At 69.6% G+C, this 57,671-nt stretch carries 43 protein-coding genes and 5 pseudogenes; 26 read left to right on the top strand and 22 right to left on the bottom strand.

The genetic code is table 11. The features are described from left to right. Nucleotides 1-404 precede the first annotated feature (404 nt). From ABTX18_RS00250 to ABTX18_RS00240, 3 genes are all read right to left on the bottom strand, one after another. A complete protein-coding gene (locus ABTX18_RS00250) occupies nucleotides 405-998 on the bottom strand; it encodes an isochorismatase family protein (protein ID WP_352120463.1) in 594 nt (197 codons plus the stop codon). Nucleotides 999-1,346: 348 nt separating this feature from the next. Continuing rightward, the gene (locus ABTX18_RS00245) at nucleotides 1,347-3,074 is read right to left on the bottom strand and encodes a SpoIIE family protein phosphatase (protein ID WP_352120462.1); all 1,728 of its coding nucleotides are present in this window, start codon (nucleotides 3,072-3,074) and stop codon (nucleotides 1,347-1,349) included. A gap of 255 nt (nucleotides 3,075-3,329) precedes the next feature. Then, on the bottom strand, nucleotides 3,330-4,514 hold the full coding sequence (locus ABTX18_RS00240; RefSeq protein WP_352120461.1) for an MFS transporter: 1,185 nt from the start codon (nucleotides 4,512-4,514) through the stop codon (nucleotides 3,330-3,332). 373 nt (nucleotides 4,515-4,887) lie between these two features. On the opposite strand from ABTX18_RS00240, the pseudogene ABTX18_RS00235 reads away from it, so the two are divergent. The 3 genes and pseudogenes from ABTX18_RS00235 to ABTX18_RS00225 form a co-directional block, all read left to right on the top strand. Continuing rightward, a pseudogene (locus ABTX18_RS00235) lies at nucleotides 4,888-5,070 on the top strand (ABC transporter ATP-binding protein); the annotation flags it as partial. A gap of 209 nt (nucleotides 5,071-5,279) precedes the next feature. Beyond that, complete coding sequence (locus ABTX18_RS00230; RefSeq protein WP_352120460.1) at nucleotides 5,280-6,677, top strand: MFS transporter; 1,398 nt, start codon at nucleotides 5,280-5,282, stop codon at nucleotides 6,675-6,677. Continuing rightward, the gene (locus ABTX18_RS00225; protein ID WP_352120459.1) at nucleotides 6,674-7,897 is read left to right on the top strand and encodes an FAD-dependent monooxygenase; all 1,224 of its coding nucleotides are present in this window, start codon (nucleotides 6,674-6,676) and stop codon (nucleotides 7,895-7,897) included. Before ABTX18_RS00230 ends, ABTX18_RS00225 begins: the two co-directional genes overlap by 4 nt. Before the next feature lie 245 nt (nucleotides 7,898-8,142). On the opposite strand, the gene ABTX18_RS00220 is transcribed toward ABTX18_RS00225, so the two are convergent. Together ABTX18_RS00220 and ABTX18_RS00215 are read right to left on the bottom strand one after the other, a co-directional pair. Further along, a complete protein-coding gene (locus ABTX18_RS00220; protein WP_352120458.1) occupies nucleotides 8,143-10,380 on the bottom strand; it encodes an FUSC family protein in 2,238 nt (745 codons plus the stop codon). Between the two features lie 625 nt (nucleotides 10,381-11,005). Then, nucleotides 11,006-11,890, bottom strand: a complete 885-nt coding sequence (locus ABTX18_RS00215) for a LysR family transcriptional regulator (RefSeq protein WP_352120457.1) — start codon at nucleotides 11,888-11,890, stop codon at nucleotides 11,006-11,008. 60 nt (nucleotides 11,891-11,950) lie between these two features. Here ABTX18_RS00215 and ABTX18_RS00210 point away from each other — a divergent pair, with 60 nt between their 5' ends. Further along, nucleotides 11,951-12,316, top strand: a complete 366-nt coding sequence (locus ABTX18_RS00210) for a DoxX family protein (protein WP_352120456.1) — start codon at nucleotides 11,951-11,953, stop codon at nucleotides 12,314-12,316. A 155-nt stretch (nucleotides 12,317-12,471) separates the two neighbouring features. Here the strand turns inward: ABTX18_RS00210 and ABTX18_RS00205 are convergent, their stop codons facing one another. The 4 genes from ABTX18_RS00205 to ABTX18_RS00185 form a co-directional block, all read right to left on the bottom strand. Then, the gene (locus ABTX18_RS00205; RefSeq protein ID WP_352120455.1) at nucleotides 12,472-13,965 is read right to left on the bottom strand and encodes a carboxylesterase/lipase family protein; all 1,494 of its coding nucleotides are present in this window, start codon (nucleotides 13,963-13,965) and stop codon (nucleotides 12,472-12,474) included. 21 nt (nucleotides 13,966-13,986) lie between these two features. Then, nucleotides 13,987-14,901 (bottom strand): MBL fold metallo-hydrolase, encoded by a 915-nt coding sequence (locus tag ABTX18_RS00200; protein ID WP_352120454.1) that lies wholly within the window; start codon nucleotides 14,899-14,901, stop codon nucleotides 13,987-13,989. A gap of 66 nt (nucleotides 14,902-14,967) precedes the next feature. Continuing rightward, nucleotides 14,968-15,135, bottom strand: a complete 168-nt coding sequence (locus ABTX18_RS00195) for a hypothetical protein (RefSeq protein WP_352120453.1) — start codon at nucleotides 15,133-15,135, stop codon at nucleotides 14,968-14,970. Nucleotides 15,136-15,554: 419 nt separating this feature from the next. Beyond that, the gene (locus tag ABTX18_RS00185) at nucleotides 15,555-16,415 is read right to left on the bottom strand and encodes an enoyl-CoA hydratase/isomerase family protein (protein WP_352120452.1); all 861 of its coding nucleotides are present in this window, start codon (nucleotides 16,413-16,415) and stop codon (nucleotides 15,555-15,557) included. 153 nt (nucleotides 16,416-16,568) lie between these two features. On the opposite strand from ABTX18_RS00185, the gene ABTX18_RS00180 reads away from it, so the two are divergent. Next, entirely contained in the window at nucleotides 16,569-17,186 is a 618-nt protein-coding gene (locus ABTX18_RS00180; RefSeq protein ID WP_352120451.1) for a TetR/AcrR family transcriptional regulator, read from the top strand. 289 nt (nucleotides 17,187-17,475) lie between these two features. Further along, nucleotides 17,476-20,259, top strand: a complete 2,784-nt coding sequence (locus ABTX18_RS00175; protein ID WP_352120450.1) for a helix-turn-helix transcriptional regulator — start codon at nucleotides 17,476-17,478, stop codon at nucleotides 20,257-20,259. A 407-nt stretch (nucleotides 20,260-20,666) separates the two neighbouring features. On the opposite strand, the gene ABTX18_RS00170 is transcribed toward ABTX18_RS00175, so the two are convergent. Together ABTX18_RS00170 and ABTX18_RS00165 are read right to left on the bottom strand one after the other, a co-directional pair. Then, nucleotides 20,667-21,785, bottom strand: a complete 1,119-nt coding sequence (locus ABTX18_RS00170; protein WP_352120449.1) for a fatty acid desaturase family protein — start codon at nucleotides 21,783-21,785, stop codon at nucleotides 20,667-20,669. A gap of 7 nt (nucleotides 21,786-21,792) precedes the next feature. Beyond that, nucleotides 21,793-22,860, bottom strand: coding sequence for a ferredoxin reductase (locus ABTX18_RS00165; protein WP_352120448.1), 1,068 nt, complete (start codon nucleotides 22,858-22,860; stop codon nucleotides 21,793-21,795). Nucleotides 22,861-22,946: 86 nt separating this feature from the next. Here ABTX18_RS00165 and ABTX18_RS00160 point away from each other — a divergent pair, with 86 nt between their 5' ends. The 7 genes and pseudogenes from ABTX18_RS00160 (at nucleotide 22,947) to ABTX18_RS00130 (ending at nucleotide 31,779) form a co-directional block, all read left to right on the top strand. Continuing rightward, nucleotides 22,947-24,086 (top strand): PucR family transcriptional regulator, encoded by a 1,140-nt coding sequence (locus ABTX18_RS00160; RefSeq protein ID WP_352120447.1) that lies wholly within the window; start codon nucleotides 22,947-22,949, stop codon nucleotides 24,084-24,086. A gap of 181 nt (nucleotides 24,087-24,267) precedes the next feature. Then, nucleotides 24,268-24,606, top strand: coding sequence for a thioredoxin family protein (locus ABTX18_RS00155; RefSeq protein ID WP_352120446.1), 339 nt, complete (start codon nucleotides 24,268-24,270; stop codon nucleotides 24,604-24,606). 403 nt (nucleotides 24,607-25,009) lie between these two features. Beyond that, a complete protein-coding gene (locus ABTX18_RS00150; protein ID WP_352120445.1) occupies nucleotides 25,010-25,384 on the top strand; it encodes a VOC family protein in 375 nt (124 codons plus the stop codon). 117 nt (nucleotides 25,385-25,501) lie between these two features. Continuing rightward, nucleotides 25,502-25,774: pseudogene (locus ABTX18_RS00145) on the top strand (diaminopimelate decarboxylase); the annotation flags it as partial. 173 nt (nucleotides 25,775-25,947) lie between these two features. Further along, nucleotides 25,948-26,934, top strand: coding sequence for a hypothetical protein (locus ABTX18_RS00140; RefSeq protein WP_352120444.1), 987 nt, complete (start codon nucleotides 25,948-25,950; stop codon nucleotides 26,932-26,934). A 55-nt stretch (nucleotides 26,935-26,989) separates the two neighbouring features. Beyond that, on the top strand, nucleotides 26,990-28,837 hold the full coding sequence (locus tag ABTX18_RS00135; RefSeq protein ID WP_352120443.1) for an HSP90 family protein: 1,848 nt from the start codon (nucleotides 26,990-26,992) through the stop codon (nucleotides 28,835-28,837). A 2-nt stretch (nucleotides 28,838-28,839) separates the two neighbouring features. Continuing rightward, a complete protein-coding gene (locus ABTX18_RS00130; protein ID WP_352120442.1) occupies nucleotides 28,840-31,779 on the top strand; it encodes a hypothetical protein in 2,940 nt (979 codons plus the stop codon). A gap of 709 nt (nucleotides 31,780-32,488) precedes the next feature. Here ABTX18_RS00130 and ABTX18_RS00125 read toward each other — a convergent pair. Both ABTX18_RS00125 and ABTX18_RS00120 read right to left on the bottom strand, forming a co-directional pair. Further along, nucleotides 32,489-33,223: a VOC family protein gene (locus ABTX18_RS00125; RefSeq protein ID WP_352120441.1), complete on the bottom strand. Its 735-nt coding sequence runs from the start codon at nucleotides 33,221-33,223 to the stop codon at nucleotides 32,489-32,491. A gap of 303 nt (nucleotides 33,224-33,526) precedes the next feature. Next, nucleotides 33,527-34,450 (bottom strand): MerR family transcriptional regulator, encoded by a 924-nt coding sequence (locus ABTX18_RS00120; RefSeq protein ID WP_352120440.1) that lies wholly within the window; start codon nucleotides 34,448-34,450, stop codon nucleotides 33,527-33,529. 130 nt (nucleotides 34,451-34,580) lie between these two features. Here ABTX18_RS00120 and ABTX18_RS00115 point away from each other — a divergent pair, with 130 nt between their 5' ends. Next, nucleotides 34,581-36,221: a carboxylesterase/lipase family protein gene (locus ABTX18_RS00115; RefSeq protein WP_352120439.1), complete on the top strand. Its 1,641-nt coding sequence runs from the start codon at nucleotides 34,581-34,583 to the stop codon at nucleotides 36,219-36,221. Nucleotides 36,222-36,818: 597 nt separating this feature from the next. Here ABTX18_RS00115 and ABTX18_RS00110 read toward each other — a convergent pair. Next, nucleotides 36,819-37,814: a fibronectin type III domain-containing protein gene (locus ABTX18_RS00110; RefSeq protein WP_352120438.1), complete on the bottom strand. Its 996-nt coding sequence runs from the start codon at nucleotides 37,812-37,814 to the stop codon at nucleotides 36,819-36,821. Nucleotides 37,815-37,947: 133 nt separating this feature from the next. Between ABTX18_RS00110 and ABTX18_RS00105 the strand changes: the two genes are divergently transcribed. Continuing rightward, on the top strand, nucleotides 37,948-38,073 hold the full coding sequence (locus ABTX18_RS00105; RefSeq protein ID WP_352120437.1) for a hypothetical protein: 126 nt from the start codon (nucleotides 37,948-37,950) through the stop codon (nucleotides 38,071-38,073). A gap of 239 nt (nucleotides 38,074-38,312) precedes the next feature. On the opposite strand, the gene ABTX18_RS00095 is transcribed toward ABTX18_RS00105, so the two are convergent. Next, nucleotides 38,313-39,179, bottom strand: coding sequence for an SDR family oxidoreductase (locus tag ABTX18_RS00095; RefSeq protein ID WP_352120436.1), 867 nt, complete (start codon nucleotides 39,177-39,179; stop codon nucleotides 38,313-38,315). A gap of 267 nt (nucleotides 39,180-39,446) precedes the next feature. Between ABTX18_RS00095 and ABTX18_RS00090 the strand changes: the two genes are divergently transcribed. Next, nucleotides 39,447-40,025 carry a restriction endonuclease gene (locus ABTX18_RS00090; RefSeq protein WP_352120435.1) on the top strand — a complete coding sequence of 193 codons (579 nt, stop codon included), beginning with the start codon at nucleotides 39,447-39,449 and terminating at the stop codon, nucleotides 40,023-40,025. A gap of 230 nt (nucleotides 40,026-40,255) precedes the next feature. Further along, complete coding sequence (locus tag ABTX18_RS00085) at nucleotides 40,256-40,615, top strand: hypothetical protein (RefSeq protein ID WP_352120434.1); 360 nt, start codon at nucleotides 40,256-40,258, stop codon at nucleotides 40,613-40,615. Between the two features lie 197 nt (nucleotides 40,616-40,812). Here ABTX18_RS00085 and ABTX18_RS00080 read toward each other — a convergent pair whose 3' ends face one another. After that, the gene (locus ABTX18_RS00080; RefSeq protein ID WP_352120433.1) at nucleotides 40,813-42,066 is read right to left on the bottom strand and encodes a PP2C family protein-serine/threonine phosphatase; all 1,254 of its coding nucleotides are present in this window, start codon (nucleotides 42,064-42,066) and stop codon (nucleotides 40,813-40,815) included. A gap of 220 nt (nucleotides 42,067-42,286) precedes the next feature. Here ABTX18_RS00080 and ABTX18_RS00075 point away from each other — a divergent pair. Continuing rightward, nucleotides 42,287-42,388, top strand: a pseudogene (locus ABTX18_RS00075) (transcriptional regulator); the annotation flags it as partial. A gap of 451 nt (nucleotides 42,389-42,839) precedes the next feature. On the opposite strand, the gene ABTX18_RS00070 reads toward ABTX18_RS00075, so the two are convergent. The 4 genes from ABTX18_RS00070 to ABTX18_RS00055 all read right to left on the bottom strand — a co-directional run bounded on the left by ABTX18_RS00070 (nucleotide 42,840) and on the right by ABTX18_RS00055 (nucleotide 46,426). Next, complete coding sequence (locus tag ABTX18_RS00070) at nucleotides 42,840-43,361, bottom strand: DUF6529 family protein (protein ID WP_352120432.1); 522 nt, start codon at nucleotides 43,359-43,361, stop codon at nucleotides 42,840-42,842. A 74-nt stretch (nucleotides 43,362-43,435) separates the two neighbouring features. Continuing rightward, nucleotides 43,436-43,936, bottom strand: coding sequence for a COG4315 family predicted lipoprotein (locus ABTX18_RS00065; protein WP_352120431.1), 501 nt, complete (start codon nucleotides 43,934-43,936; stop codon nucleotides 43,436-43,438). 3 nt (nucleotides 43,937-43,939) lie between these two features. Beyond that, nucleotides 43,940-45,091 (bottom strand): serine hydrolase domain-containing protein, encoded by a 1,152-nt coding sequence (locus ABTX18_RS00060; RefSeq protein ID WP_352120430.1) that lies wholly within the window; start codon nucleotides 45,089-45,091, stop codon nucleotides 43,940-43,942. A 663-nt stretch (nucleotides 45,092-45,754) separates the two neighbouring features. After that, on the bottom strand, nucleotides 45,755-46,426 hold the full coding sequence (locus ABTX18_RS00055) for a hypothetical protein (RefSeq protein WP_352120429.1): 672 nt from the start codon (nucleotides 46,424-46,426) through the stop codon (nucleotides 45,755-45,757). Between the two features lie 49 nt (nucleotides 46,427-46,475). Here ABTX18_RS00055 and ABTX18_RS00050 point away from each other — a divergent pair. Beyond that, nucleotides 46,476-46,882 (top strand): annotated as a pseudogene (locus tag ABTX18_RS00050) (transposase); the annotation flags it as partial. Nucleotides 46,883-46,987: 105 nt separating this feature from the next. Here ABTX18_RS00050 and ABTX18_RS00045 read toward each other — a convergent pair. Continuing rightward, nucleotides 46,988-47,974: a S41 family peptidase gene (locus ABTX18_RS00045; RefSeq protein WP_352120428.1), complete on the bottom strand. Its 987-nt coding sequence runs from the start codon at nucleotides 47,972-47,974 to the stop codon at nucleotides 46,988-46,990. Nucleotides 47,975-48,350: 376 nt separating this feature from the next. On the opposite strand from ABTX18_RS00045, the gene ABTX18_RS00040 reads away from it, so the two are divergent. Next, on the top strand, nucleotides 48,351-49,328 hold the full coding sequence (locus ABTX18_RS00040; protein ID WP_352120427.1) for a helix-turn-helix domain-containing protein: 978 nt from the start codon (nucleotides 48,351-48,353) through the stop codon (nucleotides 49,326-49,328). An 18-nt stretch (nucleotides 49,329-49,346) separates the two neighbouring features. Here ABTX18_RS00040 and ABTX18_RS00035 read toward each other — a convergent pair whose 3' ends face one another. Continuing rightward, complete coding sequence (locus ABTX18_RS00035; protein ID WP_352120426.1) at nucleotides 49,347-49,496, bottom strand: hypothetical protein; 150 nt, start codon at nucleotides 49,494-49,496, stop codon at nucleotides 49,347-49,349. A 413-nt stretch (nucleotides 49,497-49,909) separates the two neighbouring features. Here ABTX18_RS00035 and tap point away from each other — a divergent pair, with 413 nt between their 5' ends. From tap to ABTX18_RS00005, 6 genes and pseudogenes are all read left to right on the top strand, one after another. Next, the gene (gene tap, locus ABTX18_RS00030; protein WP_352120425.1) at nucleotides 49,910-52,063 is read left to right on the top strand and encodes a telomere-associated protein Tap; all 2,154 of its coding nucleotides are present in this window, start codon (nucleotides 49,910-49,912) and stop codon (nucleotides 52,061-52,063) included. 10 nt (nucleotides 52,064-52,073) lie between these two features. After that, nucleotides 52,074-52,628, top strand: a complete 555-nt coding sequence (gene tpg, locus ABTX18_RS00025; RefSeq protein WP_352120424.1) for a telomere-protecting terminal protein Tpg — start codon at nucleotides 52,074-52,076, stop codon at nucleotides 52,626-52,628. A gap of 154 nt (nucleotides 52,629-52,782) precedes the next feature. Further along, a pseudogene (locus ABTX18_RS00020) lies at nucleotides 52,783-53,260 on the top strand (transposase); the annotation flags it as partial. Nucleotides 53,261-53,398: 138 nt separating this feature from the next. Beyond that, complete coding sequence (locus ABTX18_RS00015; protein WP_352120423.1) at nucleotides 53,399-54,055, top strand: SMI1/KNR4 family protein; 657 nt, start codon at nucleotides 53,399-53,401, stop codon at nucleotides 54,053-54,055. 367 nt (nucleotides 54,056-54,422) lie between these two features. Then, entirely contained in the window at nucleotides 54,423-56,174 is a 1,752-nt protein-coding gene (locus ABTX18_RS00010) for a cellulase family glycosylhydrolase (RefSeq protein WP_352120422.1), read from the top strand. A 673-nt stretch (nucleotides 56,175-56,847) separates the two neighbouring features. Continuing rightward, nucleotides 56,848-57,204: a hypothetical protein gene (locus ABTX18_RS00005; RefSeq protein ID WP_352120421.1), complete on the top strand. Its 357-nt coding sequence runs from the start codon at nucleotides 56,848-56,850 to the stop codon at nucleotides 57,202-57,204. Nucleotides 57,205-57,671: the final 467 nt, after the last annotated feature.

The raw sequence follows: 57,671 nt of genomic DNA, 5'->3' as shown, positions 1-57,671 counted from the left end.
TCGAACGGTCTGAGTGCGGGCCGCTGATGCGCATCAGCAGCCGGACCTGGCGGCAGTGGGTGTTGGTCGGCGGGGCGGGGACACAGCCAGAACCAGGGCGGTCGCATCGATGCCGGCGGCGGCGAGTTGGAGCGTTGCTCGCCTCTCCTCGCGAGCGCAGAGGATGGCCGAAAATTCGGGCGTGGTCGAGCACGAGAGCACCTAAAACGCCCTGTGGGGCCGGGTGCTCGGTGCGGGTCGCTGTCTTGGAACAGCCAGTTCGCGGGTCGCCGGTCAGGGCGGAGAAGGTGGCCCGCACCCATATGGTGCGCTCCGATGCGGAGGTCATGACCGCCTTCAGCCCGTGCGCGCAGCGGCGAGCCGCACGCCGGACGTCGGCGGTTTCCGAGGGGCTGACGGTGGGGCTACCGCGGTACGGGGGCTTCGCCGGATACGGCGATGCCTGCCTCGCGGAAATCGACCAAGGTGGAGGTGATGGTGTCGGGGGCGACGCCGACGGAGTAGTCAAGGCGTACGCGTGTGCGGAAGCCGGCCTGCGCAGCGTCCAGGGCTGTGGCGCGCACGCAGTGGTCCGTGGCGATGCCCACCACGTCGACGTCCTCTACGCCGCGGGCGCGCAGCCAGTCCGCCAGGGGAGTGCCCTGGTCGTCGGCGCCTTCGAAGCCGCTCTTGGAGGAGCTGTGGGCGCCCTTGAAGAAGACGGCGTCGACCTTGCCGCCGGCGACGGCGGGCGCGAAGTGCGGGTGAAACTCTCCGCCCTCCTCGCCGGCCACGCAGTGCACGGGGAAGCTGTCCTTGAAGTCAGGGTTCGCCGAGAAGTGACTTCCCGGGTCGATGTGGTGGTCGCGGGTGGCCACGACGTATTGGTAGTCCCTGCCCGCGCTCTGCTCCACCAGGCCGGCAATCTCCGTTGCGAGCTGCGCGCCGCCCGCCACGGGAACGCTGCCTCCTTCACAGAAGTCGTTCTGCACATCTACGACGATCAAGCCTCGGCTCATTTTTGAGCCTCCTTCACAACGTCTTGGAGCAGCCGTCGGGACTGCTGTGAAATCTCACCGCCCCAGGAACGAGGAGCGCGGTGGCGCGAAGATCGCGACGGCACCTCTCCGTGTTCTACCGTCGTTCGCGTCACCGGCTCGTGCCCAACGAATGTCGCTCACCCTTACGGGCGCGGACGTTCACCGCAGGAACGATTCGCGGAGGCCTGCCGGGCTACCGGCAGGGTGCTCTCTCTCGTCAACGCCGCCCACACCACCCACTCATCCCGCTGATCCAGCCGGAACCGCCGGGCTGCGCGCCGGCCGTCGGTCAGCCCTGCACACTGCTGAGGGAAGGGAACGCACCGCTCAGGTGGAACGGGGGGTGCGCAGCGCGATCATGGCGACGTCGTCATCGTTGTCGCTGGGCCGTACCTGGTCGAGCAACAAGTCGCAGAAGGAGTCGAGAGGCCGGTGGGCGAGGGAGGCCGCGTGGCGGCGCAACCGGTCGAGCCCGTGATCGATGGAGTGGTGTGGGGACTCGACCAGTCCGTCGGTGTAGAGCAGAAGCGTGGCCTGCGCCGGCAGGACGGTGACGGCGTCGGGGCGAGGTCTCGTGACTCCGGTGCCGAGGAGAATGCCGTGACCCTGGTCGAGGTAGCGGGCCTGACCGTCATGGGTGATGAGCAGGGGCGGTGGGTGGCCGGCGTTCGTCCAGCGAAGGCGCCACAGTGCGTCTTCGCCGAGTGTGAGCCTGGCGAGGATCATGGTGGCCATGGGTACCTCGGCAATGTGCATCACTGCCTCGTCGAGCCGTGCGACCACGGCGCTGGGTGCGGCCTCGGGGTGGGACCAGGCGAAGGCGCGCAGCATGTTGCGGACCTGCGCCATGCCCGCTGCGGCGTCGAGATCGTGTCCGACGACGTCGCCAATGGCCAGTGCGTGGGCATGGGCGGCCAGAGCGAAGGCGTCGTACCAGTCACCGCCCACGGATGAGGCGTCCGGAGCAGGTACGTATCGTGCGGTCATCTCCAGTCCGGGCAGGACGGGCAGCTGGGGGAGCAGGTGGCGTTGCATGGTCTCGGCGACTTTGCGCTGCCGCTGGTACAGGCGCGCGTTGTCCAGCGCCAGTCCCGCCCGGCGGGTGAGGTCCTCCAGCAGCGGCAGGTCAGCAGGGACGAAGGCGTCATGACGCTGGGCGCGGCCCAGGGTCAGGGCGCCGAGTACGTCTCGCAGTCCGCGAATGGGTGCGATGACGGCGGAGTGCATGCCTGTCGCGGTGAACAGAGCCTGCTGCTCGACCGCGATGCCGGAGTCGGGCGGCCCTTGATAGGTGGCGGGGCCGGCAAGGGAGGAGGCGGCGCCGCGCAGGGCCCGTGACAGGGGCATCGGCGACTCTGACGGCACGGGCGGCATCGGGCCTTGGAGGTCGTCCCGCTCGACGAGTACGCCGTCCTTGTGCTCCACCACGAGAACGCGTCGTACTTCGTCATGCTCGGTGAGGAGGTCGAAGACGGCCCAGTCCGCGAGCCTCGGCACGGTCAGAGCCGCCAGCCGGTGCAGCGCCTCGTCCACGTCGAGGGTGGAGGTGAGCTGCGTGGTGGTCTCCGCCAGCAGGGCCAGGCGGTCCAGCTCCGTCAGCGGCGAGGAGTGCCCGCCATCGCTGTGGCGAACGTTCGACCGCTTCGGCTCGTACAGCAGCGTCAGCGCAGCTGCCCCGCTCGGGCCGGGCGTGCAGGGTGTGACCATCCAGGACAACCGCACCAGAGTGCCGTCCCCGCGGGCGAACCACTCGGCGTCGCCATGTCCGGTGTCGCCCGTGAGGAGTGCTTTCCTCATCCGGCAACGTGTGCGCGGCACCGAGTGGCCGTATTCGTCCCTGTGCAGCAGGTCGTGGAGGTCCTGGCCGACGAGTTCTGCAGCTTGCCTGCCCAGCAGGGTTTGGGCTGCGGTGTTGACCGCGACGATCAGGCCGTCGTCATCGACCGCGATGGCGGAAGCCCGCAGGTTTTCCAGCGTTCCCTCGCGCAGGGTGCCGGAACGCGACTGGTGCCCGGACGGGAGAACATTTTCCCCGGGAGCGGCGACGTCGTCCATTTCCCTCCTCATTCCAGCTTTTAATCGATGGGTTCAAGCGCTAATCCGGTCGAATACCCCGACCGCATTTGGGCATGCATCGAATGCTCGTCTTTCCTGCTGCGGCCCCACGGGCACGTCCTGGTGGTGCAGGAGGAAGCCGTCCGTGAAGTCCTTAATGCGGCCATCGCCGTCGCGCTGAAGGGCAAGGGCGTCCCCGGCCCCGATGGCGCGAGGAGGTCACCATCGGGGCCGGGACCCGGTCCGGTGGAGCGATCAGGGTTTCCCGCCTGAGTATCTGCCGAATGCCCGCATGGCGAGGGCACCCGCCAGCGGCCCGGGTGCCAGGAGGAGGAAAGCGTGACGCCAGCCGACGGCCTCGGCCAGCAGAGGGGTGAGCTGGATGGTGATGACCGTCAGGGCGAATCCGATTGCTGTCTGGGCGGTGAGGGCCGTTCCGATGTAGCGGTGGTCGGCGACCTCGCTCAGTGATGTCGAGAACACCCCCGAGTCCGCGATCACGGCCGCACCCCACAGCATGCAGAAGGCGAACAGAAGCAGCGAGGAGGAGTGGAAGAAGAAGGGGGAGACCAGGCAGCACAGGCCACTGAGAAGAAGCGCTGCCATGGCGGCGGGTGGGCGGCCGAAGCGGTCGGCGCCCCAGCCGCCGAGCAGGCACCCGGCAGCTCCGCCGAGCCCCATGGTGAGGAACACGGTGATCTCCACCGAACCCGGCAGGCTCTGCGCGGCAGGCGTCGCCAGCAGAAAGGACGGGATCCACGTCCACAGGGCGTAGAGCTCCCACATGTGCCCGAAGTAGCCGAGGTTGGCCAGCCGTGGCCCGCGCTCGGTGAACATCGTCAGCGCATACCTGGGATTTCGGGCAGGAGCGGACTTCGCGGCGTAGGGGCCGGGCCGGACAAGGAGCAGAGCGATGACCGAACCCGCGAATCCGGCTGCCGCCGCGGCCAGCAGTACGTCACGCCAGCGCAGGGACCCCACCCCTGCGATCAGATGAGGAAGCGCGGAGCCAAGGGTGAGGGCGGCGATCAGGACGCCCATGGTCCGGGCCCGGCCGGCAGTGCCGGACCAGGAGACCATCAGCTTCATACCGGTGGGGTAGACCCCGGCCAGGAACATGCCCGTCATGAAACGCAACGGGATGGCGACGGCCAGTTGGTCGGCGACGAGGGCCAGCACCACCGTGCAGACGGCGGCTGCCGCTGCACTGGTGGCGAGCAGATGCTGCGACGGGACGCGGTCAGCCAGGTTCAGAGCGGCCGAGGCCACGGCCCCGACGACGAAACCGATCTGCACCGAGGCCGTCAGCCACACCGCACCGCCGGCAGTGAGCCCCCAGTCGGCCCGCAGGCTGGGAACCACCGCCGACATGGAGAACCACACAGCGAGGCCGAGCACTTGCACCGCGGCGATCGCACCGCGTTGCACGACGATGTTCACGCATACCCCTCTTGGTCCGAGCCCTTGCTCCGTCGACGTGCGCGCGGTGGCCGAAGGCCGACCCTAGTGCCAACAGCCCCGTGGGTACCGGAGGGGCACTGCTACAGGCCGGGGCGGCAATGGCGTCGCAGGCGTGGACCGGGGCTCCCGAGCCGCGTCGCGTGTTGGAGCAGGACCACCCCGCCCCCTCCTCCACCCCCTACCGCGGTAGCACCCCGCGTTTGGCCCCCCGGTATGACGCCTGGCATACCACTGCTCCCGCACTCTCCTCCCCGTCACGGAGAGTGCACCTGAGAGGGAGACGGGACATGAGGCGACGCATGGCGAGCGGCACAACGCGGACAACCGGCCGGAGGTGGGCCACCGGCCGGAGGTGGGCCACCGGCCGGAGGTCCCGGCCGCCATGCCCGCTCTCGCCGTCGAACTGCGCAACGTCGGGCATCAGTACAGCCACGGGGCGGGCACGGTCCACGCCCGGGCGGGTGTCGACCTCGACCTGCCGCGCGGCACGTTCACCGCGGTGATGTGCCCGCCCGGGACCGGCAAGACCACCTTCCGCGTAGTCCCCGCACCGTGCTGTGCCAGGCGCACGAAGGTCTCGCGGTGGTGGCGGCAGCGTTCGTCGTAGGGCCGCGACCGTCCTCGGCCATGCGGCGGCGGCCACGACCGGACCGACCGACTCCGAAACGAGCACTCCGTCGACACCGCGCAGTTCCGCGACCGTTCCATCGACGTCCCCCACACGGCACGACGCAAAGGACACCCATGACCACCACCCTGGCGCCCCCGCTCCCGATCGGGAAGCCCGCTGTCGCAGCCCTCGGTTTATTAGCACTGTCCGCAGGCGCTCTGGAGTCGGTGGTGTCACCGACGATCCCGCTCCTGGAACGCGAACTGGACATGAGCCAGTCCCAAGGGGCGCTGCTCAGCATCGTGCTCCTCATCACCGGTGCGCTCATCACGCCGTTGGCAGGCAAGTTCGGCGACCGCTACGGCGGAAAACGGGTCCTGATTCGGCTGATGGCGGTCGTAGCGATCGGTGGCACGGTCTCCTCACTGGCCCCGAACCTCCCCGTGCTGCTGCTCGGGCAGGTGCTGCAAGGGGCGATGGTGGGCGCGCTTCCCCTGTCGTTCATCGTCGTGCGCAAAAACCTGCCCCCAGGAGAGTCGAAGGTCGCCATCGGGGTAGTCAGCGGACTCTTCGTCGGGGGAGGCATGGCCGGCATGCTGTCGGCCGGACCGGTGGCGGAAGAGCTCTCCCGGCATTGGATGTTCGCGCTACCCACGATCGCGGTCATCGGGGCCACCCTGCTCGTGCACAAGCTCATGCCGTCCGATCCGCCGGGCGGGTCGGACGACCCCGGCATCGACTGGCCCGGCCTGCTGCTCCTGAGCGCAATGCTGGTCACACTCATGCTCGTACTCGCAATGGCGCCCGAAGCCGGCTCCCAACCACTCGTGCTCGGCGCCCTCGTCGTGCTGCTGGCCGTCTTCATCGCAGCGTGGGTGTCCGTCGAACGGCGTGCGGACTCGCCGATGATCGATTTGCACATGCTGGCACGGCCCGCGATCTGGAAGGCGTGTGTGCTGACGTTCGTGATCTGCCTCGGCACCTCGATGGCGGTCTATCTCGTCCCGCAGCTGCTCGACGAGCGTGGTGACGGGTACGGATTCGGTGCCGGCGCCACCGAGATCGGCTTCTTCCTGCTGCCCGGTGCCATCGCCGCGACGTTGGCCGGGCCGCTCGGCGGGATCGGGGACCGGCGTTTCGGCTCGCGTGCCGTCGTCAACACCGGAGTCGTCCTGATGACGGCGTCCCTGGTCGTCCTGGCGTCCGTGCACACCGCGGTCTGGCATCTCGTGGTCGGCAAGGCGCTGATCGCGCTGGCCAACGGCCTGTGCGTCACGGCGATGATGACCAGCACCGCCATGGCCGTCGATGCCGAGGACACCGGCATCGCCACCAGCCTGATTCTGGTGAGCCGAGTACTCGGCTACGCCGTCGGCGGGCAGCTCGGTGGCGCGCTCCTCACCGCCGCAACCCCTTCCGGGTCGGAGGTCGCGGCCGAATCGGCCTACGTCACCGGTTTCGTCATAGCCGGCGTCGTCACGTCGCTGGCCCTGCTTGTCACTCGCACCCTGCCCAAAGGAGTCAAGGAATGACCCCCATCGATCAGCTGACGGATGTCCGTGACAGGCCGAGGCGCAAGGTCCTGATTTCCGGAGCCAGCATCGCGGGGCCCGCCCTCGCGTACTGGCTGAACCGCTACGGATACGCGGTCACGGTCGTGGAGAAGGCGCCCACCCTGCGTGGGGGCGGCTATCCCATAGACGTCCGCGGCACCGCACTGGAAGTCGTCCGAAGGATGCCGATCCTGCCGCAACTGCGGGAGGCGCACGTCGACCTGCGGCGGCTGACCTTCCTCGACTCCGACGGCAGCGAGGTGACCTCCCTGCACCCGCTTGCCGTCACCGGCGGCGTGGCGGGACAGGACCTGGAGGTACGGCGCGGTGACCTGGCCGACGCTTTGCACAGGGCGGTCCGTGACGACGTGGAGCTCCTGTTCGACAACTCCATCGACACCCTCGACCAGACCGGCCACGGGGTCGACGTCACCTTCCGCCGAGGTGGCAGCCGCACCTTCGACATGGTGTTCGGCGCGGACGGCGTACACTCGCGCACCCGGGAGATGCTGTTCGGCCCCGAGGAGCAGTTCCACCACTACCTCGGCTATTGCTTCGCTGTGTTCACCATGCGCAACACCCTCGGCCTCTCGCACGAGACCGTCATGTGGAACGCCCCGGGCAGGGCCGCGGCACTCTACGCCGTGGGGGACGGCGACGAGGTGCACGCCTTCCTGAACTTCGCCCGGCCGGAGCCGCCCGCGGTGAACGAGTTCCGGAACCTCGAGGCCCAACGCGACCTGGTCGCCCAGGCCTTCGCCGACGCGGAATGGGAGGTACCGGGCATGCTGGTCGCCCTGCGCGAGGCGGAGGACCTGTTCTTCGACGGGGTCGGCCAGATTCGCATGCCCCGCTGGTCCAGCGGCAGAGTCGCGCTGGTCGGCGACGCCGCGTACGCGCCCTCGTTCCTCACCGGACAGGGCACCAGCCTCGCCCTCGTCGGTGCGTACATGCTCGCCGCCTCCCTCGCGGACCGTGGGCACGCTGCGGGCTTCGCCGCCTACCAACGCGGCACCCGGAAGTTCGTGACCGTGAATCAGGGGCTCGTCGGCCACGGTGGCGCCACCCTCTTCCCCACCACCGCCCAGGCCCTGGAGCAGCGAAACGACAGGCTGCGCAGCCTCAGGACCATGCCCCCCGGGGAGGGAAATCCGGCTCATTCGGCGCTCACTCTGCCCGAGCCCCTGCGCCCGGCATGATCGCCGAGCCGGGTCGCTCTGCCGGCTGATGAAACGCCGTCCGGAACAAGTCGAACCACTCCGTGACCGACCGTGTCACGCCGTCGACTCTGCAGTCTCCGCGAACCCGGCCAGCCGGGGGGAGAAGGTCCCGGCCGCGCCGGGGCCGGGGCTGTGCGCCACCCCGTCGTCGGCCCGCGGGGCCGCGGACACCCGTTCCCGCCGCGTAACCCGCCGGTAGCTCCCTCTGGGACGGCAAGGCCCCCTCAGCCGCGCTCGGTCCTGGCCTCGGCCCGCTCGGCGACAGGCACGGCCAGGGGACGGGCGAGCCCCACCACGCCTTCGTCGAGACGCTGCAGGTGACGCAGCACGCGGGAGGTCACCGTTCCCGAGGACTGCGTGCCGGAACCGTCGTCCCGGAGCGTCGAGGCGATGGTGGCACCCGACTCGACCTCGCCCGCGGCCCCTTCGTCCTCGACGTACGCCGCGAGTACCCCGATGTTGTGGGCGATCCGCTGCCCGGCCCCGTGCAGGCGGGGGTCGGCCGCGACGGTCCTGCTGTGCGGGACCAGCTCGGCGGTCGCCGCGAGCGAGCGGGCGTGGTAGGCGCACGTCTCCAACAGCGCCACCAGGTAGCGGACGGTCTCGCGCCGGCCGCGCAGGGGAGTGATAGGAAGGGTCAGCGGGCTGGTGGAGTCCCGCAGTTCGTCCAGAGCAGTGTCCAGACTGCGGGCCTTGCTGAGCAGGTCGGAGGCGGGCCCGCCGCTGAGCTGTTCCACCGCTGCCGACACGACGTCACCCAGCCGTTCAAGGACCGTCCCCAGCAGCTCGTCGGTGCGGCGGTCGGTGCGCACAGGCAGCACCAGGAGGGCGGCGACGACCCCGCATGCGGCGCCGATGGCGGTCTCCTCGATACGCAGCACCAGCACATCGAAGCTGTACGAATTCAGCAATGTGTACAGCAGGCCCAGCATGGCCGTGACGAAGAAGGACATGACCGCGTACGACAGCGGTGCCGTGAAGAACATCGCGAAGATGAAGACGAGGACCAGCGCGAACGAGAGCCCGGTGTGGCCACCGACCAGTCCCGCCAAGGCGACACCCGCGACGGCGCCCAGGAAGGTGCCCAGGAGCCGCCGGTATCCCTTGACCAGGATCTCGCCGGTGGAAGCCGTGTTCAGGAAGACCACCCAGCAGGTGAGCACTGCCCAGTACCAGCGCTGGGCGGAGAGCAGCTCACCGCCGATCATGGCCAGCACTGAGCCGACGGCCACCTGGAAGGCAGCCCTCGTGGTGGGACGCCGCAGTCCACCAGGGTCATCCACGGCGTCGGGCTTCCCAGCCGACGCGAGCGCGATGTCCTCCGCGTCGAATTCCTCGCGTGAACGCGTGGTCGCCGGGGAGTCGTCGGACTCGTCCTGCGGGCCGTCCAGTGCGAGGCGCAGGCCCAGGACGGACCGGGCGGCCTCACCGATGCCGCGAAAGGCGTCCTGTATGCCCGCGGGTGCGGGCGGCAGCCTCTCCTCGTCACGGTAGCCGAGCAGCCGGTTGCGTATATGGGCCACTGCTGTGCCCCCGTCGCGCGACGCGGGCCGGCTGACCAGCAGGTGCAGAGCCTTGAGATCCCTGCGCAGGGCGATGGTCGCGTCGTCCTCGGCAGGCCTCCAGTCATCGGTGAGCGGCACGGGCGCGTGCGGCAGATGAAGGGTGAGGGTGTCCGCGCTCTCGGCACTGCGGGCGTTCAGCAGAAGCATCCCCAGCCGTTCCACGGCGATCTCGGCGTCGGCGACCCGGCGTTGCAGCAGAGCCGCCTCGTCAGCGTCCCGCGTGCCCTCCTCAAGACGGCCCTGGATCATCAGCGCGGCCTCGTGCAGTCGCGCCGTCCGCCGCCGCATGTCGTCGAGCACCTTCTCCAACTGCTCGGGTCCCGCGTCGAGCATGTCGATCTGCATGGCGACGAGCTGGGCGAGCCGAGTTCGAAAGGCGTCGCGCAGTCGCGTCAGGACGCGTGAGGGCGTTTCCGGTACGACACCGAAACGCACTACCGCGCTGCAGCCGAACCCGACGGCCACCGCCGGCAAGAGCGTCGGCAGGGCGGACGTCGCGGCCCCGACGAAGAGGGAAAGGAAGTAGATCTGGAAGCAGATGAGGCCGAGTGCCGTACCTCGGTCGCCGAAGCGTCGGCAGTAGACGGCGCCGAAGATGAGGGCGACGAAGAACAGGTCGCCGACGACGATCCGCGAAGCCAGCAGCGGGCCCAGCGACATCGCGACGAGAGCGACCGGCAGACCGAGTCCGAGGGTGACCGCCTGGTCGCGTACCCCCTTGTCCTTGATCGCGAAAGTGGAGGTCATGGCTGTCATCGCACCGGCGACCATGTACGTGACCCCCGTGTCGAACAGAGCCAGGACGACCAGAGTGAGGGCGATCGCCGACACGGTTCGCAGCCCGGCCGTGAGCCGCAGCAGCCCCGGATCCGATGCCGCGAACCGATCCCACACCATGGCCCCGCCCCGCCGCCGCACTGCCCTCACCCTGCACTTTCGCCCGCTGACCGCCATGATCCACCCTCCGTTCAGCATCGCACGGCGAAGGGCCGGAGGACGATCACGGGTCGGCGTCCGGCAGATTCCGGAGCGGCTCGGCCCGCTCTCGACATGACCGTCGCCGGCGGGAGCGTGCCGCAGAGTCCGGAGGGCGGCCAAGGGGTGCGGGGTTCAGGGGATGAGTGGTCCTGTCCGGTCGTCAGTTCACCGACGGCGCTCTGGGAAGCGTCGTCCTCGGGCTCGCTGCCGGGCACGAGGAAGAAGGGCGCAATGGTCATGGTCTTCCACTTTGTGTCGTGAGGCAGCGCTTCAGCATGTGAAGGCTGCCGGATCAGGGAGGTTGGCCCAGGAGGGCCACGGCCAGGGACCGGGTCCACGACACCGCCGGCGACCCGCACGTCACGTGGGAGCCGTGGAGAACCCCGATCGGTGTCAGCGAGGGGTGTCAGTGACGAGCCGCCAGGCGAGGGTGTCGGTCAATGCCGTGCGTCGGTGCTGGGCGGGCCCTTTCCATCGCGGCTGCCGCCGAGAGCGGCGCCGATCCGGGCTGGGGCAGCGTGCCGGCGGTCCATCGGCCCCGTCGTCAGCTCCTGCTCAGCCGCCGCGCGATGGCCGCGAGCAGCTCATCCAGCGCCGCCTCGGCGGGTCTCCGGCCCCTTGGCCGGGCAAGCCCGACCCGGCTCGGTGAGATCCCGCGGACCGGACGGAACACCACGTCCGGGTGGGAGTAGAAACGGGCCGCCGACGCCGGGGCCAGCGCCACGCAGCCGGAAGCCACCGCTGCGAGCCACTCATCGGGACGGCTGGTGACGGCGCCGACCCGGACCGGGTGCCCTTCTCGCTCCTGGGCCGCCAGCCAGTGTTCCCTCCAGGCTCCGCTCTCGGCTCCGGCCGCGACAAAGGGCTCGTCCCACAGTTCCCGGAACTCCACCGTCTCGCTGTCCGCCAGCGGATGTCGAGCCGGCATGAGCACCCCGCGCTCCTCGACGAACAACTCGCGCACGTTCAGCCCCTCCTGCCCCGGAAACGGCAAACGCACCACTGCCGCATCCACTTCGCCCCGGGCCAGGCCGGCACTCGCGTCCGACCAGTCGAACTGACGCAGTTCCACCCGCCACTCCGGCTGCGCCTGGCGGAACTCGGCGATGACCTCGTGGACAGCGCCCACGGCGCCCGCGTCCAGGAAACCCAGGCGCAGCACCCGCGCCGCCCGGCCGGTTGCCTCTACCGCCTGATCCCAGCCCTCCAGCAGCGCGGGCACCCGCGCGGCGAGTTCTCGACCGGCCTCGGTCAGCACCATCCCGGACCGCGAACGCGCGAAGAGCGGCACCCCGAGACCGTCCTCCAAGCGCCGGATCTGCTTCGTCAGCGCGGGCTGCGAGACGAACAGTTTTTGCGCAGCCCCGGTCAGGCTGCCCTCCTCCGCCACTGCGGTGAAGTACCGAAGCAGGCGCGTGTCCACGTCCATGCCACCAGGTTATAGAAGCAGGTATTGGACGGCGCCGAAGCGCCCGCGGACCCTTAAGGCATGACCGGTACCCAGCTAGCATTCCTCGTCGTCACCTTGTTCACCGCCGCTGTCAACGTCGGTATCGCCGCGGCCGACCTTGGCGGGGCGCGCTTCGTACTGGCCAACTCGGCGCAGGTGGGTGTGCCCCGATCATGGCTGCCCCGGCTGGCCGCCCTCAAGCTGGCCGGTGCGGCGGGCCTCCTCCTCGGCCTCTTCGACGCGGCACTGCGTCCCCTCGGTGCCGCCGCGGCCTGCGGTCTCGTCCTGCTCTACCTGGGCGCGCTCGCCTTCCATCTGCGCGCCCGCGTGCTCTACAACCTCGCTTTTCCCGCTTTCTACGTCGCCACCGCCGTCGCCTCATTGGCGTTGGCCGTGTCGTCTTGAGGGCGACACCGCTCAACTTCGATGAGAACACCCGGATCGGGCCCCTGCGGATGCCCTGGGACAGCGGGGCTGTCGGAGTGGGTGCGTTCTCGGTGGTGATGACGGTTGTCATGGTGTGTCCTTGACGGAAGGGCGCACAGGGCTGTGCGAGAGGGTCAGGTCCAGGCCTGTCGTTCCTGGCTGCGGGGGTCGTCGACCTGGGTCCACTCGGCGTCGATGTGCATCGTGGCCCGGCGTGTGGCGTCGTACTGGTCCCAGCCGGGGTTGCCGGTCCTGGCGAAGCGGATCCAGGCCTCGTGCGTGCGGGCGGCGAGGTCCGCTGGGGGCTTGCCGGGGCCGAGCAGGGCGCCCTCACCCGCCAGCTGCGGAAGCTCCGCGATGTCGAAGACGAAGGGGAGTTCCATCGCGTGGGTGGCGCCGAGGTCTCCGCGCAGGGCCTGGGAGCGCCAGGCGAACTCGTAGCTGAACGTGGCGGACTGGGGGTGAGCGGCATGTGCGCCGGCCAGGGCCCAGCTGCCCGCGCCGAACAGCGCGTCGCCCATGATGGCCGACCGCAGCTCACCGAAGGACGCCCGGGGGCGGGTGTTGCGGTACGTCTCCACGAGCTGCGCGGGCTTCGGGTGCGAGCGCGCCGCCGTATCGTCGACATCGCCGGCGGTCGAGGTGGCGTACTTGTCCACCGGGACCAGGTAGAGGTTTCCCTCCTCGGTGTTGATCCCGACGAGCAGATCGGCATCGGCGCTCAGGCCGGCGCCGACGGATACGGCGGGCTGTGTGTCGAGCACCAGGCTGAAGGGGCTGAGGCCGATCAGCGGATCGTGGTGCGTCTCGGTCCGCAGGTCGATGCCCGCGAGCCGGGATGCGGCCTCCACCAGGCGCTCGTCGCAGATGTCCGCGAAGGCGTCGGCGTGCGGCGCGATGCCCAGTTCCTCGGCCGCGGCCTTGGTGACACGGGCGGCCTGCTCGGAGGTGAACGCCCCCAGACCGCTGCCGCTCTGCACGATCGCCCGGCGGAACAGGCCCGCGGCCTCAGGGGTGGCGAGGACGCCGCCGACGACGGTCGCCCCGGCCGACTGGCCGAAGAGGGTGACGTTGTCCGGGTCACCGCCGAAGACGGCGATGTTCTCCCGGACCCAGCGCAGCGCCGCGACGACATCGAGCAGGCCGCGGTTGGCGGGCGCCCCGGGGATGTCGAGGAAACCGGCGATGCCCAGCCGGTAGTTGAGTGTGACCAGGACGACGCCGTCGCGGGCGAAGGCGGAACCGTCGTACAGCGCGGACCGCGTCGACCCGGCGACGAACCCGCCGCCGTGGACGAACACCATCACGGGCAGACCGCTGTCCGCGGCGGTGGGCTGGAAGACGTTGACGGTGAGGTAGTCCTCGCCACGGCTCCAGCCGGCGCCGAAGTAGGGGGCCATGTCGATGCTGCCGAGCTTCCGCTCGGACTGCGGGGCGGTGGGGCCGGGCGCGGTGGCATCCCGTACACCGTCCCAGGGCTCGTGCGGCTGCGGCGGGGCGAACCGGCCGGTGCCCATCGGAGGAGCGGCGTAGGGGATGTTCAGAAAAGTAGCGGTGCCGTCGTCCTGGCGGACACCGCGGACGGCTCCCTGTGCGGTGGTGACGACGGGCTCGGGTTCGTGGCTCACAGCTATGCCTTTCGGGGGGTGTCAGCCCTGTTCGGAGTACGGGGCGAAGGGCGCCCAGCCCTTGATGTCGAACGTGTTGCCGTTACGCGCGATTTCGGCGGCGCCGTGACCACCCAGGTGCGCGGGGATCAGGAGCGCGTTGTTGTCGGCCGCCCAGCCCAGCACCTTGCGGCGGGTGGCGCGAGCGCCCGCGGGGTCCTCGCAGAAGCAGCTGTTGGCGTCCGGCTCGACGATCTGCACCGGGTTGTGCAGCAGGTCACCAACGAACACCGCGCGGTCCGTCCCGGAGCTGAGGGTCAGCACGGAGGAGCCGGGGGTGTGTCCGGGAGCCGCGTCCAGGCGCAGGTCGGCGTCGATCTGGTGGCTGTTCTCCCACAGCAGCGTCTGGCCGGCCTGGTGCACCGGGGCCACGCTGTCCTCGAAGACGTTCTGGTTGCCGCGGCCGGGCAGCGGCTGGTGGCCGTTTGCCGGGTTCCAGAAGTCGAAGTCGTCCTTCGGCATCAGATAGGTGGCGTTGGGAAAGGTGGGAACCCAACTCCGCTCGTCCAGGTAGGTGTTCCAGCCGACGTGATCGATGTGCAGATGCGTGTTGATCACGATGTCCACGTCTTCCGGCTGGACGCCGGCCCGGGCGAGGTTGGCCAGGAAGTCCGTCTCCAGGTGGCTCCAGACCGGCGCGTACGGGCGCTCCTTGTGGTTACCCACACCGGTGTCGACGAGGATGGTCTTGCCTCCGCTGCGCAGCAGCCAGGTCTGGATCGCGGAATTCACGGTGTTGGTCTCGGAATCCAGGAAATGCGGGGCAAGCCAGTGGACGCCCGCCTTCCAGACTTCCTGCGAGCTTTCCGGGAAGAAGGCGTGGGGCTCCATTTCGACGGACCCGTAGTATTCCCATACGCGGGTGATGGAGACGTTGCCGAGCGTGATTTGTTCCACGTGATTTCCTTGGAGTTCGGAAGGTTTACCCAACCGTACGAGCGGCTCCAACGGGCGCGGTATCCGTCATGTGACTGCACCGGTGCGTACGGCTCTGAGCACCGGGTGTTTCCTCTTGCGGGCCAGGCTGTAGCCGAACACCACGCCGTGGCCAGTGCCCGCCAGCCGCCGGGCACTTCGGAGCAGCACCTCGCCGGTGCTCTCGGTCCTGATGAAGACGACCCATGCGGTCACCACTGCCCCGTATCGCAGGTGCGGAGGCAGCCAAATGGATGGTCCGGGTGGTATTCCGGCCGCGCGGGCAGCAGGACCGCGAACGGGTCCGGGAGCGGCTCGGTCAGCCGTGACGGAAGCGCAGGCACAGGTCTCTTCGGTGATCGCAGAGCGTAAGCAATTCCATGATCAACGGGACCTGTGCCCGCTCGGCCACCTACCTTGTGCCTGTCCGCGCGGCCGAACAGCGCTGTCAAGCTCGGGGCTACTTGCGCTGTCCACTTACCAGCCCGCCGTTTTCAGGGCTTCAACCGGTTCGGTTCCCAAAGGCCCGGCGAACCAGGGTAGTCGACCTGACCACTCGACAACGCGCCTGCCTGCAACGGCCTGAGGGACCTTCTCACGGTGCCTCCGCGCACGGAAGCCGACAGCTTGGCCACTCAGATGCTGTTGGCGATGCGCTCGTGGTCCCGTTCGCCCTCGCGGGTCTGGATACCAGCGGCGAGCAGCTTGTGGGCCAGCTCGGTGACCTCATCGCCGAACGCCGCGAACAGGCCCTCGTTCTCGACGGCGTATGCCGCACGCGGAATCGGCTGCGCGACCGCGTCGACTGCAGCCTTGGTCATGGGTATCACCTCTGGCCGCAGGCCGGCGATCCGTCGGGCGAGGGTGTCGACGAAGGAATCGAGTTCCGCAGCGGGCAGGGCACGGTTGATCAGACCGTACCGTTCCGCGAGCTCCGCGCCCACGAGTTCGGCGCCGAGGATGAGTTCCAGGGCTCGGGCCCTTCCTGCCAGGCGCGTCATGTTCACCGTGCCGCCGCCTCCGGGGAGGATCCCCATCAAGGACTCCGGCTGCCCCTGCCCCGACCTGCCGATCGCCGCGAATCGCATGTCCAGGTACATGAAGAACTCGTTGCCCGCGCCGCGCGCGAAGCCCGCCAGCTTGCCGATGGTGACCTGCGGCAGCGAGCGGACCTCCTCGCTCATCGCCTGGAGGATGTTCAAGCCCTCGGGAATGGCCGAGCCCGGTGCGGCCGCGATCGCAGCGCGAGTGGCTGCAGGCAGCGCGTCAGGGTCGGTGAGGTAGGCCATGTCACCGTGCGCAACGAAGAACTCGGGGTCAGCACTCTCGAAGACGATGACGCGGACGTCGGCGTCGTCCCGCACACGCGCGACGAATGCCCGGAGTGACGGCAGGAGGACCGCGTCCATCAGATTGAGCGGCGGGTGATCGATCGTCACCGTCGCGACCCCCTCCGAGACGTCGATCGTCAGGGCGGGAAGGTCTTCGTAGCTCATGAGGTGCTCCGTATCGCGGTAAGGGACGGCCCGTCACAGGGCCGCCGGCTGAGGGCAGTGGTGCGAATCTCGGCATCGCGCCTGACACTGAGTGTCAGGTTAGGAACTTGTACCCGAAGAAGCAAGCGAGTGCGTGAGAGTACACTCGTCCCCATGAGTGCAGCGCCAGTCGGTACCCGCGAGATCAGCCGCCACGCGGTGCGAGCAGAGCTGGCGCGCGTCGCGTTCAACCAGTTCTGCCTCACCGGCTTCAACCAGGTCACCTTCGCCGACCTCTCCAAAGCCGCCGGGGTGTCGCGGAGCACCTTCCTGCGCTACTTCGGCACCAAGGAAGACGTGGTCCTGTTCGTCTTCGACCCTGTCGGTGACGTCATCACTGACGCGCTCGATGCCGAGCGGGCCAACCGGGACGATTGGAGCCGGCTGCGCAACGCGCTGGAGTCAGCCGTGACGTTCCTTGTACGAGACGTTCAGGAACTCGTGACGATCCTCGGCCTCATCGAGCAGACCCCAGCCCTGTGCGCACGCCTCCGCGAGAAGCAGGCTGAATGGCGACCAGAGATCGTCGCCCGGCTGCAGAAGACAGCCGCCGGGGCCGTCGGCTCATCGGTCATCGCCAACGTTCGCGCAGCCGCGGCGCTCGAATGCTTGTGGATCGTCCTCGGGCAATGGAGCGCGAGCGACGGCGAAGAGGACCTCGGCGAACTGCTGGACGATGCGTTCGCCGCCTTCGCGGCCCCGACATGCCAGCAGACGGAAGCTGCGTCGTAAATGGCCGAGGCGGCGGGTCCCTCGGCGGTGCCGAAGCAGCCGAAGGAGTGGTCGACCCGGCGGCGGCGGTGATCGCGTCGTCGGAATCCAGCCCCGGCCGCGAGTGCAGGGATGGGGTATCGATCCGGCCGAAGCGGATGGTGTCCCGCCCAGCCACGCGGGGCCGAGGTTCGGCCATGTGGGTCTGCGCCCAGTTCCGACGACTACGCTCTGAGTGCTCTGAGCGGGTTCGATACCTCTGCCGCCGTACCCCCACGCTCGGGGGGTATCTCGATTCCTTGGAGCATCCGTGCAAAACGATGGAAGGGCTGGTGGGGACCAGAGCTCGACGCGGAATTCCGGTCCGGCGGTGGTGAGCCGAGAAACCGAGATCGCAGAAATCATCCGACGTGTGGGCACTGACCGGTCCCACAGCGATGTCTTGGTCGTCACGGGTGACCCCGGTGCCGGAAAGAGCACGCTGCTCGACCTCGCGGCCGATCGTGCACGGGGCGCGGGTGGCCGAGTGCTGCGGGCGGTGGGGAGCGAATCCGAGGCCCACCTAGGATTCGCCGGTCTCCATCAGATGCTGCGCCCTGTACTCGCTGAAGCGGAGGGACTGCCGTCGCGGCAGCGCTCCGCGCTCCGAGCCGTCCTGGGGCTCGAAGAGTGTGCGGAGACTCCCGACACAATGCTCGTCGGTCTGGCGGTCCTGACCTTGTTGTCGGACCTGGCGGAAACCGCCCGGCTGCTGGTGGTGGTCGACGACGCCCAGTGGATCGACCGCGGATCACTGGACGTTCTCTCCTTCGTGGCACGACGCATGGACAGCGAACCCGTCACGCTTCTGGTCGGAGTCCGCACCGCGGACGCGCTGCCCGGCTTCGACAAGGGATACGAACGCCTCGAACTCGGCCCGCTGGACGCTGAGGCGGCCAACCAGCTGCTGGACCGGCAGCCCACGCCGCCCACCGGCCGGGCCAGGGTACGGATCCTCGAGGAGGCGGCCGGCAACCCGCTGGCCCTGGTGGAACTCGCCCACGCCACCGCGATCCGGCGCCCCGAGGGCGGTGGCATGGAGGGCCCGCTGCCGGTCACCGACCGACTGGAGCGGATCTTCGCGGGGCATGCGGCGGACCTGCCGGGACCGACCCGCCGCATCCTGCTGCTGCTCGCGGCCGCCGACGCGGCGGACGCACCGGCGGCGGCCGTGGGACTTCCCGAGGCGGACGACGAGGCATGGGTACCCGCGGACCGGGCGGGTCTCGTACGCCAGGACAGATCCGGGATCTCCTTCCGTCACCCGCTCGTCCGCTCCGCCGTCTACCATGCCGCGTCGTTCGAGGAACGCCGCCGGGCCCACCGCGCTCTCGCGGAGTTGCTGCGCGAGGAGCCCGACCGCCGAGCCTGGCACCTCGCCGCCGCGACCGTACGCCCCGACCAGGACGTGTCGGACGCCCTCCAGCAGACGGCCGACCGGGCCCGGCGCCGGGGTGGCTTCGCCGCGGCCGCCGCGGCCCAGGAGCGCGCCGCGGAACTCAGCCCGCGCCGCGAGGACCGGGCGCGTCTTCTGACCGAAGCCGCTGCCACCGCGGTCTTCACCGGTCAACTCGGCTGGGTGGAACACCTGGCTGCCGCAGTCCGCGAGTGCACCGACGACCAGGCACTGCTGGGCAGGGCCGCACTGGCCACCGGACAGCTCATGTCCCTGGGCCCCCGTCACACAGCCGCCTTCGCCCTGCTCATGCGTGTTGCCGACGAGGCGGCGGACGCCCGGTCGCCCCTCCTTCTCGACGTGCTGGCCGCGGCGGCGGTGGTCCGTTACTACTCGGGCGATGAGTCCCAACAGCGACAGATCCAGAACCTGCTCTCCCGCATGCCCGACGATGCCGCCGGAGCGCCACTGCGCGCCTGGGTACTGGCCGTCTCCGACCCCAGCAGCGCAGGAGCCCTCCTCACACCGGCCCTGCCCGGGCTCATCGCCAAGGCCAAGGGCGACGCCAGTCGCCTGACCGCGCTGGCCATCATTGCCTGGCTGCTCGACCAGACCACCCTCGCCGCCAGGACCTTCGACGAGGCGTTCGACCAGTGGCAGGCCCGTGGACGGCTCCCGGACGGACTGGGATGCGCGGCCGGCTGGACCCGCCTGGAGCAGGGCCGATGGGCCGAGGCGCGCTCGGTGGCGACTGACATCGCGGCCATGGCATCGTCGGCCGGACTCGACCACGCCGAAGCGTGCGCTTATGCACTCGACGCCACCGTGGTCGGCCTGCTCGGTGACCCGGCCACCGCACGCCGGCTCGCCGAACGAGCCCTGGCTCTCGTCGATCCACTGGAGAGCCGCTCCGTCGCGGTCTTCGCGCGTCGGGCCCTCGGGATGGCGGCCGTGGCCGAGGGAGACTACGACACCGCGTACACGCAGTTTCGTTCCGCGTTCACCGACGACGGCGATCCGGTCCACTACCACGCCTCCTACACCGTCCTGGCCGAACTGGCGGCGGCAGCCGTCCGCCGAGGACGGCGGGAGCACGCCACACAGCTGCTCGAACGGTCGGCGCGGCGCCTCGGTACAGGCATGTCGGCACGCGTGAGCGCCCTGATCGACCGGGGCCGTGCCCTGCTGGCGGATCCCGAGTACGCGGAGCCGTTCTTCCGCGCGGCGCTCGAGGAACCCGCAGGTGAGCAGTGGCCGTTCGAACGGGCGCAGACACAGCTCGACTACGGGGAATGGCTCCGGCGGCAGCGCCGAATCGCCGAGGCCCGTCCGCTGCTGAGCGCCGCCCTGGAAACCTTCCAGCGGCTGGGCGCGCGGCCGTGGGTCGAGCGGGCACAGGCAGAACTGCGCGCCGCCGGCATCGAGGCCGCCGATGTCGTGCCCAGTGGCTTTGCCGAACTCAGCCCCCAGCAGCAGCAGATCGTCCAGCTGGCGGCCCGTGGTCTGACGAATCGTGAGATCGGGGACAAGCTGTTCCTCTCACCGCGCACGGTCGGTTCGCACCTCTACCGGGCGTTCCCCAAGCTGGGCATCACCGCCCGCTCACAGCTCCGCGACGTGGTCGAAGGCATCCTGTCGGGTACCGGCGTCCAGGGCTGAGTGACGTTTCCCCGTTATACCGGACACTCGATGCTTACGCCGCGAACCGATCCGGAACAGCGCCACCAACGACAAGGCGCCGCGCCCGACAGCGCTCGTCCACGGAAACGGGAGCAACGGCGGCGGGTGACAACCCAGCCCCGCGGATTGTTGATTCCCACATGGCACCCGAAGAGATCGGGGCACCCGCACGCCGATGATGTGCGAGTCCTGTCAGGCCGAACGGCGCCGGGTGTGCGGCCAGACAGTCAGGTCGCCACCCCGCTGGGCCAGGTGGAAGGCCGGCCGGGGGCGGTCCGGAGGGTGACGTGCTGGTGGCGGTCGCCGTGCGCGGCGTACGCGCGGTCGCGGACCCGCCACGAAGTGCGCCGGCCGTTGCCGCGCCGCGCGAGCAACCGAAGCCGGGATCAGGCCGCGACGAGTTCCTGGTCGCGGTCCGGCGTCCTGACCTTGGGCTTCTTGTTCGGCAGCGAGAGCCGGAAGACCTTGTGCCACGCGGAGAACACCTGCTTGGGCAGCGGGCCGGTGACGTATTCCAGCTCGTACTTTTCGAACAGCGCGCGCACCTTCACCGCGACCTCGGCGTATCGGTTGCTCGGCAGGTCCGGGAACAGGTGGTGCTCGATCTGGTGCGACAGGTTGCCGGTCATGAAGTGCATGGCTCTGGTGCCGCTGATGTTCGCCGAGCCCATCATCTGGCGCAGGTACCACTGACCGCGCGTCTCGCCCTTGATCGACCGGCGCTCGAAGACCTTTACGCCCTCGGGGAAGTGTCCGCACATGATCACCGAGTGGGTCCAGATGTTGCGGACCAGGTTCGCGGTGAACGTGGCGCCGAGCGTGGTGAGGAACGACGGGCCCGACAGCAGCGGGTGGATCACGTAGTCCTTGAGCACCTGCTTGCGGATCTTGCGGCCCACGGCCTTGGCCCGCGCGTGGAATTCCGGGTTCGTGCGGCGTCCCTTGGGCAGGTTCTTGCCGAGTTCCAAATCGTACGCTGCGATGCCGTACTCGAAGAAGCAGGCGTTGATGAAGTTCCACAGCGGCTGGCCGAGGTGGAACGGGTGCCACTTCTGGTCCTCGTCGACGCGCATGATGCCGTAGCCGAGGTCGTTGTCCTTGCCGATCACGTTGGTGTACGTGTGGTGCAGCTCGTTGTGCGAGTGCTTCCACTGTTCGGACGGCGAGACGTGATCCCACTCCCAGGTGGTGGAGTGGATCTTCGGGTCCCGCATCCAGTCCCACTGGCCGTGCAGGACGTTGTGGCCGATCTCCATGTTGTCCATGATCTTCGCCACGGACAGACCGGCGGTGCCGAGCAGCCACGCGGGCGGGAAGATCGAGAACAGCAGTACGCCCCTGCTGACCAGCTCGAGCTTGCGCTGCGCCGAGATGACCTTACGGATGTAGGCGGCGTCCTTCTCGCCGCGGCCGGCGATCACCTCGTCGCGGATCGCGTCCAGCTCGCGGCCGAGCTCCTCGATCTGCTCCGCGGTCAGGTGGGCGGTGGGGTCGATGGCGGTCAAGGTGCTCCTACCGTTCGATGTCGCAGGGGCCCGCCGCGGCGGACACGCAGGTCTGGATGAGGACGCCCGGCTCGGCCTCGGTGATCTCGCCGGTGCGCAGGTCGCGGACGGCGCCCGCCTTGAGCGGCGTGATGCAGCCGAAGCAGATGCCCATGCGGCACCCGGAGGGCATGAGAACGCCGGCCTCCTCGCCGATGTCCAGCAACGGCGTGGCGCCGTCCGCGTCGACGGTCTTGCCGGTGGCGCTGAAGGTGACCTCGCCGCCGCCGCCGCCGCCGTCGCCGGCGACGACGATGCCGGGGCGGAAGCGTTCGGTGTGCAGGCGCCCTTGTACGCCGTGCTCCGTCCAGTGCTCTTCGGCGGCGTCCAGCAGGCCCGCGGGCCCGCAGGCCCAGGTCTCGCGCTCGGCCCAGTCGGGCACGAGTTCGTCGAGACGGGCGATGTCGAGGATGCCGTCCGTGTTGGTGTGCACCTCGGTGAGCCGCAGCTTCCTGTCCGCGACCAGGTCGTGCAGTTCGTTGCGGAAGATCACGTCCTGCGGCTGTGGCGCGCAGTGGACCATGACGACGTCGTCGAACTCGGTGTCGCGCAGCATGCCCATCACGGGCGTGATGCCGCTGCCGGCCGTCAGGTAGAGCACCTTGGCGGGCTTGGCCTGGGGCAGTACGAAGTCACCGGTCGGCTGGTCGAGCTGGATCAGCGTGCCCGGTTTCGCCCTGCGGACCAGGTGGTTGCTGACCTTGCCGTCCGGGATCGCCTTCACGGTGATCGTGACGCGGCCGTCCCGACGGTTCGTCGGCGAGGTGATGGAGTAGGCCCGCCACAGGCGCACCCCGTCGACGTCGACCCCGATCCGCACGTACTGACCGGCTGAGTGGCCGCGCCAGCCCCGCCCCGGCCTGATCACGACAGTCGCGGCGTCACCCGTCTCGGGGTGCACGGCCTCGATGCGCCCACGCAGGTCAGCGCCCGCACGCAGCGGACTGACCAGGTCGAGGTAGTCCGACGGCAGCAGCGGTGTCGTGACCATCTCCAGCAGTTTCCACGCCCTGCTGCGGAGGGCTGTACTCATCATGACTCCAGCTTGCTGTGCCTCAAGGAGTAAAGTCCTGACCGCAAGACGTGAATCTGATCGGCGAGATTGTTCGCAGGGAACAAAACGTGAGCCATGCAGTCCGGAGGGCCAGTGAGCTGGCCCTGGATGAAACGACGGTCACCGCGCTACGGGCCGCGCTGAAGACCACCGCCGACGAGGTCGTCCAGGCGATCATCGACGAGGTCCCTCCCTACGCCAACGCCCTTTCGGGCCGCATGGGCGTCACCATCCGCCGAGCCGTCCGTACCGCGCTGGGGCACTACCTGGACCTCGCGAGCGGGAAGGCCACGGGCGGCGACGCCGGTGAGGCGGCCTACGAGCTGGGCCGCGGCGAGGTGCGCGACGGCCGTTCGATGGACGCTCTGCTCAGCGCCTACCGCGTCGGCGCCCGCGTGGCCTGGCGAGGCCTGGCAGCGGGTGCCGTACCGGCAGGTCTGCCCGCCGCCGAGGTCGCCAAGTTCGCCGAGCTGACCTTCGCCTATATCGACGAGCTCTCCGCCGCGAGCGCCGCTGGCCACGCCGACGAACTGGCCGCCCGGGGCCGGGCCCACGAGCGCCACCTGGAGCACCTGGCCCGCGACCTCCTCGCCGGCGCGAGCCCGGACGTGCTGCTGGCCTCTGTTCGACTGACCGGGTGGCAGCCTCCGGTAACGCTGACCGCGGTCCTGCTGCCCGCCGCCCAGGCCCGGCCGGCCTACCGCGCGCTCGACCCGAGCACTCTCCTCCTCGACGATCTGCCGGATGCCACCGGTGTGCTGCTCGTCCCCGATGCCGACCGATCACATCTCTTGCGGCAGCTGACGGACCGCACCGCCGTGGTCGGACCGGCCCGGCCATGGACTCGTGCGTCCGCCTCGTACGCACGAGCCGTACGCGCGCGGTCCCTGTCCTCTGCTATCTGCGACACCGAGGACCACCTGCCCGAACTGGTGCTGAGCGCCGACGCGGACGCGTTCGCGGACCTCCGTACCCGAGCCCTCGCACCATTGCGGACCTTGCCTGTCGCGACCGCGCGGCGGCTGGAGGAGACGTTGCGGGCGTGGCTGCTGCACCAGGGCAGGCGGGACGAGGTGGCGGCGGCGTTGTTCGTCCATCCCCAGACCGTCCGGTACCGGATGTCACAGCTGCGGGAGCTGTTTCCGGATCTCGCAACGCCACACCGGGTCCTTGAGCTGACGCTGGCGCTCGGTTTTCAAGTCAGCTGACGCGGACTTCGACCGCGCCACGACGGCCGGGCCGCTCGCGCCGGGACCATCGGGGTTCCGCGACGGCCCCGTGCCTCCCTTCCCTTCCGACAGGTCATCCGGACGAGTGACCGGGCCGGCCTGGCACACCGCGCGAGGGATGATGGGGAGGGAATGACGGAACGTGAGGTCAGGAGCTTTCATGACGAAGCGGGTTCACCGACCGCGTGAGGACGCGGAGTTCAATTTCATCCTCGGGATGAGCGGAGTTCCGGTCCTCGCGTACTTCACCGGGACATGGCCCAAGGCGATCGAGCCCTGCCGGGTGATGGACCTCGTCGTGGATGCTGTCGCCGACGAGTACACGGGCCGCCTGACGGCCGTCCGCGCCGACATCACGCGTTGTCCGGCCGCAACCGAGCGATACGGGATCACCGGAGCCCCGTCCTACGTCCTGCTGAAGGAGGGAGAGGCGGTGGCGCACGGCATGGGGCCCACGACCATCACCGAGGTACGGAAGTTCCTGGACGGCCACCTCTGAGCGGCCTCTGCGGCACGCGGTCGCGACGCCCGTCGTGTCTCGTCCACGGGAGCTGCGCCGCCTCGGAGACTGTGGGGCTGAATCGTCCCCGCAGGTCCGGCAACGCAGTCGATCGCGGTCGCGTTCGGCAGTCGCCCGGTCGCGGCCACGACCTCGGGGAAGGCCGGCCCCAGGCTGATGCGGGGCGCCACCCTTGCGGGAGCCGCAGCGAGGCCGAGGTGCGGTCCTCGTTCACGGTCACGTTCTTCGCGCCGACCTTGCCGAGGTCGGCATATGCCTCCCCTGTGCCCGCATCCACGCAGATGGACGGTGCGGGCGTTTGCGACCACCGATGCTGTGCCCCGCACGTGGCCGTAGAAGCCCGCAGATGCATGAGGGCACATCTCAGGGGCACAGTGGGGGCATGACGATGACGCTCGGTGCCATTGTTCTCGGTACTCCCGATCCGCCCGCGCTGGCCGACTTCTACCGTGCCCTCCTGGGATGGCAGGAGGCCGAGCGGGAGCCGGAGTGGGTCCGGCTGAGGGCTCCCGAACAGGAGCGCCCCAGCCTCAGCTTCCAGATGGAGGCCGACCACACGCCACCGGTCTGGCCTCCGCGCCCGCAGACCCAGCAGATGCAGGCGCACCTGGACCTGCAGGTCGACGACCTGGCTACGGAGACCGAGCGAGCCTGCGCGTTGGGTGCGACCGTGGAGGAGCACCAGCCCCAGGAGGGTGTGAGGGTCCTGCGCGACCCCCATGGTCACCTCTTCTGTCTCTTCCTCCCCGGATCCTGAAGGCTTCTCTCCCTTTCTCTCAGGCGCCTGAGGCCGCGCCCGCCGGTTGCCGGCACCCCGAGACCGCTCAGCGCGCTGCGGGCGCCGCACTCATGACATGAGGGCGCCGCCGCATGCGACCGCGTCTTCGTGGCGGTGGACGGCGCAATGAGCGACCGCGGCCTGTGTTGTACGGCGCCCGCACTCGCCGCCGACGCGGCCCTCCCGGGCGATGGCCACCCGGGCGACCGGGCGGCCATCGCGGTGGCGGGTGCCCACCATCGATCCACGGCGTCCAGCTGCGACGCGGTCGGACGCCCGCCCGTGGTCGCCGTCCACGACGGCCGCGGCCGGCTGTTGATACGGCGCGAGTCCCTCGCCGACATCAACGGCCGCGACGTCGGCCTGTGAACCGTCCGGGGCGACGTCGCGCGGGCCCGCCCCTCTTGGAACCGCCGTGCGCCCTGGGTCGGCGCGGCCTGCACCGGATTCATGAAGCAACCGTGAATACCCTGTGGAATTGATGGCGAGGTGGCCCCTTATGCTGCACCGGACGATCACGCGGGACCAGGGGAGGGCGCGGCATGTTCGGCAAGCTTTTCGGCAGGGGTGGCGAGAGACCGGCGGTTGATCCGCATGCCCTTCCCGTGCCGCGCAGACAGAGGAACGGGATGTACACGCTGCGCGCGCTCGGGGACGCGCGGGTGCTCGCGCTGGTCGAGGCGGCCGGGGCGGGGGACTGGGAGGCGGTCAAGGCGGCGCTGGGGCCCTTCGATCTCGGCAGCGATCACCAGGTGCTGGGTGAGCTGGCCGACTTGGACGGTGTGCAGGACTGGATCGGACGGGCCGTGGAGCAGGACGAGGAGCACCGGGCGACGGCTCTGCTGATATCGGGGACGCGCCACATCAGCTGGGGCTGGGAGGCGCGCACCAGTGCGCGGGCCGTCAACGTCACCCAGGAGCAGTGGCGGATCTTCCACGAGCGCCTCGACACCGCCGAGGAGCAGCTGTTCGAGGCGGCCGAGCTGCGGCCGGACTGGGTCACGCCGTGGCGCAGGCTGCTCACCTCGGGCCGTGGCATGTCGTTGGGCAAAGTCGTCAACGAGACCCGGCTCGAGGCCGCTCTTCGCCGGGCCCCGCTGGACCTGGAGACGCACATCGAATGGGTTTCGCAGCTGCAGCCCCGCTGGGGTGGTGAGCCGGGCGAGGCCATGGCGTTCGCCCGCGACGCGTTCGCCCGTGCTCCGCAGGGCGACCGGATCGGCTGTGTGGTCGCCATGGCGCACATCGAGGACTGGGTCGAGTCGGACGACGCGTCGTGTCTGCGGACTCCCGCGATCCAGGCCGAGTTGCGCAGCGCCGCCGATCACAGCGTCCTCCACCCCGCCTACGCGCGGCGTCCGGGATGGCAGCACGACTTCAACGTGTTCGCGATGGCGCTGTCGCTCGCAGGTGAAGGCCACACAGTCGGGCGCGTCTTCAAGGAACTCGACGGTGCCTACACCGAGTGGCCCTGGACCTACTTCGCGGAACCCGAGAAGCAGTTCGCCCGCCGGCACCGCCGCGCCTGAGCGCCGGCCCCTCCCCGTTCCCGTTTCTGCCGCCTCTCCCACACCGGACTGCCCGATGACTCTGCCCGGCACCGCCCCGAACCCGGCCGACGCCGATCGCACCTTTCAGGTGGATCTGCGCGGCCTTGTCGATCTGCTTTCCCACCACCTCTACTCCAGCCCCCGCGTCTACCTCCGCGAACTGCTGCAGAACGCGGTGGACGCTTTGACGGCCCGGCACGGGCTGGAACCGGGCATCACCGCCGCTGCGCTCGGCATCCGTCTGTACGCCGACGGCTCGGTCGTACGCGTCGAGGACGACGGCGTCGGTCTCACCGAGGCCGACGTGCACAGCTTCCTTGCCACGATCGGGCGGAGCAGCAAGCGCGCCGACCGGATCGCGGAGCAACGCGGCGACTTCATCGGCCAGTTCGGGATCGGCCTGCTGTCCTGCTTCCTGGTCGCCGACGAGATCCTGGTCGTCAGCCGGTCCGCCCGCGCCCCCGACGCACCCGTGGTGGAGTGGCGGGGGCGCGGCGACGGCAGTTACAGCGTCCGCACTCTGCCGGCCTCCGCACGTCCGCACCCCGGAACCACCGTCACGCTGACACCGCGCGCCGATGCGGGCGAGTGGACCCGTCCGGGGCAGGTGCACAGCCTGGCCCGGCACTTCGGCTCCCTGCTGCGCCACCCGGTGACCTTCGACGACGGCTCCGGCGGCCCGGGTGCCCGGGTCAATCCCGAGCCCGCGCCCTGGCAGGGCACGTACCCCACACCGGGCGCCCGTTCCCGCGCGCTGGCCGCCTACGGCGAGGACGTCTTCGGCTTCAAGCCGCTGGACACCATCGATCTGGACCTGCCGGCCGTGGGGCTCAAGGGCATCGCGTGCGTGCTGCCCGAGACGGTGCCGACCGGGCGCCGCCACGGCCACCGCGTGCACGTCAAGGGCATGCTGCTGTCGGAGCAGGCCGAGGAGATCCTGCCCGAGTGGGCGTTCTTCGTCCGCTGCGTCGTCGACGCCGAGAGCCTGCGCCCGACCGCGTCCCGGGAGGCCCTGTACGAGGACGACACCCTCGCCGCCGTCCGCGACGCCCTGGCCGACCGGCTCCGGGCGTGGATCGCCCGGGCGGCCGCCAGCGCCCCCGACCTGCTCGCCCGCTTCCTCCAGGCCCATCACCTGGCCGTGAAGTCGCTCGCGGTGCACGACGACGAGATCCTGCGGATGCTGCTGCCCTGGCTGCCGTTCGAGACCACGGACGGCTCCACCAGCCTCGACGAGTTCGCGCGCACCCACCGCACCGTCCTTGTCACGTCGAGCGTGGAGGAGTTCCGGCAGGTCGCCGCTATCGCCTCGGCCGCCGGACTCGGTGTCGTCAACGGCGGCTACACCTACGACCGTGAACTGGTCCACCGGCTCCCCGAGATCAGGCCCGAGGTCAGCGTCGCCGACCTCGACCCGGCGACCCTCACCGCGCACCTCGATCCCGTCGAGCGCGAGACGGAACTGGCCGCCGGGGCCTACCTCGCCCTGGCCCGTGACGCACTCGCCGTCTTCGACTGCGAGGTCGCGCTCCGCACCTTCCAGCCCGCCTCCGCACCCGCTCTCCTCATCGACAGCCGTGAGGCCCGGCACGAACGCAGCCGCTCCCAGCTCGCCCGTGAGCAGGAGGGCGGCCTGTGGGGCGACATCCTCGGCGCGCTGCGCCAGGAGGCCCCGCGGGCCCAGCTGATCCTCAACCAGCTGAACCCGCTCGTCCGCACCGCCCTCGCCATCGATGAACCCGAACTGGCCCGCACCAGCGCCGAAGCGCTCTACGGGCAGGCCGCACTGTTGTCCCGGCGCCCGCTCAGGCCCGCCGAGTCGAGCCTGATCAACCGCTCCTTCCTCGACCTCCTCGCCCACGCCCTCCGCAAGGACAGCTGACGATGCCGACCGCACCCCAGAACACCGACGAGCTGTACGAGGCACTTCAGGAGAACCAGCGGCGCCCCTACGGCCGCACTCGCACCGTCACCGCCGAGGAACTCGTCGACGTCGCCGAGCGGTTCGAGGACCCCCTCGCTCTGGTCCGTACCCTCCTCGAACTCCAGGAGGCGTACGCCTACGGCTCCGAGCCCCGCAAGTCGCCCGTCGTCTTCGCCCGCCTGCTCACCCTCTTCGACGAGCAGCCCGACGTCTTCGACGAGCGGCTGCGGCACCTGCTGTTCTGGCGGTTCAAGTGGGTCGCGGGCGCCCTCCGCGCGCTGCCCGAGATACCGCTGGCCAGCCTGCGCCAGTGGCTCAAGGAGATGAAGGACCGGTACGAGAAGGCCGGTCTCGGCCTCCAGCCGTACTACGGGCAGGTGTACCAGCTCGCCTCGCACCGCGGTGAGGACACCGCCGTCGCCTACGAGCTGTGGGCGGGCCGCACCCGTACCGCGTTCAGCGACTGCGAGGCCTGCGAGATCTGCGAACGCGCCCTGTACCACCTGGCGGCAGGCGACGACGAGCGCGCGCTGCGCACCTGGGAACCTGTCCTGGCCGGCCAGGAGTCCTGCCAGGAGGAGCCGGCCCGCTCCCTCTCGTACGCGCTGCTGCCCCTGCTGCGCACCGGCGACGTGGACCGGGCCCGCGCACTGCACCTCTCCGGCTACCGGGGCTGCCGCCGCAACGCCTCCATGGCCGGGGAGGTCGGCAGGCACCTGGAGTTCTGCGCGCTCACCGGCAACGAGGCACGCGGCCTGGAACTGCTGGCCGAGAACCGGAACCTGTTCGACGAGGTGGACTCGCCGCTGGATCTGTTCGACTTCCTCACCGGAGTGGACGTTCTCCTGCGGCGCGTCGAGTTCCTCGGTCACGGCGAGCTGCCCGCCGCCGGATACGCGGGCCGCAGCTGGACGGTCACCGGCCTGGGCGCCGAGGTGCGCGGACGCGCCGACGACCTCGCCGCCCGCTTCGACGCCCGCAACGCAACCACGGCCCTCACCGACCGCCGCCGGGCCCGCCTCGACCGTGCGCCGCTGCTGGACTCCCTCGAACTGACCCTGCGCACCCGCACCCTCGACGAGGTGGGCCCGGCCGCCGCCGCTCCGGTCGCGGCGCCCGCCACCCGCAAGACGGCCGACCTCCCCGAGGAACTGCCCGCCCTCATCCTGCGCGCCAGGGAACTGGACGAGCAGGGACACCCCGACGCGCGGCTCTGCTGGGCCCGGCTGCGCAAGCACGTCGCCGCCCGTGGCTACGTCCACCCCGACGACCCGGCCGTGGGCCCGTTCGTACGGCTGCGCGCCGACCTGCTGGCCGACGAGGCGGGCCGGGCCGGGGAGAGGGACGACTTCGCCGAGGCCGCCGACCTGCACGAGGAAGCCGCGGGGCTCTACGAGGACGCCGGAGCAATGGGTGAGGCGGCGCTCTGCCGTGCCTACGCCGCGCTCGCCGCCGCCGAGATCCCCGCGGACGGTGACGAGGGGGCGGATGCCAAGGCCGCCGCGCTGACCGCCGCGCACGCGGCAATGGTCCGGCTGCACGAGGGAACGCCCGGCCTGAGCCCGTACCTGGAGGCCCGTCTGCTGCGGCTGCGCGCGACCGCGCTCGGCCTGCGCCTGCAGACGTCGGCGAGCGAGCAGCACGTAACGGCGGCGTTCGCCGAAGTGGAACTGCTGCACGCGTTCGCCGACCGGCACGGCCTCGACGGGCAGGTGTCCGGCGCCGCACAGCTCCGGGCCGGCACGCACGCCGTCTCCGGCGACCTGGCGACGGCGGTCACCGAGCTCGACACCCTCGTCCTCCGGTTGAAGGAGCACGGCCCCGCCTGGCACCTGCCCCGCACGCTCGGACTGCGTGGCCGCGTCAACCTCGGCCGCCAGGACGCGCAGGCGGCGTACGCGGATCTGGCCGAAGGAGTGCGACTGGCCGGCGAATGGACGACCGTGGCCGCCGACAACGGCCGACTGCACGGTGATCTGGCCCAGGCCTGCATGCACCTGGGCCGCGCCGACGAGGCCCTGCGGCACCTGACGCGCTCGGCGGAACTGGATCTTCGCCGCGGCAGCCGGACCGACGCGTTCTGTGCCTACAGCAACGCGGCGCAGCTCAGCCTCGACCTGGGCCGCATCGAGGACTGCATCGCCCTGCTCGACTCCCTCCTGGCCGATCCCGGCGTCGCCGCCGGAGAGCTGGACGACCGGCTCGTGGCGCAGCTGCGCCTGACCCGAGCCCGTGCGCTGCACGCGGGGGAGGACCTGAAGGCCGCCACGGCGGAGTTCGTTGCGCTGGCCGCCGAGTCGGCGGGCTGGGAGGACGACCCGGGCAGCCACGCCATGATCGCCGCGGAGACGGCCGTACTCCTCGGCGAGTCGGGCGAATTCGGCCGGGCCCGTGAGGTGATGGTCCAGGCGGTCGCCGCCCACGCTCTGGCCCCGCGCTACGAGCAGCTCAGCAACGCCCTGCGTGAACTCGCCCGCCTCCAGGCCGAGCGGGAGGGCGCCGAGGGCCTGGCCGACGCCCTCGCCCACCTCGCCGAGGCCGGCCGGATCGCCGACAAGGCCCGGGCCGCCGCGTTCGAGGCGGACGGCCGTTCCCTGGACACGGCCCTGGCCTACGAGCACGGGCGGGTCCACGCCTACGCCGGTGAGTACGAGACTGCCCTGGCCGCCCTGGAGAAGGCTCTCGGCCTGCTCGGCGAGCCGGATGCCGACAAGGACCGCGCCGGTGAGTGGGCCGAGTGCATGCGTCTGGCGAGTGCGGTGGAGGGCATCTACCTGGAGCGCACCGCTCCCGCCCTCATCCGTCTGGGCGCGGCGCTCTCCCGGCTGAACGCCCTCGGACACACCGAGGAGGCCGAGCCGCTGGCCTCGCTGGCGGCCCGGTTGCGCGACGAGGCCTGAGAAGCCGGTCACCAGGACTCGGCGCAGGCCTGGAGCGTGCCGCCGTACACCAGGTGTGCGACGGCACGCCGGGCTCGGAGGCCGATGACCTTTGGCGGGTCGCCGACAGCTCCGGCGCCTCCGGAGGTCGTGGGCGCAGCACGGGTCCGAGTCCGGTCGCATGCTGAGGGGGCGTCATCCGGCAGGCTCTCTGCGGGGCTGGTCGAAACACCGCCCGATGGGCCGGCCGCTGCCCCGCCCATCTCTCCGGCGAACCATGGCGGTCACAGCACTGGCTGTGGCGGGATGCCGATGGCATCGGCGCAGCTCGGGTCGACGGCTGGACACCCGGAAGCCCGGATGCCCTTCGTGCTCGGTGGGTAGCCGGGGTCTACCCCTGCCGGCAGAGCGGCGAGGCCGTGTGCTGCGTCTTGAGGCCTGCCGGAGCTTACGCTGGGCCTGCCGTCGGTTCGAGCACCTTCTCCAGGAGACTGACCAGTTCGAGCAGGTCGTGGGCGCCGCCTGAGGGCGGACGGGACCGGGTCGGCCCCTCAGGTGATCACGGCGTTGCTTTTCTTCGGCATGGACCTGGACTCGGGCGGGCGGGCACTGACCGGTGGTGTGGGTGGACACTGAGGCCGCGCGGGGCCGGGGCCTGGTGCCCGAAGGGTGACTGATGCGACATGCGTTCCAGGACCGGGCAGGGCCGGATTGCTCTGGCCGGGATCGGTCATGCGGGGAGGGCGTCTCCGGGGAAGCCGTGGCACGGGTTGATCTCGCAGCGCATCATCCCGGCTCGCACGCAGGGGTCCTCGGCCATGATCTCCGCGGCTTCCTCGGCCGGAACGGTCATGATCGCGACACCGGCCACGGTGTCGGAGGCGACTGGGCACAGGATTGCGATCACCCCTTCGGCGCGCAGCGACACCATGCGTCGCTGGTGTTCGCGTTCGATCGCGTGCGCCCCGTCCATGGTCCGCGCCGGCCCCCAGTGAAGGAGCGCCAGGCTGTAGGGTTTCGCGGTCGCGGCCAGAGCCTGAACCTGCTCGTCGGTCACGGTCGTGCTCATGACGTTTCCCCTGCTTCTCGATGTGCTCGGCCAACGAGACGATGATTCCTTCGGGCCCCCGGACGTAGTCCATCCGCCACATGCTCTCGTATTCGCCGATGCCTCCCACCAGGCCGTAGCCCGCCCTGCGGCGTGGTCGACTGCGGCCTGGACGTCGTGCACCTCAAAGGCGACGTTACGCAGTCCCAGCTCGTTGGCCGGTGCGGCAGACGAACCCGGGAGGTGGTCCGGCCGCGTGAAGCTCGAGAGTTCCAGCGTCGTACCTCCGCCGGGCGGTCGCAACATGAAGATCTCGGTGCGGGCGTCGGTCATGCCGATCACCGTGTCCAGGAACGCGCCTTCGACGGCCATCTTTCGATCGGCCTCCAGGCCGAGGCTGACGAAGGACGCCGTCACAGCGCCGAGGTTCGGCGACGGTGATGCCGACGTGGTCGAAGCGCCTTACCAGTGTCATCGGATCCCTCGGGCCCTCGCTGCGCTGCCAGGAAGGGTACGGGCGAGCTGATTGACCCAGGCGCGGTCGTTGCCCACTGGTCCGGAAGCGATGCCGGCGCCGCTGCGGCCTTCAGTCCGGACGCAGCCGTCCGGGTGTGCGGCGAGCATCGCTGCCCGGCCCTGTTCGAGGCGGTGTTGTGCCTTCCATGCCGCGAGGGTCGTATGGAGGTGACGGTCGTGCGGCCGCCGTGGCCACGCAGTACTTCAACACCTCGGCCCGAGCTCGGCGATCGAGAGACTCAGGCCCTCGGTCAGCCAGGCGTGGGCCGTTGTCATGTTCAGGGAGCGCCTTTCGGTGACGGTGTCCAGCAGATCCCAGTAGCGTCGCAGGCGCGGGTCGAAGCCCGACGACCTGGAGACCAGTGTGTGCAGGAAGCGGCGGAAGGCCGGCGTGTCCGACTCCCTGCGAGCCCGGGCGTGGGCGGACACGAAGGCGTTGACCGCCGCCCCGGGGCCCGGCCGCAGCCCCTGCCGCACAGCAGCGGCCGTCAGAGCGGCTGCCTCATCGATTTCGCTGTAGAAGGCGGGTGCCTCTCGCATCTCCTGCGCGTGATCTCTCGTCCAGCGTGTGAAGCCGGGTGTGGAGACCAGAACATGGATTTCGGCGTAAGCCAGTGCCGCCGCGGGGCAGGGGTCACGTGAGGGTTCGGGCGACAGCATGGCGATCATGAGATCGAGCCGCCGCTTCGGCATCTCCGCCGGCAGCTCGCGGTACCAGTGATCGGTGAGGGTCCGCCGCGCCTGCGGAAGCCGCTGCACCCGGGCGAGGATCTCCAGGCGCCGCAGCCGCTCGCCGTCCGCGCAGTCGTCGAGGGCGCGCAGTGTGGCCTCCCGCCATCGCAACTGCGTCAGCTGCTCTTTTACGGCGGCGAGTTCGGCCTCTACGAGATCGCCGAGGGCCTGCTCCCCGCTCGCGACCCGCGTGATGGCCGCGATCGGGGTGTCCAGCGCCCGCAAGCGCCTGATCAGCCCGATCCGCTCCCACGCCTCCGGGCCGTAGCGCCGGTGGCCCCCGCTGCTGCGCTCCGCGACCGGCAGCAGACCGCTGTCGGAGTAGTAGCGCAGGGTCTTCACCGCGATGCCCGTCCCGGCGGCGAGTTCACCGATGCTCCATGTGCGGTGTGTCACAGACTCTTGAACCTCCAGCGCGCGGGAGCTTCTAGCGTACTGAGCACCGGCCGCCTCCGGCCCGGTCCATCGAGACACGGGAGCACACATGTCCTCGATCCCACCACCGCGCCCGCGTAGGCCAGTCGCCTTGCGCGCGCACAGCCTGCGCCTGCTGCGCGCGGCCGTCCTGCTCGCCGTCACGGCCGTGTCCGCCACGACCGCGGCCGCCCAACCGCCGCGCGCCGACGAAGCTCGTACAAGAGTCCTCGTACGGACGGATCACGGCCTGATCCGCGGCGCTGCCCACGGCTCGTACATCACCTTCGACGGCATCCCGTACGCCGCACCGCCCACCGGCCGGCTGCGCTGGCAGGAGCCCGAGCCGGCGCCGGCCTGGCGGGGAGTGCGGGACGCCACGGCCCCCTCCCCGCACTGCGTACAGATGCCGATGCCCGGCATGGGCGGGGTGAGCGATTCCGAGGACTGTCTCTACCTCAACGTCACCGTGCCGTCGGCACGTCCGCCCGCCGGTCAACGGCGCCCGGTAATGGTGTGGTTGCACGGTGGAGCGTTCCTCGGCGGGTCCGGCGGCGACTACGGGGCCGAGCGGCTGGCCGTTCGCGGTGACACCCTCGTCGTCACGGTCAACTACCGCCTCGGCGTCTTCGGCTACTTCGGTCATCCGGCCCTGGGATCCGCTCCGCCGTTCGGCCTCGCCGACCAGCAGGCCGCCTTGCGGTGGGTACGGGCGAACGCGGCGCGGTTCGGCGGCGACCCCGGTGCCGTCACTCTGTTCGGCGAGTCCGCAGGCGCGCTGAGCGTCTGCGCGCACCTCACCTCCCCGAGCGCGGCAGGGCTCTTCCAGAGGGCGGTGCTGCAGAGCGGTTCCTGTCACATGTCGTTCCCGCCGGGCGCCCTCGGCCCCGGAACGCCGGCATACGAGCCGTTCGCCACCGAACACGACGTCCAGGACAGCGGCGCCCTGGCCGCGCGACAACTCGGCTGCACGGCGGGCGATGATGCCCGGCAGCTGGCCTGCCTGCGTGAGCTGAGCACAGAACGTCTCGCCACCACGCAACTGATGCAGTCCTTCAACCGCCCGGCCTTCGGCAACCCACTGTTCCCCACGGCACCGGACAAGGCCCTCGCCGCCGGCCGCTTCCACCGTGTGCCGCTGCTCCAGGGCACCAACCACGACGAGATGCGGATGTTCGTCGGCCAGTCACTCGCCGCGTACCCGCTCCGGACCGAGGAGGACTACCGCGCCCGCCTCGACGACACCTTCGGCCCGGCCGCCGCCGCCGTGGCCTCGCATTACCCGGCGGCGCGCTACCCCTCGCCGGCGCTGGCATGGTCCGCCGCGCTGACCGACCGCTCCCTGGCATGCACCACACTCCAGGCGGCCGGCGACATCGCCACGAGGGCCCCTCGGATCCCGCTCTACGGCTACGAGTTCAACGATCCGCACGCCCCGGTCCTGACCGGCCTCCCCGCGCATTCCGACCTCCCCTACGGGGCAGCGCACGGCTTCGAACTGCCCTACCTCTTCTCCCTCGTGCCCACCGAACAGCCCCTGACCGAGGCGCAGAGCACCCTGTCCGACCGCATGATCGACTACTGGGCGTCCTTCGCCCACACCGGTACCCCGAACACACCCGGCGCTCCGCACTGGCCGGCCCTGCGCATCACGGGCCCCGTACTGTCACTGGCTCCCGGACCCGGCGCGATCCACCCCGTCGATGCGTACGACGCGCACCAATGTGCCTTCTGGCGCGATACGCAGGAGTGACCACCGGCGCCGGCCCTCGTGCCTGTCAGGGCGAGAAGCACTGAACGATCACTGCTGCCGACCATGGACAGATGGTCGCAGAGAATCAGGCATTCCGGCAGTAGCCCTCAAAGCGTGCAAGGTGCCAGGATTCGGGCGTCACATGAAGTCGAAGTCGGGCTCCCACTCGTCATCCACCTCTTCTTCTGTGCGCAGTGAATGGGCCCTCATTTCCGCGAGGTCCAGTTCAGGTCCGGTCAGAGTGAGCTCGCAGACCCGGCACCCGAAGTAGCGGGGGAAGAACCAGATGTCTCCGTAGTCGCCTCTCTTGTCCCGGCCGCTGACGAAGGCAGGACTTTCGCACGCCGGACACTGCGCGGGGATGTGGGCAGAAGGGCATCGATGTACGCCACACCAGCTGCCAGCAGGCCCCTGCACTCGTCAGACGGCCGCCCCCAGCCCATGTGCGTGATGCCGTTGCGGGCGTCCCTCAACACCGCGAGCAGCGCCGGCACTTCCCCCTTAGCGGTCGCAGGAGCAGTAGCCGCTCCGCTCGGAACAGGTGAGAGGGGCCCGGAGGTGAGAACCTGCGGGCCCCTCTCGCGTGGTGTCGTGTGTTCAGGTCGCGTACGCGTAGACGGGGGCCGATTCCCTGCCCTCGTCGTCGACGCTCACCACGTAGAAAGGCCCGGAGTGGACGGGGACACCCGCCATCCCGCCGTGGGGGTAGACGGTGGTGAGGAGAGACCAGGCGGCCGGGCCGGGGTAGCTGTGGCCGTAGACGCGGTAGCTCTGGCCCATGTCGCCCGAGTGGGCGTCCCACGAGATGGTGACGTGATCCCCGCTGACCTGCGTCATCACTCCGGTGGGCCTGGGGGCCGTGCCCGGCGCGGGCCGCGAGGCGGTCACCGGTGCGGAGAGGCCGGAGCGCTGTCCTGACGCGTCGACCGCCTCGACGGTGTAGGTGACGCGCACGCCCTGCGCGGCCTGCGAGTCGGTGAAGCCGGCGCCGTACACGGACGCCGGTCCGTCCTGGTCCTCCTGCCCCTCCGGCGCGGCCCACACCTCGTAGTGGTCCACGTGGTCCGACGAGGCCCGCCAGCGCACGGTGTTGCCCGCGGTGGTGCCCTGCGCGTTGAGGTCCGCGGGGACGCTCGGCGGTGAGGCGTCCGGGGTCTCCAGGTACCAGTCGTCGCCGCCGGGCTCGGACTCGTGTCCGGCGCGGTCGACCGCCCGCACGCTATAGGCGTACACGTCGCCGGTGGACGGGAGGAAGTCGGTCGTGGCGGTCGCTGTCAGGGGCTCGGCACCACTGACCAGGGTCCAGTCGCTGTCCTCGACGAGACGCCGGTAGAGCCGGTACCCGGCGAGGTCCTCCTCGGTGCTCGCGTTCCAGCTGACGGCCGCGGTCTCGGTTTCCGGGTCGTACAGCACCTGAAGGCCGGCCGGCGCGGCGGGCGCGGGGTCGTCGGCGTACGCCGTGCCCGTGCCCATGCCGTTGCCGTTGCCGGTGAGGTGCGGGGCCGCGGACGCGGAGGCCGTGGTGGCGCCGAGTAGGACGGCGGCGCCGAGGGCGAGGGTGGCCGCGACGCGGCCGGATCTGCGTAAGGTCATGTCGGATACGACAACTGGTGTCCCGGCCGGGTTGTACGGCCCCACCGGTCCATGCCGGAAGTGGGCTTGATCCGCTTTGACGGACATTCGAGATCTGGGGTTGAGCCCCGGGAGGACGTGGAGGATGTCCATCATGGAGAGCACGGGGAAGAAGAAGCCTCGCCGCCCTCGTCGTTCGTTCACGCTCGAGTTCAAGGCCGAAATCGTCGGTCTGTGCCGACGGGGTGACCGCTCGGTCGGACTGGTCGCCAGACTTTGAACTGACCGAGACCGCGGTGCGGGACCGGGTGAAGCAGGAGAGGTCGACGCGGGCGAGCGCAACGGGCTGACCAGCGGCGAGCGCGAGGAGCTGGCCGCGTTGCGGCGGGAGAACCGCCGGCTGCGCGAGGATGTCGACGCCCTCAAGCGAGCCACGGCCTTCTTCGCGAAGGAGACCCGATGACGGCGCACCCGTTCATCGAGGAAACGTTCACTGATGCACGGGGTGCCGTCAGGCTGTCAGGCCTTCCGTCCGGTGGCCGCGCGCCCACCGGAGCCCAGCAGGCCCGTGGCGGAGAACTCCGAGCTCATAAGTGTCCGCCGGGCATACCGCGCCACCACGCCCGGAAGCAGCGCGCGCACTGCCTGGACGTTCCGGAGCCACCCGGGAACGTAGACCGTCGGCGCCCGCCGTTCGATCGCACGCACCAGAACCTCCGCCACCTGCCCGACCGGGTAGACCTTCCGTGCCGGAGGGGGCATGTGCGCCCGCAGCTCGCGGAGCACCGCGTGCTGATCCGCATCCCTGATCATGTCCGTGTCGGTCCAGTTCAGGTAGGCGGCCCCGACGCCGACCCCTCGGGGAGCCAGCTCGGCACGCAGGGAATGGGCGAAGGACTCGACGCCGGCTTTGGAGGCGCAGTACGCGCTCATCAGCGGAGCCGCGCCGATCGACGCAAGGGAAGCGATCTGGAGGTAGTAACCGCGCGTTTCGAGAAGGTCGGGCAGAAACGCCCGTGCCGTGATGGAGCTGCCCACGAGGTTGACTTCGATCACGCGGCGCCAGGTGACCGGATCGGATCCGGCGAAAGGCCCCCCTTCAGCGACCCCCGCGTTGGCCACCACAATGGACGTACGGCCCATCCTGCGGCGAACCGCTTCGCCGACCGCGGCCATCGCCGCGTCGTCCGTCACGTCCACGTGCCAGTAGTGAGACGGGGTCGGAAGGCTCGCGGCTACTTCCGCCAGCACCGCTTCCTCCAGCCCGAGCAGGGCCACACGGGCTCCCCGCTCAGCCAGTCGACGGGCGACGGCTGCTCCCACGCCTCGGGCAGCCCCGGTCACGACAGCGGTACGGCCTCGTAGCACCTGTCGGTCAGCACCCACGGGAGCTCCTCCACGTCCGTCGTCCGCAGGCCGGGGAAGCCCCCGCCGCTCACCATGCTCCCCGCCCGGGGAAGCGGGCGCCCGGGCGGGAGTGCGTACGGGTGAGCGCCGGTCTCCGCAGGGGGAGGGTGTCGCCTCCAGCAGAAATCACGGGCAGCAGGCTTCTGGAACATCGGCACTCCCGCCTGGCCCGCCGGATAGACCACTCGCCGGATGGGGAGCAACAAGGGCGGCACACCACCGGAAGCAGCGGAGGGGTATACGCGCATGGGAACAGTGCTGCTGGTGGCGTTGGCCGCCGTGGTCGCCGCAGTCGTCGTCACGGGTCTGGTCCGGGCTGGACGACGCGAAGCCGAGGCAGAGAAGGCCAGGCTCGCCGAAGAGGCTCAGCGGCAGGCGCGCCGGTCACTGGAGGCGGTCTGGGCGATGGACGACCGCGAGTTCGAGGAGTACGTCGCCCAGCTGTGCCGCCGGGACGGTTGCACGGAAGTAGAGCGGGTCGGCGGCTCCGGGGACCTGGGGGCCGACGTGATCGGCCGCCTGCCCGACGGGCGGAAGATCGTCATTCAGTGCAAGCACTATGCGAAGCACCGCACAGTCGGCAGCAGGGACATCCAGACGTTCAACGGCACCGCCCGCGCCGAACACGGCGCCGACGTCCCCGTCTTCGTCGCCTCCTGCGTCTTCACGAAGCCGGCCCGCACATTCGCGGCCCGCCATAACCTGACGCTCATCGATATCAACCTCCTTGGCTTCTGGAACAACGGCACAAGGCTGACCTCGCTCCTGGACCTGGACATCGGCCGCTCCGGCACCAACCGCAAGCTTCACCCCGACCACGACTGACGGGAGCATCATCGTGCCCCGCTCCGGCAGTCGCCCGGCGCTTTCCAGGACCTGGTGGCTGGGGGCGAGTACACTCGCCCGCCGACTTATGACCATGAGGCCGCCGAGGCGGGACGCGGCGGAACAGGGGGACGCGTGGCTGTGGTTGGGGCGAACTTAGGGCCTCTGCATGAAGACGACCCGGAGTGGCTCGGCCCGTACCGGCTGCACGCCCGGCTGGCAAGGGAGGCATGGGCAGGATCTACCTGGGGCACGCCGGCGGCGACGGCCCGACAGCCGCGGTGAAGACTCTGCTCCCCGACGGTGAGCTCGATGTCACCGACCGCCGGCGATTCGCCCGGGAGGTCAAGGTCGCCCAGCGCGTGAGCAGTTCGCACACCGCGCGGGTCCTCGACGCCGACCCGGACGCCGAGCAGCCCTGGAACCAGCTCCGCATCGCCGCCCGCGCCCGGGAACTCGTCGACGAGGGCACCCCCATCGAGGCCGCCTGCCGCATCATCGTCCTCGAGGACCAGCTCGAGGAAGCTCAGCGCTTCAACACCGAGTACCGCCGCGGCGCTGAAGCAGCCAACCCGCCAGCCGCGGCGTGAGACGGTTGCGCGCCCGCCGGACACCGGCGGGGCCCCGGGCACCCGTACCGGGGCGTGGAGCCAAGTGGTCAGCGGTCCACCGCTTTCAGCCCGGACGCCATGACCGTCCCGTTGGTGACATTGCCGTATCTGGTTGATGGGGGGGCGCCCTTCGCCGCCTGGTGGCGTTGAAGGGCGCCCTGGGTTCGGACACTGTTTCACCCTGCCGAGGCGCGCGGGCCGTGCCATTCGCAGAACAGGACGGTGGCGTCGTCCTCCAGCCGTCCCTGGTGGTAGTCCATGACGGCGTGCATGAGACGGCGCAGGGTCTCGTCGACGGGAAGGTCGTCGGCGTGATGGCGGATGATGAAGTCTGTGAAGCGTTCCACGCCGAACTCGCGGCCGTCGGTGCCCCGGGCCTCGGTGATGCCGTCGGTGAACAGCAGCAGCCGGTCGCCGGGCTCCAGCTGTTCAGTGCTCTGCTGGATCGGCAGGTTGAAGCCGCTGCCCATCGGCCCGGCCGGCGGGCAGTGCAGCGTGCTGGCCCAGCGGCCGCCGCGAATCAGTACCGGCAGCAGGTGACCACGGTTGACCCAGCTGAATTTGCCGGTGTCCAGTTCGAGGTCGGCGAGGACGCCGGTGGCGTAGCGGCTGTGCCCGAACTGCTCGATGAGGGTGTCCTCGATGGCCGCGCTGGCGTCGGGGATGGTGGCGCCGACACGGCGGTGGCTGCGGCAGGTGGCCATCGCCAGGGCCGCGGTCAGGCCGGCGGACGTGTCATGGCCCATGGCGTCGAAAACCGCCAGGTGCAGGACGTCCTCGGCCACCGCGTACTCGAACGCGTCTCCGGCCACCTCGTAGGCGGGTTCCATGAAGGCACTGACCGTGACCCGCCGGTCGGAGAACGTCCGCGGCGGCATCATGCTCCACTGCAGTTCCGCCGGTATCCCCATCGGCCGGACGCGGGTCAGCCGGGCGTGGGAGTCGCTGTTAGCCCGCTTGGAAGTCAGCAACAGCCCGGCTATCGACGCCAGTGCCCGCATGACCTCCTCACCGGGCCTACCGCAATCCCCCTCACCGGGATCGACGTGCAGGACCCCCAGGCGTTCAGCACCGTCCCGCACCGGCACCCAGCACGCCCCACCACGGGCCGGAGCCGTGACCTCAGCCGTCTGATAGGTGCGGCCGGGCAGCGTGCCCTCGATCGCGTACTCCTCACCGCCCTTGCCAGCGCTCAGACCGATGCCGGTAACCTCACGCAGCACCTCCTCCTGGAGATCCGCCACGAACAGCCGCGCCCCGCCCGCACCGGCTTCCTTCGCGGCCTTGTCGAGAAGGAGGGGCAACCGCTCGAAGGGCGCCGTGTGACTGGCTGCCAGCAGGCCGGTCAGCGCCCGTGCCAAGCCGGGCGCCGTCACACCCGTCTCCGCAGCGCTGGCCCCGGCCCGCCGCCGATATTCCTCTTCTGCCATGACCCACCCCCACCAACGCACGACCCACAGGCCCGCGAATTGACACACGCATACGCCACCGGGAACCGCAGGACCCCCGAAGACACGACACCGGCACACCCACCCGGGCCCTCGGCGAGGGGCCGGCCAGGACGGCGATCCCCTCAAGTCTTCCACCCCGCCGGCCCGGACCGCGTATCTCGGATCTACCGTGCTCGGCGAATGGTGGGGGATCTCCCGTATCCCGTCCACCGCGCAGCGCACCGTGTGGCCGCTGAAAGCGTTCTACGTCCACGACGACACCACGGCACGGTGGTGGGAGACGCTGATGGCGGAGATCAAGGGGAGGCTACAAACCCCCAGGTGGACAGTTGGATGGGTACTGCAGGGTTACGGGGGAAGAGGCTGGGCGAACACGCGGACGCGACGGACACGAGGTCCGTATCACCCCTCGTGCGTAGGGATCCCGTCTTGTGGCCGGCCTGCTCATCTCGGGCTCGGCCAGGATCGCCAACGCCCCGATCGGTCTGCCCCGCACCAGTCGAACCTGAGCTGCCTCGCCGTCCCCGCACAGCCGATCGCAACGCCTCTCCGGCCTCCGCCTGCCGCCCCCAGCACCGAGGCGCTCCGGACGGCGAGCCCCCTCTTCCGATGTAGAGACTGTCGGCCCACGGCGCGGGAGAGCGTCGTCACGCGGACGGACGCGAAGCCCCTGTGGCAGGGAGTGTCCATTCCGGACTCCGCGCCCAGTACAGGACACCCCAACGCCACCGTGATGCCCGGAGCGGGCGCCCTCAGACGGAGGAGAACCCTGGTACCGAGTCTCCGTTCAGGGCCCACAGGGCGGCGGTGTACCAGAGGAGGGCCACACCGAGTACGAGCAGGGTGCCTACCGTGGGAGCAGCCAGCCTGGCAGACGCCCGCTGCGCACGACAATCACCTTGGCCACGAATGCACCGTAGAGGGGCGCATCCGGCGAAGGAATGGATCGCGGCCCGCGGGGACGTCGTCTCGATCCCGTAGGTAGTAAGACAGTGGTGGGCGATCGGCAGCGAGAAGAGGAAGGCGAGGAACCCGAGAGCGCGGTGGCCCCGGCGTACCGGTCGGGGCGCGGAGCGGGCACCGGGAACGGCGCCGTACATCCACAGGGCGAGGCCGAGCTGAATGAGGGCGAGGCCGAGCAGTGCGGTGCTGAGTTGGGCCTTGAGTTCGACTGCGGCGTTGCCATGCTCCCCGAAGAGTGCGTTGTTGTAGCGCGGGGTGTGGTGGGCTCTGAATAGGTAGATTCCGACAGCTACCGCGAGAGGCAGCAGCACGACAAGCACGGCACTGGTTGTCGAAGGCGTTGCGGTCGGCGTCGCCTTGCTGCGAACTCATGCCGCCCACCGACTCAGCTCTCGACCTGCTTGCCCTTGGCGTCCAGGACGTACCACTCGGCGCCGAACTGATCGAGGGCCTGGCCATTCGTCCTGCCAGGCTTCTTATCGCCGGCGTAGTAGTACAAAGGATGGCCGTTGTACGTGACCTGCTGGTCGCCGCCGGAGCGCTTGGTGATGGCGAGCAGTTTCTGGGTCACGCCCTTGCCGGCCTTGGCGTCCCCCTTGCTGCGCAGCGGAGGCCAGGCTTTGGCACAGTCGCCCGTGCAGTTTGACTTGTTCCTTTTGTCGGCAAGGAAGAGGTAGAGGGTGCGGCCCTTCTCGTCGGCCAGGATGGCGCCGAACCTGGCCACGGAATGGGTGTCGACGCTGGCCGGTTTCGATGGCGAGGCGCTGGGGGTGGAGCCGTATGCCTCGCCCGCTGTATCGCTCGTACTGCCGGAGCACCCGGTCAGGGCGGCGGTGAACAGGGCGGCGGCACAGGCGGGGGCCATGGCGGTGCGCGCTGTCGTCACCCGTCACGTTCCCCACGATGCGCCGCGTGAAGGTCGATCGCAGAAGGCCTTGTCCACAAGCGCGTCCACAGCGTCGTCGGGATCACCGCGGAAGTCGGGGGTGAGGGCGATCGTGACCTGACGGTGCCCGTCCTGCGTGGAGAACGACCAGGACTGGTAGGCCAGGGCATCGCCGTCGTTGCCGTACACACGAACCCCGCACGAGGTGTCCTGCCATTGCAGCCCCAGCCCGTACTTCCTGTCGTGGACGCCGGGTGCCTTCATAGCGTCCAGCAGGTGATCCGGCACCAGGTCCCCTCCGAGCAGCGCGGCCAGGAACCGGTTGAGATCCCTGGCCGTGGAGATCATCTCGCCTCCAGCGCCCATCACCGACGGATTCATCGCGGTGAGGTCGACGAGGCGCACCCCGGAGCCCCGCTGGATCGGTACGTAGCCGTGCGCGTGCGGCCCGCGGATGTAGGGAGACGTACCCGGCAACGAGGTGCCGTGCAGCCGCAAGGGCCGGATGATCCGGCGCTCGATCTCCTCGCCGTACGACCGGCCGGTCACCTTTTCGATGATCTGGCCGAGCAGGAGATAGCCGGTGTTGGAGTAGGCGTAGTCGGACCCCGGCGGTTCGAACGTTGGCGGGTTGACGACTGCCCGCTGTATCAGATCAGCCGCAGACCAGGTCCTCAGCCGGTTGTCCAGAAACTGCGGCGCCGGCGGCATCGGCAGCGTGGGTCGGTAGTCGGGCACTCCACTTGTGTGGTTGAGCAGCTGTCGCACGGTGATCTTGTTGCCGTTGGGGAGGGCGCCGGGTAGCCAGGTGTCGACCGTGTCGTCCAGCCCCAGCCGGTCTTCGGCCGCGAGTTGCAGGGTGACGGTCGCAACGAACGTCTTGGTGATGCTGCCTATGCGGAATCGGGCGTGTGCCGAGACCTTCTGGGTCGTGCCCAGTTCGGCGACGCCGCTCGTGCCCCGCCACCCGCCATGTTCGTCCCGCACGTCCATCAGCGCGCCCACGGCGCTGGTGGAGGTGATGTCGTCCAGCCCTTCCTCCAGACCGACGCGATGCGCTGTGTCCGACGCGGCGAGCGCGGCGGTTGGCGCCGCGAACACCGCCAACGCCGTCGTCATTGTCGCCAGCACCCGATGCACGCGCTTCATCTTCATTCCGACCTCCCGTTGAGTCATCGGCCGACTCGCATCCGTCCCCGCAGCAAGGCCCGTAATGCGATCCGCCCCGTAGGAAGGAAGCTTGCTCGACAGCGTGCGCAGCCACCATGTGGCTCATCGCCGTATCCACCCGGGGGGTGCCCCCACCTCGCTCCCACGGAGCTCCCCGCGCAGCGAAGCGCCGACCCGTAGGTCTCAGCCCGAGCCGAAGCCTCCGACGGTGCCCGGCATGCTGCGCACGCCCGGCTCGCTGGGCCGGGCCAGAATTCTTCGTCCGCTGCGGCTCACCCGCACTCGCACACCCGGCAACTGGCCATTCCCGCCCGGCCCTGGATGACCGCCGTCGGAACACCCGACCTCCACGTCCTCAACGGCACCTGCTGACTCTCACGTCTCTGCCGTAGATGATTCTCATTCCAATGTCATTTGAGATGACGCACGTTAGCTACCGGCGCAGGGGCGATGTGAGATTGCTTCAGACATGCCATGAGAACGACTGATGCAGATACATGAGAATCGCCTATTCGGTCCGCTGAGAGTTGCAATACGAGGACGCCTTCGACCTGCCGCTTTGTGCTGAAATGGCATCTCCACGGCTCGGGAGCGCGTGCGCCGGGCGAACTCGCTGATTGGCGGACGAGTTTCCCCTTCGCACGGGCCCTACTCGGTGAGCAGCGGGTCAAGGCCATCGAGAACCGGCTCCCCGAGGATGTCAGAGGCCCCCGCCGAACACGACAGCGGATCATCCCGCTTGCGCGGGCTCCGCACATCGACCAGGGCCCAGTCCTGCTTGCCACGTTGGTCCGCCAGGAAAATCGCGAGGTCGCGGACGATGGCCAGGGCCGCGTCGATGGTGGTGTCGGTGCGGGGCAGGGTGCCGGCCCGCCGGGCGCGTTCACGTGCCCGCAGCAGTGATGCGGCGAACTTCTGGACCTGTGGTCGCAGGGGTGGTGGAGCGGCTTCGATGCGGCGTCGTCGGCGTCCGGCCGCGAGCCGGTCCGCGTGGTCGGTAGGCAGGGGCAGACCGCAATGGGTGAGGAAGTTCTCCAGCGCGCGGGCGAGGGACCCCATCGGGCGGCCGGGCCGGCGGGCGCGGTCCAGAAGGGCCTGGGGGTGGTTGGGATGGTCATCCTGCAGCAGGCGGCCCAGCGCGCTGATCATCGTGCAGGCACGGCTGGGGCAGTGCCGGGCGGCGAGGTGGCCGGCGAAGTCGCCGAGCCACGGTGGCGGGCCGTCGAGCCGTGCGGCCAGGTTCTCGGCGGCGATGAACGGGCGGTCGGGGTGCTTCTGCCAGCAGGCCGAGCACAGTCCCAGCCCGGCATGGCCTCGCACCTGGCCACACCCGGCGCACTCGCGCGGCGGGTGTTTGGGCTGGCGGACACGTGAGATCAACGGCCGCAAAAGGCACCTGGTGGTCGACACCCGCGGCCTGCCCCTGTTGGTCATGGTCACCCCGGCCTCGCTCACCGACCGCGACGCCGCCAAGGAACTCCTGTTCCGCCTCCGCCTGATGCATCCCGAGATCACCATCGTCTGGGCGGACTCCGCCTATGCCGGAAAGCTGGTGACCTGGGCAAAGAAGTACCTCAGCCTCACGATCAAAACTGTGAGCCGTCCCAAGGACGCCTCCGGGTTCATCGTGCTACCCGCCGCTGGGTCGTCGAACGAACATGGGCCTGGATGATGCACGCCCGCCGACATGTACGCGACTATGAACGACTTGTCCAACACTCCAAAACCTTGATCACCTGGGCCGCGATCACCCTCATGACCAGACGTCTCACTCGGGGCAGCAGAGCCTGAACCGCCTCTGCCCGACATCCCGCTCCGATCGCACGGTGAGATTGGCATCACCTGGCGCTGAAGCCGGGATCAGGGCCCAGCATCCGGTAGTCACGGAGCCTTGCGGCAGCCGTCTTGAGTTCTGAGCCAGTCCGTAGCCGTCGTCAACACTTGGTCGTGTCCTTGCGTAATCGGGACATTCACGTCGGGGGCGATGGGCCCGTTGTAAAGGTGCCCGTTCCGGTCAGCTTCGCGGGCCACGGTCAGGATGACCAGCGCGCCGTCGGAGAGCCGGTACGAGGCGTTCGCCGTAGGGACACCGGCGGTCGGCTGCCCGAACGTGCGGGTGTTGGGCCGGCCTTGGAACGCGATGGTGACTGCCTCCGCGGCGCTCGCAGTCCTCCGGCTGGTCAGCACGGCCACCGGCGGCATCGGCCGTACGAGAGACGGAGCGGAGCCCCATTCGTCCATGTACTGGCGGGGTGTGCCGTTCTCGACCGTCCATGGATCCTTCTCGCCATCCGCGTAGACAGCTTCGCCGACGGTCCCATCGCCGAGGATAGGCCCCACGGCGGCGAGCGGCCCCCACATGTCTCCGCCGCTGTTGCTCCGCATGTCGATGATCCAGCCGCAGCTGCCCTGTTCGTCGAGCGCGCTGATGGTCGAGCGTGCCGAGCGGACGTACGGGGCTGCAACACGGTCGGACGGGACTGGCGGAAGCATCAGATAGCCGATGGCGCCCGCGAGGTGGCGGCCTTCGGGGAGCATCAGGTCGTCAGCCGGCGCGTTCAGGGCTTGGGACGCTTCCTGGGGGTCGAAAAAGGTGCTGTGCCGGTCGTCTAGGTCTCTCAGCGCCTGCCGGATTGCTCCATAGGTCTCGGCAGGTGCCTGTGCTTTCTGCGCGTGAGCAACGGCGTCCCGACGGACCTTCGGCCAGTCCACGTCTGCTTTGACGAGGGAGTGCTTCTCCATCACATCCAGCGCGGAAGTCAGGTAGGCGCTTGCCTTCGGTGTCATCCCGCTTGCCGTCTCGACATCACCCTCGGCGGTGCATCCTGCCACCGCCAGTGCGGCGCAAATGAGTGCAGCCTTGGTCAAACTGGATATTCGGCCTCTTGTCGGCACCCTCATGGCACGTTCCTGATCTGATAGTGGTGATGCACGCCCGATCGATCCCACCCGCTAGAGATCTCTACCGCGGGACCACCCGCGCCCCGCTCCAGGCATTTATAGATCAAACAGGCGGCACGAGGCCAACCTCCAAGAACCGCCCGCACGAGACGGCATTCGCACCCGCGGTGGCACCGGCGATCTCTGGTCAAACTTCACTGGCAAATGGTCGAGGTTCAGTGGCACCGGGCGCCGGGAGGCAGTTGTCGCTAGTGCTCTGACCGGAAACGATCACCGCGTTGGTGCCGACTGGTCTTGTGCCGGTTGGATGTGACGCCACGTCCGATCAGTGAGGGGAGGCGCGATGGCCAAGCCGGTCAGGGTTCGCAGGCTGACCGAGCAGGAGGGGCAGAAGCTACAGCGGATCGTGCGGCGGGGCAGCACCAGCACGGTGCGCTTCCGGCGGGCGATGATGGTGCTGGCCTCGGCGGGCGGGAACACCGTGCCGGTGATCGCGAATCTGGTGCAGGCGGACGAGGACACTGTCCGTGATGTGATCCACCGCTTCAACGAGATCGGGCCGGCCTGCCTGGACCCTCGGTGGGCGGGAGGCCGTCCCCGCCTCCTCACGGATGACGACGAGGAGTTTGTCGTCCAGACGGCCACCATCCGCCCCACCAAACTCGGCCGCAAGCTCGCCGACCATCTGCGGCGCAACGCCGCCCGTCCGATACGCATCGGCCGCGAGGCCCTGCGCTGCCTGCTCGCGCGCCGCGGCGTCACGTTCCAGCGGACCAAGACGTGGAAGGAGTCCACCGACCCGGACTTCGACGCCAAGCTGGACCGGATCGAGTACGCGCTGACCGAGCGCCGTGTCGTCGCCGACCGAGTAGCAGCCGTGGAAGTAGGTGACCCCGTGGGTGCGGTGGAAGGTCGCCGGCAACCGATCCGGCTTGCCCTCCTTCGCCCAGAATCGATCCGGGCCGCCCGACCGGACGGCGCCCCGATCTACGTAATCCTGGACAACCTGTCCGCCCACAAGGGCAGCAAGATCCGCCGGTGGGCCCGGAAGAACAAGGTCGAGCTGTGCTTCACGCCGACCAACGCCTCCTGGGCGAACCCGATCGAGGCGCACTTCGGGCCACTACGACAGTTCACCCTCGCCAACTCCCACCACCCCAACCACACCGTGCAGACACGGGCGCTGCAGCGATACCTGCGCTGGCCCAACCAGAACGCCCGCCACCCCGACATCCTGGCCGCCCAACGGCGCGAACGCGCACGTGTCCGCAGTGAGAGGGGAATCCGGTGGGGCGGCCGACAACAGGCGGCAGCGGTCTGACAGGCCCGCCACGGCGGTCTACCCGGCCATCTCCTCGGGAGAACGACGGGTGATCTTCTTGCCCGCTTCGGTCTCCACCAGGGTCACCGCACCGATCCAGTTGCCGTCATCCGGGTACTCCCAGTTGGCCGCATCTTCGAGGACCGCTGGAAGCTGACCGCGAGGCACCAGCTCCCCAGGCTGGAAGCCCTTCTCCCCTGACGACGACGTCCACGGGGCGACTCGGCGGCTGGAACGATGGATCTTCGCCGCCTCGCACGGCCGGGACCTGACTCCGGAGGAACGGGAGACTCTCGAGCGGATCCGACCCCCGGCATGCTCACCGTCTGGGGATGTAAGTCCGGCGGGGACGAGGGATGAGCAGCCGCTGACCAGGACCCCGCCCAGGTCGCTCGGGGTGCCGGCTCAGGTCCTCGAACGTCTGTCCCGAGCCCGCAGGCTCGGCGGGCCCCGGCCGAGTCGAACGATTACGGGCACCGCCCCCGCCTGAAAGCACGCGCAAAGTTCGAGAAAAGTACGGTAAATGTTAGTTTCATGCTGGGGTGGAGTGTAGGTTTGGAACATGATCGGGGAGGCTTCTGATGTCTGAACTGTTCGATGCGGTTGACGCCCTCATCGCGGGCCACGCACCCTTGCCGGGACCGGAGGAGCGGGAGCGCCTGCGGAAGGCGCACGGCCTGACGCAGGATCAGGTTGCCAAGGCGCTGGATGTACGCCGCGCGACCATCGTGTCCTGGGAGAACGGCAAGACGGAACCACGTCCTCCGCAACGCGAGGCATACGCCCGGCTGTTGGACAAGCTTGCCGAGTTGTACCCCGTCGCCCCCGCCCCGAAGACGGCTCCGGCCGCTCCGATCGCACCGGTGACGCCGGCGGTCGAGGCACCCTCCCCGGCCGCACCCGCTGCCGCCCGTTCCACCACCGCGGCGTCCCCTGCTCCGGCCGCCGGTGCCGCTCGGCCCAGCACCTCACCCACGCCTGGAAGCGCGGCGCGCACGGAGTCACACCGCCCGGTGGCCGCGAAGGCCCCCATGACACCGGCACAGACTGATCCGCGGTTCGCGAACGGCCCGCTTGCTGTCGTCGATGTCGAGGATGGACACCCCGTGGCGTACTGCGTGGGCGGTCTCGTCCTCGACGTGCCCGCCAAGTCTGTCCCCGCTCTGGTCGACTGGACGCTGAACGAGGCGAAGTTGGGCGCCGCCCGGCTCAACGGCAGCGGCAAGGACGCCGACCCGCTGATTGTGCTCACCCCCGCCGCGTGCGAACGCTACGGCCTGCCCGTCAGGCTCAGCGATGAGGAACGCACCGCCGGGAGGCTCCCGGAAGACCACAAGGTCATCAAGCAGCTCGCCCGGGCCGAATGGCAGCTCACCCGCCGTGGCTTCGGCCCCTGGGCCCGCATCTACCGCCCCGCCCAGGGCGGAAAGCGTGCCTGTGTGCAGCTCTGCATCCCGTCCTGGAACGCCCTCGACACCCGCAGCTGGGGCGACGCCGGACAGCTCCCCGCCCCTGACCTCGCCCGCCTGCTGGGCACCTACGCCACCCGCGTGATCACCCCCCGCGGGTCCACGGCCGTCACCGGCCTGGAGCTGATGACCGCAATTCACCCGCCCACCCGGGCCAGTGAACCCGACCACGCCGGCAAACGGCACAGCCAGCACAATCCCGGCTCTCTCGGTACGGAGCCGGTGGACTGCGCACCGTGCGAGGCACCCGACGGGCACCCGCTCCTGGCCGATCTGCCGCGCTTCCACCAGCGCACCCCCGCCGAGATGCTGATGGAAGAGGCCTACGACTGGGCCCGCCCGCTCACCGACGAGGAATGCACCCAACGCTATGTGGTCGGCATCGACGTCAACATGGCCTTCGCCGCCGCCGCCAACGGCACCAACGTCGGCCTGGGCGCACCCACCCAGCTGCGCAACCCCGACTTCGACCCGAAGCTGCCCGGATCCTGGCTCGTCGACCTCTCCCACATCGAGCTCGACGACCGCTTGCCCTCACCGTTTACCCCCCGGGGCGACAGACCGACCGGACCGGCCTGGTACGCGACACCGACCGTCGCGTACGCCGTCGAGCTCGGCTACCAGGTCACCCCGCTCGAGGCGTACGTCCGCTACGAGAGCGGCCGCTACCTGGACGGCTGGTACACCCGCCTGCGTGACGCCTACATCGCGACGATGGCCGACCTCGGCGTCACCACCGACCTGGCCCCAGCTGACTTCCTGGCGGCCATGGACGGCCACCGCCTTCGCGACCCGCAGATGGCAACCGTCCTTTCTGCGGTCAAGGCCACGGTCAAGGGCGGCATCGGCAAACTCCGCGAACGCCCGCGCGGCGAGAGCTGGAGACCGGGGGAGCCCTGGCGGGCCCTGTCCCGTCCCACCTGGCGCCCCGACATCCGCGCCGCCGTCATCGCCAAGGCCCGTATCAACATGCACCGCAAGATGCTCAAACTCGCCGACGCCACCGGCCAGTACCCGCTCGCGATCCTTTCCGACTGCGCCGTCTACGCCAGCGACGGCCCCGGCCCCCTCGACTTCCTCCCCTACAAGGACGGCAAGCCGCTGCCGGGTGGCTTCCGCCTCGGCGTCAGCCCGGGCATGGTCAAGCACGAGGGCACTCAGACCACTCTGTGGGCGGAAAGCATCCATGAGCAGCACGGACCGGACGAGAACCTAGCCCGGTACATCAAGGACGGTCACGTCACCCGCACCGACAACGGGGAGTAGGGAGTATCCGATGGGACAGCTCGCCGACGGTCTCGACAAAGCCGTCCAGAAGACGTTCACACGCCCAGCCCCCAAGTCGGCCGGCGCCCGCATGCGCTACCTCGTGCGACAGCTGAGATCCACCAGAGCCGCAGCGCAGCAGCTCGGCATCAGCCAGCGCACCGTCGAACGCTATGTCAAGAACCAGATCAAAACGCCCCGCAAGGACCTCGCCTCCAGGCTGGAGGGCGAGGTCAACAAGCGCTGGCAGCCGCAGATCCGCGCCCAGGCCAAGCAGAAGGCCGCCACGACCCACGGCATCGTTATCGACACCCGGGCCCGCTTCGGCTACACCGCCGCCCCCGGCTCCACGGACGACGCCCGGCTGCGTCACCTCACCGTTGCCCTCCCGCCCACCTACGCCGCACGTCTCTTCGAGGCCCGAGACCAAGGAGCCACCGACCAGCAACTGCAGCGCATCGCCGCCGAAGGACTTCAGGAGACGTACTTCCGAGACGGCGGCCGACGGGCAGGCGGACTCCTTGTGGAGTTCACCGACGTTGAGCACATCGAGTTCGACCTGTAGTCCAAGCCGCGCTCGGGCAACAGATAACCACGACGCCGGTTCGCCCGGCCCGTGAGGCTCTTTGAACTCCTACTGGCTGCAACCGTACGGGAGTAATGCTCAAGACCTGTGGATCGGACCTCGGGCGGACGCGAAGGACGTAACCTCCCGAGTGATCGGCTTCTGGAAGGCCCTGGCCGAGGTGGTGTTCCCCGAGGCCCGGCATCAGAGGTGCTGGGTTCACGAGATCGCCAACGTCGCGAACGCTTTCCCGAAGTCCGCCCAGCCCGGCGCCAAGAAGGCCCTGCGGGAGATCTACAACGCCGAAGACCGCGAGCATGCGCTGAAGGTCATCGCCGCGTTCGCCAAGACCTACGGGGCGAAGTTCCGCAAGGCCGTCAAGAAGATCACCGACGACACGGACGAGCTGCTCGCGTTCTACGACTTTCCCGCCGAGCACTGGATCCATCTGCGCACCACGCATCCCATCGAGTCCGCCTTTGCCACGGTCCGGCTCCGCACGAAGGTCACCCGGGGCGCCGGCAGTGCGGCCGCCGCACTCGCCATGGTCTTCTAGCTCGTCGAGTCCGCCCAACAGCGGTGGGCGGGCCGTGCACGCACCCCACCTCGTCACCTCGTGCGCGCGGGGCCCGATTCGAACGCGGAGTCCTTGTCGAGGGCACCGGAACCCTGGCTGCCTGAGGAGGGCGATGGCGATGGCCCCGGACGGGGTGCCTGCGGCGGGCTTGGCCGCCGCAGGGATGTCAGTGGCATGGGGTTGACTGTGGGCCGTGGGAATCAATGCATTCGTCGACAGCGTCTGGTGCCTCATCAACGGGAATCCCCCCGCTCTGGATGAACCCGTCGTCCTGGAAGCCCCGCAGGGCACGGACCTGCAGGAACTCGTCGCGGAAATCGGCCGGTGGGCGGGGCAGCACCGAAACCTGGCAGCGGACGGGTTCGTCGATCCGTCGCTCACCGAACGCACCGGCCTGCCGCTGACTGAGCCCTTCGGGGCTGGGGAATTGCTGGAGATGCGGGGCTGGGGCTACCGGAACCGCTGGGTCGGGTGCGGCCTGGTCTTGTCCCCGGACGGCACGCGGGCTGTCGCCGTGATCACCCACCGCGAGGACCCGGCGGCTGCCGGTTTCCCGCAATGCGCGTCCTGGGCCGAGAAGCTGCGCATCGTCACCGGCTGGGAACCGATACCCGGGCCGCACGTGGACTGGCCCGCGATCGAGGCCGACCTCGGCACCCGGCTACCCAGCGACTACAAGGAGGTCGTCGACCTGTTCGGCGCGGGCAGCTTCGACGAGTACTTCGAGCTCGCCGTGCCCGGCGGCCCCGACGCCGGCCGCAACCCGTGGAGAAGGTACGGCTACGGCCCCGACGTGGCATCCGGTGGACTCATGCCTTGGGGCTGGTCAGAATACGGGCGGGCGCGGTGAACGCATTGCCGGTCCCGACGACTTGAATTGCCCCATCCCGCTCTCGTCGACCCCCTCCTCCGCCTGCTTCCGAAGCCTCAGGGTTCGACGTCGGAAACAAGTCCTGCAGAGAGCTTCCGTCCGGTTGCCCGGCGCGTCTACGCTCGCTACCTATGGGAGCGCTCCCACGACCGTTGGCACAGCGTTATGCGCAGTATCGAAGGTCATCCAGCCAGGGAGAGGCGCATTGCCCACTGTGGAACCCGCTTTGAGGGCGGTCTCTCGCCGAGCGGTCCCATATGGAGTGATCGGTCATATACGTGCGTTGAGGGAGAGTGCGATGAGCATGCGAAGAGCCCTTTGGGCTTTCGGCGTTGTCGGAGTGTTTATGGCGGGTTCGGTGGCCGGATTCGGCGGCCCGGCCTCGGCGGTCGCCTCGCCGGCGGCCGGCCGGTCCGCCGCAGACGGCAGGGCATCGGCGGTCGCCGCGGCGCCCGCACTGCACGTGTCGGGGAACCGCCTGGTCACCGGATCCGATTCCACGTTCCGCCCACTGGGAGTCAACCGGTCCGGCGGGGAGTTCGGCTGTGTCCAGGGCAAGGAAGTATTCGACGGACCGACGGACCAGGCGGCCGTCGACGCGATGAAGGCATGGAAGATCAACACTGTCCGGATCCCGCTGAACGAGGAGTGCTGGCTGGGCACCGGGAACTTACCTCCGACAGCGCCCAGCGCGGCGGCGTACCAGCAGGCGGTCAAGACCTACGCAGACCTCCTGGTGGCCAACGGCATCAACGTGATCCTTGACCTGCACTGGACTTGGGGCGAGTACACCGGCCCCGGCGGAGGCTGCCCGGACGTCGCGGCCACCTGTCAGAAGCCGATGCCGGACGCGCGCTACACCCCCACGTTCTGGTCCGAGGTGGCCACGATGTTCAAGGGGAACGGAGCGGTCATCTTCGACCTGTTCAACGAGCCGTACCCGGACGCGGCCAACAACTGGTCCGACGCCACGGCCGCATGGACCTGTCTGCGTGACGGCGGCACCTGCGCCGGGATCACCTACCCGGTCGCCGGCATGCAGACCCTCGTCAACGCGGTACGCGCCACCGGTGCCACCAACGTGATCATGTCGGGCGGTCTGGAGTGGACGAACAACCTGAGTCGGTGGCTGGAATTCAAGCCGGCCGACCCCACCGGCAATCTGATGGCCTCATGGCACTCCTACAACTTCAACGGCTGCGTGACCACCTCGTGCTGGGACAGCAACATCGGAGCGGTCGCCGCCCAGGTGCCGGTCCAGGCCGGCGAGATCGGTCAGAACACCTGCGCCCATGACTACGTCGACCAGGTGATGGCCTGGGCGGACACCAACAAGGTCGGGTACACGGCCTGGACCTGGAACCCTTGGGGTTGCAGCGGTGGCAATGTGCTCATCGAGGACTGGAACGGCACACCGACCAGTACCTACGGTGAGGGGTTCAAGGCGCACCTGCTCAGCCAGACCCCCGGTGATCCCGGCGGTGACACCACTGCGCCCACCGCTCCGGGGACTCCTACCGCCTCCGAGGTGACGGCCACCTCCGCGACCTTGAGCTGGGCGGCCTCCACGGACAACGTGGGTGTCACCGGCTACGACGTCGTCCGTGTCACCGGCGGCACCGAGACGCAGGTGGCCGGCTCGGCGTCCAACCGGGCCACGGTCACAGGGCTGTCCGGCAACACGGCCTACACCTTCGCCGTTTACGCCAAGGACGCGGTCGGCAACCGCTCCACCCGCTCGGCCACCGTTACCGTTACCACCACCGGCACCCCGGCGGGCACCTGCTCCGTCGGCTACCGCTTGGTGGGGGACTGGGGAAGCGGCTTCCAGAGCGAGATCACCATCCGCAACACCGGCGCCGCCGCTGTCAGCAATTGGAAGCTCGGCTTCACCTTCACCAACGGCCAGACCATCAACAACATGTGGGGCGGTACCCCCACCCAGACAGGCGGCTCCGTGAGCGTAGTCCCCGCCTCCTACACCGACACCATCACCGCCGGCGGTTCCGTCACTCTCGGTTTCATCGCCAACAGGGGCGCCACGAATACTGCCCCGACCACCTTCACCCTCAGCGGCAGGACCTGCACCACAGCCTGACCACAGCCGGTGCCCGGCAATCGACATCAGTTGCGCCCCCGCGGTTGCCCCACGGCACCCCCCCGGAAACCCAGGCCCGGCGGTATCGGACAGGGAGCACCCGCCGGCCCGGCCACAACCGCCGGGCCGGCGGCCCTGCAGGGTGCCGGAATTGCAGCACGGCCGGGACGTGCACCACCGGGCGCTGGGCCGGCCGCGGGACTCCGGCGAGTTCGGTCCTGTGCCGCGTCGCCCGTGGCAACCCACCTATCAGGTCTTTGGTGCCCGGCCGGTTCAGCGATCGCCCGCCGCCAACGTCACGCCATTCCACTTCCAGGTCGGTGTCGCCGAGCAGAACGCCGCGTCTGGCCTGACACCCGGCCGAACCCGGTCACCACAAGCCCGACAGGCCCTCTCACAGACTTCTTGGCGCCCTTCGACACCAGCCAAGTCCAGGCCGCCAGGCTAGCCGGTGCAGGGGATCCGAAACAGGCGGTCAGCGGACCGTTGGATCTGAGCGCTACCGGCCACGGGTTGCGTGTGCCGGCGCCTCCACCTGGACCGTGGTTGTAGCCGGCCCGGCTCCCGCCTCGGATAGCGTGTTCCTCTACGGGGTGCCATAACGGATGTGACGCCCCCCACCGGAGGTAGTCAGCGTATGAGTTCAAAGCGCAGCAAGAATCCAGCCCTGCCCGTGCTTGACGACGCATTCCGACTGGCGTCGGTCAAGGACGCCGAAGAGTCCACCCGTGACTTGGCCGCGCGGCTGGCCACCACCGAGCTGCGCCGCGTTTCCCACCCGGGCCGGGTCACCTGGGAGCCCACCGATCAGGCCGAGCCCGTACCGGTCCCGCCGACTGTGGTCGACGGTGACGGGGATCTGTGGCTGCGGGACCGGGACACTGGCACCTGGACCATGCCCGAGTTCAACCCGAAGGAGTTCCCGGCCCGCTGTGGCGAGGTTCTGACATGGAACCAGCTTGCCTGCGAGTTCGGCCCGCTTACCGCCCTGGCCGACGACCGCCGCATCGGCGGCGGCCGGCGTCGCTGACCGCGCAGCCTTCTGGGATGACCGCGCCCTGAAGCGCCCGTTACGGGGAGCTGGGAGCTCCAGCTCACCGCCGAGCTCGACGGTGGCGGTGAGCAGGGGAGCGTGGTGGTGGCGCGCGACGGCCTCGAGCAGGGTGGTGTGCGCCTGGTGCCACACCCGATGTCCTCGTAGCGGCCGCCGTCGGTGGACCAGCCGGTTAGCGGTCGGCCTCCGGTTGCCGTGGTGAGCGTGCGGCCCAGCGCGCCGGTCGACTGCTGCAGTCGGCCACCTGCCACCTGCCAGTCGGCCACCTGCCACCTGACTGCTGCCAGTCGGCCACCTGCCACCTGCCACCTGCCAGTCGGCCGCCTGCCGCCTGCCAGTCGGGTGGCGGGGTGGTGGGTGGTGTTGTGTTAGGTGGTTTGGTTGGGTTTGGGGCCGGTTCCGCTGGGGCCTCGGTAGGCCTGTGCGATGGGTAGCCATTGTTT

This window comes from Streptomyces sp. NPDC096323, from assembly GCF_040302845.1.
In the GTDB taxonomy this organism is placed as follows: Bacteria; Actinomycetota; Actinomycetes; order Streptomycetales; family Streptomycetaceae; genus Streptomyces.
The sequence above is the reverse complement of the archived record's forward strand: the minus strand, read 5'-3'. Positions and strand labels throughout refer to the sequence as shown.

Bases quoted from the DNA above. Each gene is read 5' to 3' on its own strand.
- ABTX18_RS00250 (WP_352120463.1), bottom strand. From the start codon at position 998: ATGAGCCGAGGCTTGATCGTCGTAGATGTGCAGAACGACTTCTGTGAA.
- ABTX18_RS00245 (WP_352120462.1), bottom strand. From the start codon at position 3,074: ATGGACGACGTCGCCGCTCCCGGGGAAAATGTTCTCCCGTCCGGGCAC.
- ABTX18_RS00230 (WP_352120460.1), top strand. From the start codon at position 5,280: ATGACCACCACCCTGGCGCCCCCGCTCCCGATCGGGAAGCCCGCTGTC.
- ABTX18_RS00225 (WP_352120459.1), top strand. From the start codon at position 6,674: ATGACCCCCATCGATCAGCTGACGGATGTCCGTGACAGGCCGAGGCGC.
- ABTX18_RS00220 (WP_352120458.1), bottom strand. From the start codon at position 10,380: ATGGTGTGGGATCGGTTCGCGGCATCGGATCCGGGGCTGCTGCGGCTC.
- ABTX18_RS00215 (WP_352120457.1), bottom strand. From the start codon at position 11,890: ATGGACGTGGACACGCGCCTGCTTCGGTACTTCACCGCAGTGGCGGAG.
- ABTX18_RS00210 (WP_352120456.1), top strand. From the start codon at position 11,951: ATGACCGGTACCCAGCTAGCATTCCTCGTCGTCACCTTGTTCACCGCC.
- ABTX18_RS00185 (WP_352120452.1), bottom strand. From the start codon at position 16,415: ATGAGCTACGAAGACCTTCCCGCCCTGACGATCGACGTCTCGGAGGGG.
- ABTX18_RS00180 (WP_352120451.1), top strand. From the start codon at position 16,569: ATGAGTGCAGCGCCAGTCGGTACCCGCGAGATCAGCCGCCACGCGGTG.
- ABTX18_RS00165 (WP_352120448.1), bottom strand. From the start codon at position 22,860: ATGATGAGTACAGCCCTCCGCAGCAGGGCGTGGAAACTGCTGGAGATG.
- ABTX18_RS00155 (WP_352120446.1), top strand. From the start codon at position 24,268: ATGACGAAGCGGGTTCACCGACCGCGTGAGGACGCGGAGTTCAATTTC.
- ABTX18_RS00150 (WP_352120445.1), top strand. From the start codon at position 25,010: ATGACGATGACGCTCGGTGCCATTGTTCTCGGTACTCCCGATCCGCCC.
- ABTX18_RS00140 (WP_352120444.1), top strand. From the start codon at position 25,948: ATGTTCGGCAAGCTTTTCGGCAGGGGTGGCGAGAGACCGGCGGTTGAT.
- ABTX18_RS00135 (WP_352120443.1), top strand. From the start codon at position 26,990: ATGACTCTGCCCGGCACCGCCCCGAACCCGGCCGACGCCGATCGCACC.
- ABTX18_RS00130 (WP_352120442.1), top strand. From the start codon at position 28,840: ATGCCGACCGCACCCCAGAACACCGACGAGCTGTACGAGGCACTTCAG.
- ABTX18_RS00110 (WP_352120438.1), bottom strand. From the start codon at position 37,814: ATGACCTTACGCAGATCCGGCCGCGTCGCGGCCACCCTCGCCCTCGGC.
- ABTX18_RS00105 (WP_352120437.1), top strand. From the start codon at position 37,948: ATGGAGAGCACGGGGAAGAAGAAGCCTCGCCGCCCTCGTCGTTCGTTC.
- ABTX18_RS00090 (WP_352120435.1), top strand. From the start codon at position 39,447: ATGGGAACAGTGCTGCTGGTGGCGTTGGCCGCCGTGGTCGCCGCAGTC.
- ABTX18_RS00085 (WP_352120434.1), top strand. From the start codon at position 40,256: ATGGGCAGGATCTACCTGGGGCACGCCGGCGGCGACGGCCCGACAGCC.
- ABTX18_RS00080 (WP_352120433.1), bottom strand. From the start codon at position 42,066: ATGGCAGAAGAGGAATATCGGCGGCGGGCCGGGGCCAGCGCTGCGGAG.
- ABTX18_RS00060 (WP_352120430.1), bottom strand. From the start codon at position 45,091: ATGAAGATGAAGCGCGTGCATCGGGTGCTGGCGACAATGACGACGGCG.
- ABTX18_RS00040 (WP_352120427.1), top strand. From the start codon at position 48,351: ATGGCCAAGCCGGTCAGGGTTCGCAGGCTGACCGAGCAGGAGGGGCAG.
- tap (WP_352120425.1), top strand. From the start codon at position 49,910: ATGTCTGAACTGTTCGATGCGGTTGACGCCCTCATCGCGGGCCACGCA.
- tpg (WP_352120424.1), top strand. From the start codon at position 52,074: ATGGGACAGCTCGCCGACGGTCTCGACAAAGCCGTCCAGAAGACGTTC.
- ABTX18_RS00010 (WP_352120422.1), top strand. From the start codon at position 54,423: ATGGCGGGTTCGGTGGCCGGATTCGGCGGCCCGGCCTCGGCGGTCGCC.